General features: G+C 40.5%; 47 protein-coding genes, 1 tRNA gene and 3 pseudogenes (2 of these 51 cut by a window edge). 30 read left to right on the top strand and 21 right to left on the bottom strand.

What is annotated here, in order from left to right:
- The 8 genes and pseudogenes from sdsA to FPL17_RS18440 form a co-directional block, all read left to right on the top strand.
- On the top strand, positions 1-639 hold the 3' portion of the coding sequence (gene sdsA / locus FPL17_RS18475; protein WP_005192602.1) for an All-trans-nonaprenyl-diphosphate synthase. Its footprint begins 339 nt before the window's first position; only the last 639 of its 978 coding nucleotides appear in the window; the start codon falls outside the window, past its left edge; its stop codon occupies positions 637-639.
- 14 nt (positions 640-653) lie between these two features.
- Positions 654-2,701: pseudogene (locus FPL17_RS18470) on the top strand (site-specific recombinase).
- Between the two features lie 535 nt (positions 2,702-3,236).
- Positions 3,237-3,887 (top strand): phosphatase PAP2 family protein, encoded by a 651-nt coding sequence (locus tag FPL17_RS18465; RefSeq protein ID WP_032857224.1) that lies wholly within the window; start codon positions 3,237-3,239, stop codon positions 3,885-3,887.
- A complete protein-coding gene (locus tag FPL17_RS18460) occupies positions 3,874-5,127 on the top strand; it encodes an efflux RND transporter periplasmic adaptor subunit (RefSeq protein WP_005208519.1) in 1,254 nt (417 codons plus the stop codon). Before FPL17_RS18465 ends, FPL17_RS18460 begins: the two co-directional genes overlap by 14 nt.
- A 12-nt stretch (positions 5,128-5,139) precedes the next feature.
- Positions 5,140-8,313 carry a multidrug efflux RND transporter permease subunit AdeJ gene (adeJ, locus tag FPL17_RS18455; protein WP_005192618.1) on the top strand — a complete coding sequence of 1,058 codons (3,174 nt, stop codon included), beginning with the start codon at positions 5,140-5,142 and terminating at the stop codon, positions 8,311-8,313.
- 5 nt (positions 8,314-8,318) lie between these two features.
- Entirely contained in the window at positions 8,319-9,782 is a 1,464-nt protein-coding gene (gene adeK, locus FPL17_RS18450) for a multidrug efflux RND transporter AdeIJK outer membrane channel subunit AdeK (protein ID WP_005150275.1), read from the top strand.
- 108 nt (positions 9,783-9,890) lie between these two features.
- Entirely contained in the window at positions 9,891-10,241 is a 351-nt protein-coding gene (locus FPL17_RS18445; RefSeq protein ID WP_151715162.1) for a YbjQ family protein, read from the top strand.
- 8 nt (positions 10,242-10,249) lie between these two features.
- Positions 10,250-10,684: a YbjQ family protein gene (locus FPL17_RS18440; protein WP_005192622.1), complete on the top strand. Its 435-nt coding sequence runs from the start codon at positions 10,250-10,252 to the stop codon at positions 10,682-10,684.
- A gap of 327 nt (positions 10,685-11,011) precedes the next feature.
- Here the strand turns inward: FPL17_RS18440 and FPL17_RS18435 are convergent, their stop codons facing one another.
- From FPL17_RS18435 to FPL17_RS18415, 5 genes are all read right to left on the bottom strand, one after another.
- Positions 11,012-12,640, bottom strand: a complete 1,629-nt coding sequence (locus FPL17_RS18435) for an OFA family MFS transporter (protein ID WP_159886715.1) — start codon at positions 12,638-12,640, stop codon at positions 11,012-11,014.
- A 228-nt stretch (positions 12,641-12,868) separates the two neighbouring features.
- On the bottom strand, positions 12,869-13,576 hold the full coding sequence (locus FPL17_RS18430) for a Dph6-related ATP pyrophosphatase (protein WP_159886713.1): 708 nt from the start codon (positions 13,574-13,576) through the stop codon (positions 12,869-12,871).
- Entirely contained in the window at positions 13,573-14,379 is an 807-nt protein-coding gene (locus tag FPL17_RS18425; RefSeq protein ID WP_159886711.1) for an SDR family NAD(P)-dependent oxidoreductase, read from the bottom strand. Before FPL17_RS18425 ends, FPL17_RS18430 begins: the two co-directional genes overlap by 4 nt.
- A 13-nt stretch (positions 14,380-14,392) precedes the next feature.
- Complete coding sequence (locus tag FPL17_RS18420; protein WP_159886709.1) at positions 14,393-15,055, bottom strand: hypothetical protein; 663 nt, start codon at positions 15,053-15,055, stop codon at positions 14,393-14,395.
- A gap of 113 nt (positions 15,056-15,168) precedes the next feature.
- Positions 15,169-15,849: a hypothetical protein gene (locus FPL17_RS18415; RefSeq protein WP_159886707.1), complete on the bottom strand. Its 681-nt coding sequence runs from the start codon at positions 15,847-15,849 to the stop codon at positions 15,169-15,171.
- A 371-nt stretch (positions 15,850-16,220) separates the two neighbouring features.
- Between FPL17_RS18415 and FPL17_RS18410 the strand changes: the two genes are divergently transcribed.
- Positions 16,221-19,121, top strand: a complete 2,901-nt coding sequence (locus FPL17_RS18410; RefSeq protein ID WP_159886705.1) for a valine--tRNA ligase — start codon at positions 16,221-16,223, stop codon at positions 19,119-19,121.
- A 191-nt stretch (positions 19,122-19,312) separates the two neighbouring features.
- On the opposite strand, the gene FPL17_RS18405 is transcribed toward FPL17_RS18410, so the two are convergent.
- From FPL17_RS18405 to FPL17_RS18395, 3 genes are all read right to left on the bottom strand, one after another.
- Entirely contained in the window at positions 19,313-19,687 is a 375-nt protein-coding gene (locus FPL17_RS18405) for an endonuclease domain-containing protein (RefSeq protein ID WP_159886696.1), read from the bottom strand.
- A gap of 146 nt (positions 19,688-19,833) precedes the next feature.
- Complete coding sequence (locus FPL17_RS18400) at positions 19,834-20,853, bottom strand: coiled-coil domain-containing protein (RefSeq protein WP_159886694.1); 1,020 nt, start codon at positions 20,851-20,853, stop codon at positions 19,834-19,836.
- Between the two features lie 103 nt (positions 20,854-20,956).
- Positions 20,957-21,544, bottom strand: coding sequence for a hypothetical protein (locus FPL17_RS18395; RefSeq protein ID WP_159886692.1), 588 nt, complete (start codon positions 21,542-21,544; stop codon positions 20,957-20,959).
- A 162-nt stretch (positions 21,545-21,706) separates the two neighbouring features.
- Between FPL17_RS18395 and FPL17_RS18390 the strand changes: the two genes are divergently transcribed.
- The 12 genes and pseudogenes from FPL17_RS18390 (at position 21,707) to FPL17_RS18335 (ending at position 33,418) form a co-directional block, all read left to right on the top strand.
- A complete protein-coding gene (locus FPL17_RS18390; RefSeq protein ID WP_159886690.1) occupies positions 21,707-22,315 on the top strand; it encodes a hypothetical protein in 609 nt (202 codons plus the stop codon).
- 153 nt (positions 22,316-22,468) lie between these two features.
- Positions 22,469-23,353 (top strand): LysR family transcriptional regulator, encoded by an 885-nt coding sequence (locus tag FPL17_RS18385; protein ID WP_004803082.1) that lies wholly within the window; start codon positions 22,469-22,471, stop codon positions 23,351-23,353.
- Positions 23,354-23,532: 179 nt separating this feature from the next.
- Entirely contained in the window at positions 23,533-24,237 is a 705-nt protein-coding gene (locus FPL17_RS18380) for a CoA transferase subunit A (protein ID WP_004652254.1), read from the top strand.
- Between the two features lie 2 nt (positions 24,238-24,239).
- Positions 24,240-24,881, top strand: coding sequence for a CoA transferase subunit B (locus FPL17_RS18375; protein ID WP_159886688.1), 642 nt, complete (start codon positions 24,240-24,242; stop codon positions 24,879-24,881).
- Positions 24,882-25,013: 132 nt separating this feature from the next.
- Positions 25,014-26,422 (top strand): annotated as a pseudogene (locus FPL17_RS18370) (short-chain fatty acid transporter).
- A gap of 351 nt (positions 26,423-26,773) precedes the next feature.
- A complete protein-coding gene (locus FPL17_RS18365) occupies positions 26,774-27,961 on the top strand; it encodes an ammonium transporter (RefSeq protein ID WP_159886686.1) in 1,188 nt (395 codons plus the stop codon).
- Positions 27,962-28,396: 435 nt separating this feature from the next.
- Positions 28,397-29,341 carry a transporter substrate-binding domain-containing protein gene (locus FPL17_RS18360; RefSeq protein WP_159886684.1) on the top strand — a complete coding sequence of 315 codons (945 nt, stop codon included), beginning with the start codon at positions 28,397-28,399 and terminating at the stop codon, positions 29,339-29,341.
- A gap of 76 nt (positions 29,342-29,417) precedes the next feature.
- The gene (locus FPL17_RS18355; protein WP_159886682.1) at positions 29,418-30,161 is read left to right on the top strand and encodes an amino acid ABC transporter permease; all 744 of its coding nucleotides are present in this window, start codon (positions 29,418-29,420) and stop codon (positions 30,159-30,161) included.
- Position 30,162: 1 nt separating this feature from the next.
- The gene (locus FPL17_RS18350; RefSeq protein ID WP_005208573.1) at positions 30,163-30,846 is read left to right on the top strand and encodes an ABC transporter permease subunit; all 684 of its coding nucleotides are present in this window, start codon (positions 30,163-30,165) and stop codon (positions 30,844-30,846) included.
- 14 nt (positions 30,847-30,860) lie between these two features.
- Entirely contained in the window at positions 30,861-31,586 is a 726-nt protein-coding gene (locus FPL17_RS18345) for an amino acid ABC transporter ATP-binding protein (RefSeq protein WP_171519552.1), read from the top strand.
- 237 nt (positions 31,587-31,823) lie between these two features.
- Positions 31,824-32,528: a phosphatase PAP2 family protein gene (locus FPL17_RS18340; protein WP_159886678.1), complete on the top strand. Its 705-nt coding sequence runs from the start codon at positions 31,824-31,826 to the stop codon at positions 32,526-32,528.
- A 74-nt stretch (positions 32,529-32,602) separates the two neighbouring features.
- A complete protein-coding gene (locus FPL17_RS18335) occupies positions 32,603-33,418 on the top strand; it encodes a BUD32 family EKC/KEOPS complex subunit (RefSeq protein WP_005192673.1) in 816 nt (271 codons plus the stop codon).
- An 11-nt stretch (positions 33,419-33,429) separates the two neighbouring features.
- Here the strand turns inward: FPL17_RS18335 and FPL17_RS18330 are convergent, their stop codons facing one another.
- From FPL17_RS18330 to FPL17_RS18310, 5 genes are all read right to left on the bottom strand, one after another.
- A complete protein-coding gene (locus FPL17_RS18330) occupies positions 33,430-34,776 on the bottom strand; it encodes an ATP-binding protein (RefSeq protein WP_159886676.1) in 1,347 nt (448 codons plus the stop codon).
- 4 nt (positions 34,777-34,780) lie between these two features.
- Entirely contained in the window at positions 34,781-35,458 is a 678-nt protein-coding gene (locus tag FPL17_RS18325) for a DNA-binding response regulator PmrA (protein WP_005192678.1), read from the bottom strand.
- Between the two features lie 14 nt (positions 35,459-35,472).
- Positions 35,473-37,110, bottom strand: coding sequence for a phosphoethanolamine transferase (locus FPL17_RS18320; RefSeq protein WP_159886674.1), 1,638 nt, complete (start codon positions 37,108-37,110; stop codon positions 35,473-35,475).
- A 320-nt stretch (positions 37,111-37,430) separates the two neighbouring features.
- Positions 37,431-38,561 carry a porin gene (locus FPL17_RS18315; RefSeq protein WP_159886672.1) on the bottom strand — a complete coding sequence of 377 codons (1,131 nt, stop codon included), beginning with the start codon at positions 38,559-38,561 and terminating at the stop codon, positions 37,431-37,433.
- 336 nt (positions 38,562-38,897) lie between these two features.
- The gene (locus FPL17_RS18310) at positions 38,898-40,145 is read right to left on the bottom strand and encodes an MFS transporter (protein ID WP_159886670.1); all 1,248 of its coding nucleotides are present in this window, start codon (positions 40,143-40,145) and stop codon (positions 38,898-38,900) included.
- A 144-nt stretch (positions 40,146-40,289) separates the two neighbouring features.
- Here FPL17_RS18310 and FPL17_RS18305 point away from each other — a divergent pair, with 144 nt between their 5' ends.
- From FPL17_RS18305 to FPL17_RS18290, 4 genes are all read left to right on the top strand, one after another.
- A complete protein-coding gene (locus tag FPL17_RS18305) occupies positions 40,290-40,916 on the top strand; it encodes a lysophospholipid acyltransferase family protein (RefSeq protein WP_005192690.1) in 627 nt (208 codons plus the stop codon).
- Positions 40,917-40,978: 62 nt separating this feature from the next.
- Positions 40,979-41,896: a patatin-like phospholipase family protein gene (locus tag FPL17_RS18300; protein WP_005192692.1), complete on the top strand. Its 918-nt coding sequence runs from the start codon at positions 40,979-40,981 to the stop codon at positions 41,894-41,896.
- A gap of 181 nt (positions 41,897-42,077) precedes the next feature.
- Positions 42,078-42,539: an NfeD family protein gene (locus FPL17_RS18295; protein ID WP_005192694.1), complete on the top strand. Its 462-nt coding sequence runs from the start codon at positions 42,078-42,080 to the stop codon at positions 42,537-42,539.
- A gap of 19 nt (positions 42,540-42,558) precedes the next feature.
- Positions 42,559-43,410 (top strand): SPFH domain-containing protein, encoded by an 852-nt coding sequence (locus FPL17_RS18290; protein ID WP_005150204.1) that lies wholly within the window; start codon positions 42,559-42,561, stop codon positions 43,408-43,410.
- 47 nt (positions 43,411-43,457) lie between these two features.
- Here FPL17_RS18290 and FPL17_RS18285 read toward each other — a convergent pair whose 3' ends face one another.
- The 3 genes from FPL17_RS18285 to prpF all read right to left on the bottom strand — a co-directional run bounded on the left by FPL17_RS18285 (position 43,458) and on the right by prpF (position 46,556).
- Positions 43,458-43,826 (bottom strand): MmcQ/YjbR family DNA-binding protein, encoded by a 369-nt coding sequence (locus FPL17_RS18285; RefSeq protein WP_005192697.1) that lies wholly within the window; start codon positions 43,824-43,826, stop codon positions 43,458-43,460.
- 454 nt (positions 43,827-44,280) lie between these two features.
- On the bottom strand, positions 44,281-45,198 hold the full coding sequence (locus tag FPL17_RS18275) for a polyprenyl synthetase family protein (protein ID WP_159886668.1): 918 nt from the start codon (positions 45,196-45,198) through the stop codon (positions 44,281-44,283).
- A 170-nt stretch (positions 45,199-45,368) separates the two neighbouring features.
- Complete coding sequence (gene prpF, locus FPL17_RS18270) at positions 45,369-46,556, bottom strand: 2-methylaconitate cis-trans isomerase PrpF (protein ID WP_159886666.1); 1,188 nt, start codon at positions 46,554-46,556, stop codon at positions 45,369-45,371.
- Between the two features lie 372 nt (positions 46,557-46,928).
- Here prpF and FPL17_RS18265 point away from each other — a divergent pair, with 372 nt between their 5' ends.
- The 4 genes and pseudogenes from FPL17_RS18265 to FPL17_RS18250 all read left to right on the top strand — a co-directional run bounded on the left by FPL17_RS18265 (position 46,929) and on the right by FPL17_RS18250 (position 50,166).
- Positions 46,929-48,287: an amino acid permease gene (locus tag FPL17_RS18265; protein ID WP_005192701.1), complete on the top strand. Its 1,359-nt coding sequence runs from the start codon at positions 46,929-46,931 to the stop codon at positions 48,285-48,287.
- A 201-nt stretch (positions 48,288-48,488) separates the two neighbouring features.
- A pseudogene (locus FPL17_RS18260) lies at positions 48,489-49,329 on the top strand (PAAR domain-containing protein).
- Positions 49,326-49,979: a hypothetical protein gene (locus FPL17_RS18255; RefSeq protein WP_159886664.1), complete on the top strand. Its 654-nt coding sequence runs from the start codon at positions 49,326-49,328 to the stop codon at positions 49,977-49,979. Before FPL17_RS18260 ends, FPL17_RS18255 begins: the two are co-directional and overlap by 4 nt.
- Before the next feature lie 114 nt (positions 49,980-50,093).
- A tRNA-Arg gene (locus FPL17_RS18250) sits at positions 50,094-50,166 on the top strand.
- Between the two features lie 25 nt (positions 50,167-50,191).
- Here the strand turns inward: FPL17_RS18250 and FPL17_RS18245 are convergent.
- The 5 genes from FPL17_RS18245 to FPL17_RS18225 form a co-directional block, all read right to left on the bottom strand.
- The gene (locus FPL17_RS18245; RefSeq protein ID WP_159886662.1) at positions 50,192-51,604 is read right to left on the bottom strand and encodes a glutamine synthetase family protein; all 1,413 of its coding nucleotides are present in this window, start codon (positions 51,602-51,604) and stop codon (positions 50,192-50,194) included.
- Positions 51,605-51,763: 159 nt separating this feature from the next.
- Positions 51,764-52,324, bottom strand: a complete 561-nt coding sequence (locus tag FPL17_RS18240; protein WP_159886660.1) for a phosphatase PAP2 family protein — start codon at positions 52,322-52,324, stop codon at positions 51,764-51,766.
- A 213-nt stretch (positions 52,325-52,537) separates the two neighbouring features.
- Complete coding sequence (locus FPL17_RS18235; RefSeq protein ID WP_159886658.1) at positions 52,538-53,677, bottom strand: porin; 1,140 nt, start codon at positions 53,675-53,677, stop codon at positions 52,538-52,540.
- A 141-nt stretch (positions 53,678-53,818) separates the two neighbouring features.
- Positions 53,819-55,156, bottom strand: a complete 1,338-nt coding sequence (locus FPL17_RS18230) for a CitMHS family transporter (protein WP_005208625.1) — start codon at positions 55,154-55,156, stop codon at positions 53,819-53,821.
- 480 nt (positions 55,157-55,636) lie between these two features.
- Positions 55,637-56,683 carry an AraC family transcriptional regulator gene (locus FPL17_RS18225; protein ID WP_228277611.1) on the bottom strand — a complete coding sequence of 349 codons (1,047 nt, stop codon included), beginning with the start codon at positions 56,681-56,683 and terminating at the stop codon, positions 55,637-55,639.
- Positions 56,684-56,838: 155 nt separating this feature from the next.
- On the opposite strand from FPL17_RS18225, the gene FPL17_RS18220 reads away from it, so the two are divergent.
- Positions 56,839-57,671, top strand: the 5' portion of a protein-coding gene (locus FPL17_RS18220) for a coniferyl aldehyde dehydrogenase (protein WP_159886654.1). The gene runs 628 nt beyond the window's last position; 833 of the gene's 1,461 nt are visible here — the first part of the coding sequence; its start codon is at positions 56,839-56,841; the stop codon falls past the right edge of the window.

The raw sequence follows: 57,671 nt of genomic DNA, 5'->3' as shown, positions 1-57,671 counted from the left end.
TTAGTTGGTGACTTCCTAATCTCACGAGCTTTTGATTTATTGGTCGACTTAAACAACATGACCTTATTAAAAGATTTCTCGACAGGAACCTGTGAAATTGCGGAAGGTGAAGTACTCCAACTGCAGTCCCAGCATCAACCAGAAACGACTGAAGAAACCTATCTCCGAATTATTCATGGGAAAACCTCTCGTTTATTTGAACTTGCGACGGAAGGCGCTGCAATTTTAGCGGGAGCCGAAGAATATCGTGAACCTTTACGCCGCTTTGCAGGTCATTTTGGTAATGCCTTTCAGATTATCGACGATATTTTAGATTACACCTCTGATGCAGAAACATTAGGTAAAAATATTGGCGATGATTTAATGGAAGGTAAACCAACTTTACCTTTAATTTCAGCATTAGCCCATTCAACGGGTGAAGATCATGCGATCATTCATCGTAGTATCGCAACAGGCGGTGTTGAACATTTAGATAAAGTGATCGAGATTGTTCATCACTCGGGCGGCTTAGATTACTGTCAAAAACGTGCCCAACAAGAAACGGATGCTGCTTTAGAGGCGTTAAAAGCGCTACCAGATAATGAATATCGCCAAGCACTTGTTAATTTGACCTTAATGGCCTTACATCGACTTCAATAATTTTCTGAGTGCCTATGCATTTAACATTATCTGATCTTTTTCAAACATGCAGGAACAGCTGGATCAACCGCAAGCTGTTCTTGATGAAAACCTATTGATCGAGCTGGTCAATCGTATACGACCAAAAAATCCGAATGATGCAGATGAAGTCAAACAGCGTATTCATGCACTGATCAAAATATTATTGCTCACCCCGACTTCGGCAATACTACTGCAAAACTTTTTACTTAAGCTGATTAGCCAATATAAACAGTTGAGCTTATATGCCGATAGCGGCATTCTTTCGCTTGATGGTTTTTGGAACCAATTGAGCCAACGTCTGGGTGCACATTTTCTACCTTTAGTGGAGGATGGCCAACAACTGAAAACATTGATTGGAAAAGTGTTCCATCAAGAAAATGACAGTGAATGGTTAGATCTCATCGAGAATCAAGACTGGATTACGCTCTTCAATCTATTGGGTGAAAGCCAAAGCAATACCCGAGAAAAACAAGTTTCAAAAAATGAGCTGATTAAAGCCATTACGGTACTATCTTACCGCATTAGTGGTATTGGCCTATATCCTGAGTTTATTAATGCGCAACCCGAAATTACTGAATATGAATCCCCTTTTCTGGTTCAAAACCGAGAAATTGTAGAGTTCATCGAAAAATATAAAAAACAAATTGATGATCAAGATGCAGTCGTTGTATTGCCGCCACCCGATGCATCTCAAGCATTTGTCATGCTGGATCAGTGCCGTGAAGTGGTACTGAAAATTCGCCGTGCGACAAAGCGAATTGGTGTCAGTATTAGCTTGACCTATTTATTGTCGCTATTAGAACAAGCCATTGATCGTATCGAACTACTGCTAACTTTATTGGCCAGTAAAAATGACGCCCGATATACCGCATTGGGTGAACTCATCACGGATTTGACCAAGGCGCACTACAATGAAAAAAGTGTCCGCCATTTGTTAACTTCGACCAGTGAACTGATCGCCTTACAGGTGACCGAGAATGCCAGTAAAACAGGCGAACATTATGTAAGTACCGACAAAGCTGGCTTCTTTGGTATGTACAAAGCGGCCGCAGGTGCAGGTGCGATTATTGCCACCATGGCAACGCTGAAAATTTTAACAGCCCGCTTGGTACTCGCACCGTTTGGACATGCCTTTTTATACAGCATGAACTACGCACTTGGCTTTATGTTGATTCATGTTCTACATTTTACGGTTGCAACCAAACAGCCTGCGATGACTGCGGCTGCACTTGCCTCGACAGTACAACAGCAGAAAGGCAGCAAGACTGCGCAAATTGCAGAACTCGCGGCATTGATTATTAATATTATCCGTACCCAGTTTATTGCGATCTTAGGCAACATCTCGATTGCGATTCCAACCGCAGCCCTGATCACCTTTCTATGGCAATACAATCTCGGTGAACCGCTGCTCAATCATGCTAAATCAGCCGCATTGCTACATAGTCTCAACCCCTTTACCTCTTTAGCTATTCCTCATGCAGCAATTGCAGGCGTCTGTTTGTTCTTTTCTGGGTTAATTGCAGGTTATTTCGATAACTTGGCGGTTTACCGTAAAGTCGGTCCGCGCCTAAAACAACATCGACGTTTAAAACGCTGGATGGGACAACAACGCTTAGATAAATTCGCTGCTTATATTGAGACTAATCTTGGTGCATTAGCGGGGAACTTTTTATTCGGGATCATGCTTGGCAGTATGGGCACGATTGGATTTATCCTAGGCTTGCCTTTGGATATCCGTCATATTGCCTTTGCTTCTGCCAATTTCATTCAAGGTTTGATGACCATTGGTGGCCCTGATATTGGTTTAATTTTAGTGTCATTCTTAGGTGTTATGCTGATCGGCTTAACCAACTTATTTGTGAGCTTTACCTTGACGATTATTGTTGCTCTACGCGCACGTCGTGTTCGTTTTGCACAATGGAAGCCTTTAGCCAAGTTAGTGACAACGCATTTCTTGACTCGACCAAGTGATTTTTTCTGGCCGCCTAAGCAACCCGTAGAAGTTGAAGAGCAAAGCAAAAACGCATCTTCACATCACTAACTTTGTACAGAAAAAACCGCGAAGTACAAGTCTAACATTTGAACTATTTTTACGTATAATCAATCTACCAAAAATAGTTCAAATGGGTTGGTATTCCCAGCGTCTATTGTTCAATAGATCACTTCTCAGCCATGGTATCCCCTTTACACAAGGAGATACGATGACGCGAGTCCGTATCTCGATTTGAATGATAGAGATCAAAACAATGCTGCTATATCACTAACTACCTAAGAATTTTATGATGTATTTTGAATAAATGGTTTGTTTTTTACTTTAGCTTAATCATGTTATATGGCAGATATTCTGACTTGCATGATAAAGCGAACAGCTGGAAAACAGCTTCTTTCAATAAATGCATAGATCTATTTAAAATGAGATATACATCAAATTTTGTTATGTTTTTTTACTAGACCTTAAAAAAACATAAAAATGAAATTATCATAAAATTTCAAGACTTGACCAAAAGTGTACTCGCGAGTACACTTTCAAACACTCGACAACCCTGAACAATGGTTAAGCACATAATGAGTTCCGCATGCCATACCTATTACTTTGTATTGGTTGCTTTTTTTTAGGATCCGGTGTGATTGGATTAATGAATTCCAACGCATCAACTTTAGACCTTTTTAGTGTTCAAGCTTTATTTGAGCACCGTTCATTTACGCTTAACCATGTGACAATTTTGCTCTCTCGCTTAGGTGGGATGCCATTTTTATTATTTTTGACTACATTTTTGTGTATTTACCAAATATGGATTAAGAACTATAAGAATGTGATTTTTATCTCATTCAGTGTGGGTGGAAGTATTGTGATTGGTTGGCTTCTGAAATGGAGCATTGATCGACCAAGACCTTTAGAGTTTTATCACTTGGTTCAAAGTTATGGCGCATCCTTCCCAAGTGCTCATAGCCTTTATGCTGCAACCCTTGCAAGTTTAGCGATGTTGTTATGTCGACAATATAAGCATCGTAATAGTGTCATTTTAGTATCTACTTTATGGTTTATTGCCATGGGGATATCTAGAGTTTATGTAGGGGTTCACTATCCAACTGACGTTCTTGCTGGTTGGGGAATTGGGTTGATTTGGACTTCGTTGCTTTGGTTTTGGCTGTTTCAAAGCAATTTCAGCAACAATTTGTTTTTAGATAAGAAATCTAAATTGAGGTGGAATAATGATGTCGGCTAAGCTTTGGGCTCCTGCCCTAACTGCTTGCGCATTAGCAACAAGCATTGCGCTTGTTGGTTGTAGCAAAGAACCTAAAGATGCACAGCAAGCTGCTGCTTCTCAAAAAATGCCACCTCCAGAAGTTGGTGTCATTGTTGCTCAACCACAAAGCGTTGAACAAAACGTCGAACTGTCAGGACGAACCTCAGCATATCAAGTTTCGGAAGTACGCCCACAAACTGGTGGCGTCATCTTAAAACGATTATTTGCTGAAGGAAGCTACGTTCAGGCGGGTCAAGCCCTTTATCAAATTGATGCCAATACCAACCGCGCAACGGCAGACAGTGCACGCGCCGCATTATTGCGTCAACAAGCGAACTTAAATTCGTTACGTGTGAAAGAAGGCCGTTATCGTCAACTTGTCGGAACAAATGCTGTTTCTAAACAAGAATATGATGATATCAATGCTCAAGTAAAATTGGCTGAAGCTGATGTCGCTGCATCTGAAGCGGCATTAAAAAATGCTGAAATTACATTGGGCTACTCAACTGTACGTGCACCTATTTCAGGTCAGTCTAGCCGTTCTTCGGTAACGCCTGGTGCGTTGGTAACTGCAAACCAAGCTGATCCATTGGTCACGATTCAACAACTAGATCCAATCTATGTTGATATCAATCAATCAAGTGCTGAGTTATTGCGTTTACGCCAACAGTTGAGCAAAGGCAGTTTAAATAACAGTAACAATACCCGCGTCAAAATCACACTTGAAGATGGTTCTGAATACCCAGTTGAAGGCCAACTTGCCTTCTCTGATGCAAGCGTGAATCCGGATACAGGTACTGTGACTTTACGTGCAGTCTTCTCAAATCCAAACCATTTACTATTACCAGGTATGTACGCAACGGCTAAAATTTCGCAAGGAGTTTTACCAAACGCTTATCTAATCCCTCAAGCTGCGGTGTCTCGTTTACCAACAGGACAAGCAATTGCTTTAGTGGTAAATGCGAAAGGTGCGATCGAAACACGCCCGGTTAAAACGGTGGGTGTAAAAGGTCAAGACTGGATTGTAACTGAAGGCTTACAGACCGGTGATAAGGTTGTTGTTGATGGTGTTGCCAAGGTCAAAGAAGGACAAGAAGTGTCTGCTAAACCTTATCAACCAAAAGCAGCTGAAGGTCAAAATGCAGCACCAAAAGCTGCTGAACAACAAAAGCAAGCCAATTCACCAAAAGCTGAACAAAAAGCAACTTCAGAAGCTTAAGGGGTAGATTGCATGGCTCAATTCTTTATCCATCGCCCAATTTTCGCTTGGGTGATTGCACTGGTCATTATGTTGGCGGGTATTATCACGCTTACAAAAATGCCAGTTGCACAATATCCGACAATTGCTCCCCCCACGGTAACCATTTCTGCAACTTATCCTGGGGCTTCTGCTCAAACCGTTGAAAATACTGTTACCCAAATCATTGAACAACAAATGAATGGTTTGGATGGCTTACGTTACATTTCATCGAACAGTGCGGGTAATGGTCAAGCATCGATCAATTTGAACTTCGCACAAGGTATCGATCCAGATATCGCGCAGGTTCAAGTTCAAAACAAACTGCAATCAGCAACAGCGCTTTTACCTGCTGACGTACAACGTCAAGGTGTAAAAGTGACTAAGTCTGGCGCAAGCTTCTTGCAAGTTATTGCATTTTATTCACCAGATAACAGCCTTTCTGCATCTGACATTAAAGACTATGTGAACTCAAATATTTCTGAGCCACTCAGTCGTGTTGCAGGTGTGGGTGAGCTTCAAGTGTTTGGTGGTTCATACGCAATGCGTATCTGGTTAGATCCAGCAAAGCTGACGAGCTTCAACCTAACGCCAAATGATGTTGCAACAGCAATTCGTGCACAAAACTCTCAAGTTGCAGTTGGTCAGCTCGGTGGTGCGCCATCGACAGCGGGTCAAGTACTCAACGCGACCGTAAATGCACAAACTATGTTGCAAACACCTGAACAGTTTAAAAACATCTTCCTGAAAAATACCTCAGGTGGTGCTCAAGTTCGTTTAGGTGATGTTGCACGTGTGGAATTGGGTTCTGATAACTACCAATTCGACTCGAAATTTAATGGTAGCCCTGCAGGTGGTGTTGCAATCAAACTTGCAACTGGCGCCAATGCACTGGATACAGCTGCCGCAGTTGAAAAGCGTTTATCTGAGTTACGTCATAACTATCCAAGTGGTTTAAAAGACAAGCTTGCGTATGACACAACGCCATTTATTCGTCTATCAATTGAAAGTGTTGTTCATACACTGATTGAAGCAGTCGTGTTGGTATTCATCGTGATGTTCTTGTTCTTACAGAACTGGCGCGCAACGATTATTCCAACATTGGCTGTACCTGTGGTTGTACTCGGTACATTTGCCGTGATTAATATCTTCGGCTTCTCGATTAACACACTCACCATGTTCGCAATGGTACTTGCCATTGGTCTATTGGTGGATGACGCCATCGTTGTGGTGGAGAACGTTGAACGGGTGATGCAAGAAGAACATCTCGAACCGATTCCAGCGACTGAAAAGTCAATGAGTCAGATTTCGGGTGCCTTAGTCGGTATTACCAGTGTATTAACAGCGGTATTCGTACCGATGGCATTCTTCAGTGGAACCACTGGGGTTATTTATCGTCAGTTCTCGATCACGCTGGTTACGGCGATGATCCTGTCATTACTTGTAGCATTAACCTTTACCCCTGCCCTGTGTGCGACCTTGTTAAAACAACACGATCCAAACAAGCAGGAAAGCAACAATATTTTCGCGCGTTTCTTCCGTTGGTTTAACCGTAGCTTTGAAAAACTTTCAGAGAAATACCAAGGCGGCGTCAATCGTATGACCCACCACAAGTTATTCTCTGGTGTACTTTATATTGTTGTGATCGCAGCATTGGTTGGTATCTACAAAGTATTGCCATCTTCTTTCTTACCAGAAGAAGACCAAGGTGTGGTCATGACATTGGTTCAGTTACCACCGAGTGCGAGCTTGGAACGTACCGATAAAGTCATTGATACCATGACAGGCTACTTCTTGAATAAGGAAAAAGAAAATGTAGAGTCGATCTTTACAGTTGCTGGTTTCTCATTCACAGGGGTGGGTCAAAACGCGGGTCTGGCCTTTATTAAATTGAAAGACTGGAGCGAACGTACCACACCAGAATCACAGATTGGTGCCATCATTCAACGTGGTATGGCATTGAACATGATTGTGAAAGATGCGTCTTACATCATGCCATTGCAGTTACCAGCAATGCCTGAATTGGGTGTCGCTTCTGGTTTCGATATTCAGTTGAAAGATGCAAGCGGTCAAGGACATGAAAAGCTGATTGCTGCACGTAATGCAATTTTAGGTATGGCATCTCAAGATAAACGTCTTGCAGGTGTACGTCCAAATGGTCAAGAAGATACACCTCAGTACCAGATCACCATTGATCAAGCGCAAGCAGGTGCAATGGGTGTCAGTATCGCTGATATTAACAGCACTATGAGCATGGCTTGGGGTGGTTCGTATATCAATGACTTCGTTGACCGTGGTCGTGTGAAGAAAGTTTATGTCCAAGGTGAAGCGGATACCCGCATGATGCCTGAAGACTTGAACAAGTGGTATGTGCGTAACAACAAAGGCGAAATGGTTCCTTTCTCTGGCTTTGCCAAAGGTGAATGGACCTATGGTTCACCACGTCTAGAGCGTTATAACGGCGTATCATCTGTTAACATTCAAGGTACTCCTGCACCAGGTGTCAGCTCTGGTGATGCAATGTTAGCGATGGAAGAAATCATTGGTAAGTTACCATCTATGGGCTTAACTGGTTTTGACTATGAATGGACAGGTTTATCTTTAGAAGAACGTGATTCTGGTAGCCAAACGGCTCCTCTGTTGGTTCTTTCATTATTAATCGTGTTCCTGTGTCTTGCTGCACTCTATGAAAGCTGGTCAGTACCTGTTTCGGTATTACTGGTTGTACCTTTAGGTATCGTCGGTGCATTTACATTGACATGGTTAGGTATGATTATTAAAGGTGATCCAAACTTATCCTTTAACATTTACTTCCAGGTTGCGATTGTTGCCGTAATTGGTCTATCTGCGAAGAATGCGATCTTGATCGTCGAATTTGCGAAAGAATTACAGGAACAAGGCGAAGAACTCTTTGAAGCAACATTACATGCTGCAAAAATGCGTTTACGCCCAATTATCATGACTACACTTGCATTTGGTTTTGGTGTATTACCATTAGCCTTGGCAAGCGGTGCGGGCGCTGGTAGCCAACACTCAGTCGGTTATGGTGTACTTGGTGGTGTAATTTCTTCAACTCTTTTAGGTATCTTCTTTATCCCTGTATTCTTCGTGTGGATTCGTAGTATCTTTAAGTACAAACCTAAAACTTTAAATACTCAGGAGCATTGATCGTGATGCAAACTGTATGGTCTATTTCCAGTCGTGGCATTGCAATCTCTGCACTCGCGCTATCTTTGGCTGCCTGCCAAAGCATGCGCGGGCCAGAGCCTGTTGTGAGTTCAGATGTTCCTGAAAGCTTCGCGTCTTATGGCAATGCTTCTGGAAAATCAATTGCAGAACAAGGTTACAAAGACTTCTTTGCTGACCAACGTTTACTGCAAGTGCTTGATCTAGCACTTGCCAATAACCGTGATTTACGTACTGCTACGTTGAACATTCAAAAAGCGCAACAGCAATACCAAATTTCGGAAAACAACCAATTGCCAACTATTGGGGCAAGTGGTAGCGCCGTTCGTCAGGTCACCCCTACCCGTGATCCAAACAACCCGTATTCAACCTATCAAGTTGGTTTGGGCCTAACTGCATATGAGTTAGATTTTTGGGGGCGTGTACGTAGCTTGAAAGATGCAGCTTTAGATAGCTACCTCGCAACACAAAGCTCACGTGATGCAACGCAGATCAGTTTAATCAGCCAAGTGACTCAAGCATGGTTAAACTACTCATATGCGAATGCACAATTGAAACTTGCGGATCAAACGCTAAAAGCTCAACAAGACTCGTTTAACTTGAACAAGAAACGTTTCGATGTAGGTATTGATAGCGAAATCCCTGTGCGCCAAGCACAAATTTCGGTTGAAACTGCACGCAATGATGTCGCGAACTACAAGACTCAAGTTGCTCAAGCACAAAACTTGTTGAACTTACTTGTTGGTCAGCCAGTTCCTCAGAACTTGCTCCCTCAACAACAAGTGGCGAGTATCACGCAACAAAACGTGTTTAGCGCTGGCTTACCAAGTGACTTGCTCAACAACCGTCCAGATGTGAAAGCATCTGAATACCAGTTAAGTGCTGCGGGTGCGAATATTGGTGCGGCTAAAGCCCAACTCTTCCCAACCATTAGCCTGACTGGTTCTGCTGGTTATGCATCAACTGATTTGAGTGACTTATTCAAATCAGGGAATGCGTTATGGTCAATTGGTCCAAGCTTGAATATCCCAATTTTTGACTGGGGTACTCGTAAGGCCAATGTCAAAATCTCTGAAACTGATCAGAAAATTGCACTTGCTAACTATGAGAAGTCAGTACAGTCAGCTTTCCGTGAAGTAAATGATGCTTTGGCAACACGTGCTAACATTGGTGACCGTTTAACCGCTCAACGTCGTTTGGTTGACGCAACTAATACAACATACAAGCTTTCAAATGCCCGCTTCCGTGCTGGTATTGATAGCTATTTAACCGTATTGGATGCACAACGTTCTGCTTATTCAGCAGAACAAGGTTTATTGTTATTACAACAAGCCAACCTCAACAACCAAGTTGAACTTTACAAAACACTTGGCGGTGGTCTCAAAGCCTCAACCAGTGAAACTGTAGCTCATCAACCATCGAGCTCTGAACAACATTACGCAAAAAAATAATTTCATCTTTTGCGAATAAAAAAGCTCACTTCGGTGAGCTTTTTTATTGCAACCATGACCAATATTTCTTATCTTCAAACTCAATATATTGATGATTTAGAAAATACGATGTTACTAAGCAGTTTAGAGTCTGTACCTGGTCACGAAATCTTACGTCAACTAGATGTGGTTTATGGCAGCACCGTTCGTAGTAAACATGTTGGTCGTGATTTGATGGCAGGTTTAAAGAATATTGTGGGTGGTGAATTGACGGGATATACCGAATTACTAGAGGAATCACGCCAAGAAGCCACACAACGTATGATTGATAAGGCCAAAGCTTTAGGTGCCAATGCGATTGTCGGCATTCGTTTCTCAACTTCAAATATTGCCCAAGGTGCATCTGAGTTATTTGTCTATGGTACAGCGGTAGTGGTGCAACCGATTGCACCGAAACTTCCTGATCCATTCGGCGCATAGGCATAATTATGGATGGATTAATTTTTCAGATTGTCCTGTTTCTGATCCTATTTTCAGTCGGTTGGGGTTTTGGTCGTCATATCGAGCAAAAACACTTACGTGAGCTGGATCAGAAAGAAAAGCAATTTTCCCATATCCGTATTGATACCAATCGCTTTGTAGAAACCTCAGCCTATGGGCAAATGGTCAGTAGCAATGTGGTGATCTCCCACGATTATTTTAAGTATGTACTGGCAACCATTCGAAACTTCTTTGGTGGGCGCTTGGTCAGCTATGAAAGTGTGGTGGAACGGGCGCGTCGTGAAGCCGTGATTCGCCTGAAGCAAGAAGCGCATGCCATGGGTGCCAATCATATTATGGGAGTTCGACTCAGTACCACCGAATTAGGGATGCAAGGTGGTATGGTTGAAGTGTTTGCTTATGGTACAGCAATCATAGAATAGAGTTCTTGCATAAATCATTTTTTGAGCTGTATTGAATTCGCAATGAAAGTTCCCTCTCCTTTTTAAAGGAGAGGGCTAGGGAGAGGATTTATATGAAGAATCCCTCTCATCCTCTTACGGACTTGCAGCCCTCATCCCCCCAAGGGAGAAAGGACTTTCTACACCATTTTTACCAATGATTGATCATTTTCAACTTTTGAAAGAGCTCTAATAAACCCTTCTATTTTGGACGTTTGCCTCAGTAGCCTATTAGGAAATTACTGTAGTACCCATAAAATAAAAAATGCCTCAAATCATGAGGCATTTTTTATCGCTTAGATTTTAAAGTTAATGAAATAAAACAATTGCCTTTTGTAAGGTAAACCAAATCCCTGCCAACAAAGGGAGACCCACTACCAACCAAGCAAGTACCACAGTAATTGTTTTGGATGGCGCATGTGCTACATCATGATTCAGGCTTAAATCTTGCGGTAATTTCTCATGTGCCAAAGCCTTTTCTGCGGCCAATTCAGCCTCTGTCATGTATTTATCTTCATCAACTGGTTTGACCATTAAATTGAGTACAAATCCAATCGCTAACATAGCTGCCAAAATATACATCGTCGTGTCATAAGATTGCGCTTGAGCTACGCCATGTGCCAGTTGATAATCTCGAATATTGGTAATCAGTAAGGTTCCAAATACGCCTGCCACAGACCATGCGGTAAGCAAACGCCCATGAATGGCCCCAACCATTTGGGTACCGAAAATATCAGCCAAATAAGCAGGTACAGTGGCAAAACCACCACCATACATCGACAGGATGACACAGAAGGCTAAAACGAATAATGGCAAATTTTCGGCATGTGCCAAATGTGGAATCGAGACATATAACAAGAAACCCAATGCGAGAAAAATGAAATATGTGTTTTTACGACCAATAAAGTCCGATGTCGATGCCCAGAAGAAGCGCCCAGCAATATTAAATAAGGACAGTAAACCCGTAAAACCTGCTGCAAAGGTTGCAATCTGCATTTTTTGCTCTGCGTTTAATTCATTAATCCCCACATCTAAACCGAGTAGGCGTCCGCCAAATACCTCCTGTAACAATGGTGAAGCCATTGCTAAAATACCAATACCAGCAGATACGTTTAAACAGAGTACGCCCCAAATCAACCAGAACTGCTTGGTTTTCCATGCCTTATTTAAATGCACATGACGATTGGTCACAAGACCCGTCGCCTGTGTTACTGCTGGTTGCCAGCCACTCGGCTTCCAATTTGAGGGCGGAATGCGATAACCAAAGGCACCGCCAATCATAAAAATAAAATAAACGGCAGCCAGTACCAAAAACGTTTGCCAGACACCCACAGAGGTATCCGTTGCAAAGAACTTCATTAACTTATCTGCCAATGGTGCACCAATCATGGCGCCTCCACCAAAGCCCATAATGGCAAGACCTGTTGCTAAACCACGACGGTCTGGAAACCACTTAATCAGGGTAGATACAGGTGAAATATAGCCAAGCCCAAGCCCGATGCCCCCTATTCCACCTCCCAACCACAATAACCACAACTGATGCGTATAAACACCCAGTGCAGATAAGATCAAACCACTTGCCCAGCAAAATGCCGCAACCACGCCTGCCTTTCGCGGTCCTGCATGTTCAAGCCAACCACCAAACAAAAATGCGGATGAACCTAAAAAGACAAAAAACAGCGTGTACATAATGCTTAATGTAGACACACTCCAGTCGCAGGTTGTAGTGAACAACTGCTCAAGCAGACCTATATTTTTACATTCGATTGGCGCATCAATTCCCAATGCTTTGGATAATGGCAACCAAAACACAGAAAAGCCATAGGCCATACCGATACTGAGATGAATTGCTAACGCGGCAGGAGGCAAGAGCCAACGGTTATAACCAGAGTGGGCAATCGTGCGCTCCTTGGCCAGAAGTGAAAGTCGTCTTTCCATGTACAATCTCCGTGCCTTCACTGCTAAAGAGAGGTTAGTATTATTCATTTGGATCTAGGCAGCGATTCGCGCTGATGCCAGAGCTTGGTATTATGCTTATTTTTCAGTGAAGACCGAATGATTGTGCAAAAAATATCTTGTTTTTATCAAGTAGCTTTTTTTAATAAAAAGTAAATAACAGGTTTAATGATTTTTAAAAATTCCTGTGTCATGCACAGGATATTTGCCCTACTCAGCGAAAATTGCTTGCCAATAGTGATAGGTTTTCTCTTCCCCATCTTCTAACTTAAACTCGTATGACATCTGACGAATTTCAGCAATTTCAAATTCAACAGGATGTTTGAATAAACCTCCTGCATAAGCAAAAGTATGGTACTCGCCGTTTTCGCCACAGACATCGACTTCGCTTGGCATCCGTTCAATCAAATCCGCATCGATATCTTGACCAATAAACGACTCATCTAACTTACTGGCATCAGTTACGATAATTTTGGTTTTAATGCCTGAATCTAAGAAATCCTGCATCACTTCAAGCGAGTTCAGATTCCATATCGGCTCAACCACTTCAATGCCTAAAGGATGTAACCGGTCTTCACGATATTTGCGCACATCGCTCAAGTAAATATCGCCAAAGATAAAGTGCTCAACGCCCTGTGCCTTAAAATGATTGGCTGCATCGAGCATCCGTTGCTCATAGATAGGCAAATTCTTCGGTAAAAATACAGGATAGAGTGGAATACCAATACTTTCAGCCTGCTTTTCAAGCAATGCATGCGGAATGGCATGCATGGATGACAATGCTGTTTCTTCATTGACCGTGGTTAATAAAGCAACCACCTCAAATTCATTTTGCTGTAAGACTTTATACAGTGCCAATGAAGAGTCTTTACCACCGCTCCAATTAAAAACAGCTTTCTTACGATTATTCACACTCATTTCACTTTCATTTTGCGAATCATCTTATACAACAAGTTTGGTGACAATCGAGAAACCAACACACCCAATTGTTCTTTTTTCCCACCAACCACAATATATTGCTCGCCTGCCATCAACGACTCCACCACACGCTCAGCAAATACATCAGCATCTAAACCATTTTCAATGGCTTCATCCTGATGACCTTGAGGCTTGCCTTCACCATTTAAGGCATTAAAAGAAACATTGGTTTTGACAAAGCCTGGGAAAACCACCGAAACTTCAACACCTTCAGGTGCAACTTCAGCACGCAAACTGTTGGCCCACATATGAATGGCTGCTTTGGCTGCTGAATAGGTCGCGCGATATTGCGTACCGAGTAAACCTGCGACACTGGATACAAACACCACACGGCCTGATTTTTGTTTCAGGAAAGTTGGCAATACAGTCTTGGTAAAGAACACTTGCGAGAAATAATCAACCTCCATGATGGCACGTTCAGTTTGCATGGTGGTCTCTTGAATCAGAGCACGCTGGCTCAAACCTGCATTATTGATCAGCCAATCAATACGCCCTTTACTTGCCAAAACTTGTTCATGCGCATGACGAACTTGGGCTTCATCGGTAATATCTGCGGCAATCGAAAGATGCTGTTCGGGTTTAAGTAACCCAACTCGCACTGCTTCCAGTTCATCATAACGACGTGAGGTGAGCACCACTTGTGCACCTTGCAATGCACATTCACGAGCTAAAGCTTTACCTAAGCCAGATGAAGCACCCGTAATCCAGACCACTTTATTTTCAAGAGTTTTGAGTTTTGCCATTTCCATGCCCTACCTATGCTTGATGACGCATAAATTTCAGGAAGTAATCTACATATGTTGCTGCTACTTGCTGATCAATTTGCGTGCCTAATTTTTCCAAACGCTTATAACCCAAATGTGTGGTCATATTAATCACCCCATTAAGGGTTTTATCGACCACAAAATTGAACTTGAGACATTTCTTTGGTTCACGAATCAAATGGGTGACACCAGCATCAATGACTTCGGTAAGAAGTTTGAGTGCATTTGAAATTTCTCGATGATCTCCTCCTGCCAACTTTTGGCTAGAAACGATGACCTTTTGAGCCAAATGCTGCTCAACAGGATAAGTCATATATACCTGTTCATCTTCAAGTTGCAGGGTTTTAGAGAGATATTCCACCAAAGGGATTAAGCGGTCATTGCCAAAAAATGAAATCGACCATGGCATATATTTGCGAATTGCTTCCAAAATTTGCTGAATCACTTTTTCAGATTCACCCGTTTGTGAATACTGCTGATTTTCTTGTAACAGCACCATAAATACTTGTTCAATTACTTCACAAGCCATTTCAGACAATACACTGCCCAAAGCATTGGCCTGACTTTCTTTACTTCCTTGCAATAATTGCGTCCGAATATGTGCAAAACGTGCATAAGTATCCGCATGAATATTTAAAAAAACGGCGGTGTTCATTCTCATAACCCTAATTGTAAGATTCCATAAAAAAAGAGCTTGTTCAACAAGCCCTTTAATCAGATCAATTTTTCTATCATTTTTGGCGTTGTACACGCCGAATTTAGCACACTCTATTCTGTATCGACATGCATAAATGCTAAAAAATGGTTGACGCAATCGGTTGCGGCATTGGCATCAACCTGATTACCCATTTTCTCTAAACGCTTATAACTTAAATGTGCAGTCATATTGATCACCCCATTTAAGGTTTTATCGACTACGGTATTAAATTTGAGACATTTTTTCGGTTCACGAATCAAGCTAGTCACGCCCAAATCCACAATCTGAATTAAGGTTTGGAATACATCAACCATATCGCTGATTTCATTATTTTTGAGTTGTGTGATCAATGTATGTGCCTGCTGCACCAACTGACGATCAATCGGATAAGACACATAAACCTGCTCATCGTGGTACTTGATCATATTGGAAAAATAATTGGCAAATGGACACAGACGTTCATTCCCAAACAGTGCAATTGACCACGGCATATATTTACGCACCGCGCCAATAATCTGTTGAATGACTTTTTCCGACTCAACAGTGTACTTATGCGTCAATTGAGTTGGCTGACGATTCTGAATCAAGAGTACGGAAAACACTTGCTCGACAATATCACAGGCAATTTCGGATAACACTTCACCCAAGATACGTGATTGACTCTCATGCGTACCTGCATTGAGTTGCTGGCGGATGGTTTCAAATTGTCCATGTGTGACGTCATTAATTTTCAACAGGATTGAATAACTCATGAGAAGCATCCCTTTTTTAGTTTTCGCATTCTTATATTGTTGTTTTGAGCATCAATATTTTTAAGTTATGTGATGCATTACACAAATCTAATCCTATTTGTATAAAAATCCAACGCCTTTCATCGGCTTTTTCGAAAAAAAATGAAGTCTATAAAGCATTTATCTTGATTGAGCTGTCGATCATCGGTCATAAAAGCCACATTATGAAGCTGTACTAAACATCTCCTCTATAAACGCTCAAAAAACGGCAATTCAGACATTAATTGAGCAGCTTTTCGCATTAACACTTGGCATGGCTGAAATGCCTACAGAAACGAGGATTTTTTGCTACAATAGATCTAATTTTTTATTCAATTTTAATCTTCTGTACTATGACTGACGCTCAATCTGCTCAAAATATTGCAACCACTTACGATCCAACCGAGATCGAAAAGAAATGGTATCAAATCTGGGAACAACAAGGTTATTTCAAACCATCAGGTCAAGGTGAATCATTCTGTATCATGATTCCACCACCGAACGTCACGGGTAGCTTGCACATGGGACATGGCTTTAACAATGCCATCATGGATGCACTGACCCGTTACAACCGTATGATGGGCAAAAATACCTTATGGCAGCCAGGAACTGACCATGCGGGGATTGCAACGCAGATGGTGGTCGAGCGTCAACTGGGTGCACAAGGTGTCAGCCGTCATGACTTAGGTCGTGAAAAATTCATCGAAAAAATCTGGGAATGGAAAGAGCAATCAGGCGATACCATCACCCGTCAGATCCGTCGTTTAGGTTCTTCAGTGGACTGGTCGCGCGAACGCTTCACTATGGATGAAGGTTTATCCAATGCAGTAAAAGAAGTTTTCGTAAAACTGCATGAAGATGGTTTGATCTACCGTGGTAAACGTCTGGTTAACTGGGATCCGAAACTACAAACGGCGCTATCAGACTTAGAAGTTGAATCGGATAAGGAAGAAGCAGGTTCATTGTGGCACTTCAAATATTTCTTTGAAGATAAAAACCTACGTACCCATGATGGTAAAGACCACATCGTTGTCGCTACCACTCGTCCTGAAACCTTGTTAGGTGATACCGCGGTTGCTGTGGCACTTGATGATGAACGCTATACCCACCTTGTTGGTCAGAACATTATCCTGCCAATTACAGGTCGTGCTGTTCCAATCGTTAAAGATGAATATGTAGATAAAGAATTCGGTACAGGCTGTGTGAAAATCACCCCTGCGCATGACTTTAACGACTATGAAGTCGGTAAGCGTTGTGAATTGCCAATCATCAATATCTTCAATAAAAATGCAGAAGTATTGGCTGAGTTTGAATACATCGCCAAAGCTGGCGAGCAAATTTCTAAAACTATTCCTGCCCCTGCGGACTATATTGGCTTAGAGCGTTTTGCAGCGCGTAAAAAACTGGTTGAACAAGCAGAAGCTGAAGGCTGGTTAGATCAAATCCAACCTTATACGCTTAAACCACCACGCGGTGACCGTTCAGGTGTAATCGTTGAGCCGTTATTGACAGATCAATGGTATGTAAAAATTGCTCCATTGGCGCAACCTGCAATTGAAGCGGTTCAAGACGGTCGTATTAAGTTTGTGCCTGAGCAATACAGCAATATGTACATGGCGTGGATGAACAACATCCAAGATTGGTGTATCTCTCGTCAGCTTTGGTGGGGTCACCGTATCCCAGCTTGGTACGATGCTGAAGGCAACATCTATGTGGGTCGTGATGAAGCAGAAGTCCGTGCCAAAAATAACATCCCTGCCGATGTTGTGCTAAACCAAGATGAAGACGTACTGGATACATGGTTCTCTTCTGCGCTATGGACCTTCTCAACCTTAGGTTGGACTGGCGATGCCAAGAAAGATGCGGAAAACTATTTCCTCAATACCTTCCACCCAACTGATGTATTGGTGACTGGTTTTGACATCATCTTCTTCTGGGTTGCTCGTATGATCATGTTTACGATGCACTTCATGAAGAATGAAGATGGTACGCCACAAGTACCGTTTAAAACGGTTTATGTGCATGGTCTAGTCCGTGATGGCGAAGGCCAAAAAATGTCGAAGTCTAAGGGGAACGTACTTGACCCACTAGACCTGATTGATGGTGTTGACCTTGAGACCTTGGTACAAAAACGTACGACAGGTCTGATGAACCCGAAACAAGCGGCGAAGATTGAGAAATCAACCCGTAAAGAATTCCCAGAAGGCATTCAAGCTTATGGTACCGATGCAGTTCGTTTTACGTTCTGTGCACTTGCCAATACAGGTCGTGACATTAAGTTCGACATGAAGCGTGTTGAAGGCTACCGTAACTTTGCCAACAAAATCTGGAACGCAACCCGTTTCGTATTGATGAATGTTGAAGGTCAAACGGTTGCTCAAGAGGCGCGTCCTGAGCTTTGGGAACTTCCAGAAAAATGGATCATGAGCCGTCTGCAAAAAGCAGAGGCTGCGGTACATCAAGCATTCGCTACCTATCGTTTAGACCTTGCTGCACAAGCAATCTATGACTTCATTTGGAATGAATACTGTGATTGGTATGTTGAGTTAACCAAACCCGTTCTGAACGATGCCAATGTCTCTGAAGAGCGCAAGGCTGAAGTTCGTCGTGTATTACTTGCCGTGATGGAAGCATCTTTACGTTTGGCACATCCATTGATGCCGTATTTGACTGAAGAAATCTGGCAAACGCTTGCGCCAATGTTAGGCAAAGGCGGTGCTACGATTATGACTGCGCAATACCCAGTTCCTGATCAAGCCAAGGTAAATGATCAAGCTGAAGCAGACATGCAGTGGTTACAAGGTTTGATTGGTGCGGTACGTAATATCCGTGGTGAAATGGGCTTAGGTAATGCGCGTTTATTGCCTGTATTACTCAAAAACATTTCTGATGCTGAGCGTGAGCAAATCATCCGTATTGAAGCTTTATTCAAAGCATTGGCTAAAGTTGAAAGCATTGAGTTCTTAAGCAATGAACAAGAACCACCGTTGTCTTGTTCTAGCGTTGTTAGCCATGCATCGGTATTTGTACCAATGAAAGGCTTGATTGATCCTAAAGCTGAATTGGGTCGTTTGCAGAAGGACTTGGATAAAGTTCAAAAGCAACATGATCAAATTGCCAATAAACTTTCGAATGAAGGTTTCGTAGCAAAAGCACCAGCAGCGGTTGTTGAGGGTGAAAAAGTGAAATTGGCTGAGTTTGCTGATCAGTTAGCGAAAATTAAGCAAAGTATGGAGCAGATTGCTGCTCTGTAAAGTATTGTAATCTTAAAATTAATATGTAATATAAAGGGCTGATTATTCAGCCCTTTATGCTTTTTTAAAACTGAGTTGATTAATAAAATCAATTGACCTAAATAAAAATCAACTTTGCTAATTATTAATTTTAGATATGTGACTTAATATAGTATTTGATGTGCCATATTCCCTCTCCTCGTAGGAGAGGGTTAGGGAGAGGTGCTTTTTCTTTTCAAATGCAAACAAACATTCCATAAATCTCCTAAAACTAATTCAGTGTTTTTTAGCACATCATGATTCCAATACCTCACCACGCTTAAACCCAAAGCCTCTAAAAATTTGGTTCGTTCAGCATCATATTCTTTTCCATCATCCGTACCATGCTGACTGCCATCTAACTCAACGACCAAACCCAATTCATGACAGTAAAAATCGACAATATAGGGGGCAATCACATGCTGTCTGCGAAATTTAAGATTCATAAATCGTTTAGCACGAAGTATTTGCCACATCAGGTGTTCTACATCTGTCGCATTACTGCGCATGGCTTTGGCGAATTCTAATAATTGTGGGTCTAGTTTCATTTTTTCTCCTATTTTTAATTTCCCTCACCCCAACCCTCTCCCTAAGGGAGAGGGGGCATCCTTTGTGAATTTGATAGTTATTCGATACGCAATGAAGTTCCCTCTCCTTTGAGGAGATGAGCAGCGCTGCTGCGCAAGGGGAGAGGTTACAACACCCCATGCCCCAACAACATCTCCACCCCACTCAGCTTTTTCATATGCTTTAAACGCTCTTTTTCCCACTTCAACTGCTGCTTTAACTCAGCACAATCCGCATCTATTGCTTTATACACATCACTGATATGCAGATGCTCCGCTTTGACTTTTTTCGCCAACTGAAAAGAATCCAAAATCTCATCAATTTGGCTTTCCAACTGCTGACTTTGTGCATCCAAAGCCAGTTTATAAAACTTGACTTGCTCCGCTGATAACTCTTTAGCTCCAACACCTTTATTCTGTTCAAGCTGTAATTGAAGCTTGAGTAAATAAAACAAATCCTGCTGTTCATAAGCCTGACTCGCCTGCTGAAACAACTCAGTTTTTTCTTCTTTCTTGCTCTCGTCTTGCTCACGGTCAGGATGAATCATGGCAGCAATTTTTAAATAAACCGTTTTCAACGACTGCGCTGCCATTTGCTCAGCTTGTTCACATTTCTGTTGCTGTCTCAGTTGCTTGGCCTGTTCCCGTGCCTGTTGCTGCTCGGCTGCATACTGCTCAAAATCATCTTGTTCTAATTCTGCACTTTGCTCAGGACTTTCTTCATGCTCAAACTTTGCTGACTGTACTTTTTTATTCTTTTTAGCTGGTTGTTGTAGATGTTGCTGATAAAAGGTATCGATCTGCTTGACCAGCTTTAACTGTTCATCATTCAACATCTTGGAACGCTTTAGCATCTGTGCAAGCTGGGCAATTTTTTCATCCAGTTGCTGCATATCCGCTTTGGAAAACTCATGCTGTTGTAATAACGTCCAAAGCTGATCCAACTGCTGAAACAAGATTTCATGCAGTTCACTATACACAGGTACCAATTTTTGCCGTGTGTGTTGTTGAATCTCGGCTTGGGCATTCTGCCATGTGGCAAGGCTGATTTTTTGCTGTTCTATCTGATCAATCAGGCGATTCAGCTTTTTCTGCTGTGAAGAAGATTCAGTCCTTTGTTTTAAACTGACTTTGAGATCAAAGGACATAATGCTGCCGCCTAAAAATTAAAAAGTGTAGCAATAATCAACCAACAAAGTCAGCAAACACTTTCAATATCGTGTTTGGACAAACAAATCGCTTAACTAAGCTTTACTCATCGCCAAATAAGGCATTGGCTGAAACGACTTTGGTGATTTTAACTTTATCTTGTTTCAGCAAGGGATAGATTTTTTGTCTAAGTGCATCACTGGTCATGCTGCCATTCAAATTCAGTAACACTGGCTCTTCACTCAGAGAGCCTTTGCCTAAGTACTCTTGATTCAAATCATTGGTGGTTGCTTGATTCACCACCACAAAAAAGCCTGAAATGCCTTTGACCTGACCACAGGCCAAACTTTGTGGTGACCAATCCCCTTGGCGAATCACTTTTTGCAACGTATAGCCTTTGCTTTTTAATTGTTGCGTTTGTGCTGCGGTTGCGATTGGAAAATCAATGCGCTTTTGTTGTCCTTTCCAGTTCACCAGCAAATGACTCGATTGACAAGATTCACGCATGACACCCCCACTTCCTCTCAATGCACCCTCATCTGGATCAAAACAGGATGAAATCACTTGAAAAGTTGCTTCACCACAATGCAACGGCTCAGATTGATACGTCTTGAATGGCGTTGCTTGGGCTTGGTTTATTTGAGTTAAACAGACTGATAAAAGACAAAAACTGATAAATTTATTGTTCATATGAAGTCATATTAGAATTAAAGGCTGATTGATTCTAACTCAAAAAATAGCGAATAAAGAAAGTTCGCATACTCCTCATTTTGAATTAAACATTAAAAATGACAGACCCAATTTTTAAGCTAAAATCGGTTATATACATCATCATTTAAATACTCGAATTGTATGAAGAATAAAGTCCTATTACTCACCTCATTTATTTTGCTCGCTGGATGCAATGAAAAACCAAAAACATCATCAGAAAGCGATCAATCCACACAAAAAGCAGCTCAACAAACTCAAGCCGTCTCAGAACCTGTGCTTATTCCTGCTACACCAGAATCCGATTATCTCGCCAATAATTCAACTCCACTACCAAAAGGCTATTCAGTTGATACAACCCATCTCAAAAAGCCTTTGTTTATTGATTTTGATGGCGATGGAAATCTGGATACCTTTCGAGTGCTGAAAAACCCAAATAAAAAAGGAATGAAATATCTCTTTGAATTCCGTATCTCAAATAGCAACAAAGTTTATTATTATGAAAATACAGATAAAGATTATGACCTCGATATTTTCGGAACTTTTGAAGTCGCCCCTAAAACAGATATTTACGTAGACGAAGATTATCGCTTTGATGAAGATGGAAATATCTTAGCTGATGAGCAAATTGACCCAAAATATTATCTAAAGTTCAAAGGTGATGGTATTTCTGTCAATGTTTTAGAAGAAACCTGTGCCACATCTGTATTTTTCTTAACAGATGAAAAAATTAAACGAATTGCGCTGTGCTAAAACCACAATATCATTAAATAAATAATCAAATAGGTCATTTATTACAAATAGCACTACTTCCCATCGAATTAACAAAAATGCCAGTCACAATGTGCTGTTTTTTTTATAAATTACAGCATATAAATCAAAAACTTTCCGCATAGGTCGTCCACCATGACTTTAAAGCAACTCAAAGCATTTCTGGCTTTGACTCGTACCCTGAATTATGCAAATGCTTCTGCTGAATTGCATCTCAGTCAATCTGCTTTAAGTCTAAGTATCAAATCACTAGAAGAAGAGCTGGGCGGTAAGCTGTTTAAACGCAATACCCGTCGGGTTGAACTGACACAGGAAGGAAAATCATTGATTCCCTATGCCAAGAAGCTACTGGCAAATTGGGAAGATATGGAAAAAGACGTCAAGCAACGTTTTAAACTCAATCGTGGCACGCTCAATATTGCCTCGATGCCCTTTGTCACGCATGCGATTTTGCCGCAAGTGATTCATAGCTTTTTAGCCAAGCACCCCAATATCAGCTTTTCTATTCATGACATTCCCAATGAGAAAGTACTGGAAAATGTTCAGGATGGCATTTTTGAAATTGGGATCTGCTTTGAGCCACCACGCAATGATCAACTGGAATTTAAGCCTTTATTTGAGGAAGATTTTCTTGCGCTCTTACCAAAGACTCATCCTTTGGCAAGCGCGGATTCGATCAGTTGGAAACAACTCTGTGCTAATCCCTTTGTGACCTTACAACATCCCTCGATCGTTCGACACCTGATTGAAGAAAACTGTCTTAAAAACCATCTGACTTTAGATTTAAAAGTCGAATGCCACCAGATCAGTTCCCTCTCCAGCTTTGTGGCATTGGATATGGGGGTAAGTGCCATCCCCCGCCATTTTCAGAATTTTATCGACAAGGAACATAATGTCTTAATCGAAATTGAGGACGGCAAACTGCCCCAAGCGATTGGCATTGTCTATAAAAAAGACTTTGAGCTTTCCAATATCTCAGCCGAGTTTATCGAGATATTGCTACAACATGATTTTGGCTAAACCATTTCGGTCTCTACACCAACATAGACTCGCCCCGTCACAATGCCCTTTTGAGCGGAATAGATGAAATTTATTGTATTAATGAGTTTCCCTCATTAATCCTTTAAAAATTTAAACTTCTGTAAATAATCCCTGAGTGCTAAAACTATTAGAAACCAAGGAATTTACAGGTGAAAAAAATGAATAAAGTCTATTCAACCGCAGCACTGGCACTGCAAGATGTAGTGCAAGATCAACAAACATTTGCGGTTGGCGGTTTTGGCCTATGTGGTATTCCTGAAGCATTGATCCAAGCACTGAAAGAAACAGGTGTAACCGGCCTGACCTGTATTTCCAATAATGCAGGTATTGATGATTTTGGCTTGGGTGTCTTGCTCAAGACCCGACAAATTAAAAAAATGATTTCTTCTTATGTGGGCGAAAATAAAGAATTTGAACGCCAATATCTAAATGGCGAACTCGAAGTTGAACTCACCCCTCAAGGCACACTAGCCGAAAAATTACGCGCTGGTGGTGCAGGCATTCCTGCCTTTTATACCGCAACAGGTGCAGGCACCTTGGTGGCTGAAGGCAAAGAACAACGCGAATTTAATGGTCGAACCTATATCCTTGAACCCTCACTGACCGCAGATGTGGCACTGGTTAAAGCCTATAAAGCCGACAAAGCTGGCAATCTGGTGTTCCGTAAAACTGCACAAAACTTTAACCCTGAATGTGCAATGGCTGGAAAAATCACCATTGCCGAAGTTGAACAGATTGTTGAAATTGGCGAACTTGATCCAGATGAAATTCATTTAGCGGGCATTTACGTCAATCGTGTGGTACTGAATGCCACGCCAGAAAAACGTATCGAACAAAAAACCCTAAAAGCACAGGACGCATAATCATGGCATGGACACGTGAACAAATGGCACAACGTGCCGCGCAAGAATTACAAGATGGTTTCTACGTCAATCTTGGTATTGGCCTGCCAACACTGGTTGCTAACTACATCCCAGAAGATATGGATGTATGGTTGCAATCGGAGAATGGTCTACTCGGTATTGGTGAATTTCCAACGGAACAACAACTTGATCCTGATTTAATTAATGCAGGCAAACAAACCGTTACTGCTCGTGCAGGTGCGGCATTTTTCTCAAGCAGTGAATCCTTTGCCATGATTCGTGGCGGACACGTCAATATCGCAATTCTGGGTGCCATGGAAGTCTCTGAACAAGGTGACCTTGCCAACTGGATGATTCCGGGCAAAAAAGTCAAAGGTATGGGCGGCGCGATGGACTTGGTTGCAGGCGTTCAACGTGTGGTGGTGCTGATGGAACACAATGCCAAAGACGGGACTGCTAAAATCGTCAAACAGTGCAGCTTACCACTCACAGGTCAAAAAGTGGTTCATCGTATCATTACCGACCTAGGTGTTTTGGATGTACTGGCTGATGGGATCAAACTGGTGGAGTTAGCTCCCGATGTCACTGAACAACAAATTCAAGATGCCACAGGTGTTGAGCTTTTGATTGAAGCCAAAGCTTAACGCTACACACCCCTTTATTTTTCTCGTTGAAGTGATGCTGTAATAGCATCACTTTTCGCTGTTTTCTCAACAGCAAAAACTCATTTAGGACAAATGAGTAAGGTGCAACAAAATTAAAAATGGATGCTCAAGATGAATAAACAACCTGCCCTGTTAGAACGGTTTGCCCTGCGTATTAGTAACTGGTCGGAAAAATGGTTTCCTGACTCTTATATTTTTGCCCTGCTCGGTGTGATTATTGTTTCCTTTGCTGCCATCAGTATCGGTGCATCGGTACAAGATGTGGCGAGTTCCTTTGGTAACGGTTTTTGGAGTTTAATCCCCTTCACCTTACAAATGACCATGCTGATTATTGTTGGTTATGTGGTTTCTGTTTCTGCGCCTGTGAAAAAGCTGATTCAGAAGATGGCACGCATTCCCCATTCGGGACGCAGTGCCATTGTGTTGGTGGCTACGGTCAGTTTATTGATTTCTTTGGTCAATTGGGCAGTCAGTACTATTCTGACCGCGTTATTGGTGATTGCGCTGGCAAAACGTAAAGAATTACAAATGGACTATCGTGCAGCAGCAGCTGCCGCAATCATTGGCATGGGTGCAACGTGGGCACTGGGCATCAGCTCTTCTGCAGCCCAGTTACAGGCCAATAAAGCCAGTCTACCTGAGTCGATCTATAACTTAACTGGTGTGATTCCATTTACCGAAACCATCTTCCTGTGGCAATCCATGTTAATGACTTTAATCTTGGTGATTGTCTCGATTGCGATTGCCTATTGGTCTGCACCTAAAGGCGACAATGTCAAAACCATGCAGGATTTTGAACTGAGTTTTGAGGAAGAGGAAAAAACTGAGGTCAAATCCACTCGACCTGGGGATTGGTTGGAGAACTCACCGCTTTTAACCATTATTGTGGTGGCACTAGGCTTGATCTGGATGTTTATCGAATTTTCTAAAACCAACCCAATCATTGCCATTTCCAGTCTCAATACTTATAACTTTGTTTTTTGATGCTGGGTCTAGCACTACACCGTACTCCACGTAATTTTCTCAATGCGGTGAGTCAGGCAGTGCCTGCGGTCTCAGGGATTCTAATTCAATTCCCGCTCTACGGCAGTATCGCCTTTATTATGACCCAAGCGCTGAATAGTCAGGATTTATCGCTGTCGCACTATATCGCTGAATTCTTTGTCTCGATTGCTTCCAAAGAGACCTTTGCGATTGTGATGGGCATCTACTCTGCGGTACTGGGTTTCTTTGTTCCCTCTGGCGGTGGTAAATGGATTATTGAGGCGCCTTATGTGATGCAGGCTGCCAATGATTTACAAGTGCATTTAGGTTGGTCGGTACAGATTTATAATGCGGCAGAAGCATTGCCAAATCTGATCAATCCCTTCTTTATGCTGCCGATGTTGGGGATATTAAAACTCAAAGCCAAAGACGTGATTGGTTTTACCGTGACTCAATTGGTGTTCCATCTTCCGTTAGTACTGTTCTTATTGTGGATTTTAGGACGTACCCTCACCTATAGCCCACCTGTTATGTAAGACCAGCAACAATTGTACAGCGCTGCTTTTTATATTGAACATCAGAGATATGAAAAGTGGCGTGAGCTGTTCTTGAACACAGTAAAAACCATCTCCCCATTTGCATTCAAATCCCCCACTCCTTTCATTCAGAAGTGCCCAGAACTGTGCTATTTTTAAGCAAATTGCACCACTTTTCACCAAAATTACAATTTAATTTCTAAATTGGTGCGTTTTTTGCTTTATAAATTTCATCAAATTGAGTTGTTTTAATACAGCTTGAGTTTTAGATTTACTAAATCTATTTTGGTGCAGAAAATGAATCAAATATTTGCATCGAAATAAAATTTAGCACTTTTTTTGAGCACCACTATGCAAAACGTAGATCTATTTTTCTTACTGCTCGGTGCAGTACTGGTATTAGCAATGCACGCTGGCTTTGCGTTCTTGGAATTGGGCACGGTACGCCATAAAAACCAAGTCAATGCATTGAGTAAAATCCTCACCGATTTTGCCATTTCAGCGATTGCCTATTTCTTTGTAGGCTATTGGATTGCATATGGTCAAAACTTTTTCCATGCAGGCAGTACCTTAGCAGCCGATCATGGCTATAACCTGATGCGTTGTTTCTTCTTACTGACCTTTGCTGCTGCAATTCCTGCGATTATTTCGGGTGGTATCGCAGAACGTGCCAAGATGCGTGCTCAAGCGATTGCAACATTGATCTTGGTAGCACTGATTTATCCTTTCTTCGAAGGCATGATTTGGAATGGTAACTATGGTCTGCAAAAGTGGTTAGAGAACTCTTTTGGTGCAAGTTTCCATGATTTTGCAGGTTCTGTTGTGGTTCATGCAATGGGTGGCTGGATTGCCCTTGCTGCGGTAATTTTGCTCGGTGCTCGTCATGGTCGTTATAAAAATGATGGTCGTGTCAGTGCCCATCCACCATCATCTATTCCATTCCTTGCTTTAGGTTCATGGATTCTGATTGTGGGCTGGTTTGGCTTTAACGTGATGAGTGCACAACGGGTTGAAGCCATCTCTGGTCTGGTTGCAATTAACTCTCTCATGGCAATGGTGGGTGGAACTTTAGCTGCAAACTTCATGGGTAAAGATGACCCTGGTTTCTTACACAATGGTCCATTGGCTGGATTGGTCGCAATCTGTGCAGGTTCCGATATTGTGCACCCAATTGGTGCGTTAGTAATTGGTGGTACTGCGGGTGCACTGTTTGTTTACCTGTTTACTTACACTCAAAACAAACTCAAAGTCGATGATGTGCTTGGGGTATGGCCATTACACGGTGTATGTGGTGCATTAGGTGGCATTGCAGCAGGAATTTTTGGACAACAAGCTCTCGGTGGTCTAGGTGGTGTTTCCATCATTTCACAAATTATTGGTACCAGTTTAGGTATTGGCGTTGCGCTTGCAGGTGGTTTCATTGTCTATGGCCTACTCAAAATAACCATAGGAATTCGTCTTTCTCAAGAAGATGAATACCGTGGCGCAGACCTTTCCATTCATAAAATTTCAGCGAATTCAGAAGAATCGATGTTCTAGTTTTTCACACCTTTTTAAGCGGCGGAAACGTCGCTTTTTTTATTTGATATCAAAAAGTATAAACTCAAATTTACGGATTCATTACAACACAAAAAGCGGGTTGATTGGTCATCGCCAACGTTTGAAATACAACATCCCATACCGCTTTTTATGGTTGAATTAGAACTCTAAATCTACTTCATGGCACACATTATGCTTTATGTTTCTTGCAATTTTTACTGTAATTCATTCATTTAAAAATTGCTTAATTCATCGACAGTTACTATTAACAAAACGGTAAAGAATATCGCTTGAGCAATCGTATTGAAGTCTATTAAGATGAAAAATAATGTATTTTTTATGCATAAAAAAGAACACATTATTTTTCATAACAATGAACGGTTAAACCGCAACAATTACGAATGCGATCATAACGATACAAAAGGAGTTTTGTATATGACACCTAAACGCACCATGACCTCCCTGCTTTGTGCAAGCGCTCTGATGCTCGGATTAAGTGCTTGTAGTGACAATAAAGCACCCGCTGCGGGTGAAAAAGCTGCTGAAGGTAGTGCTTCCGCCTCTGGTACGTTAAACAAAATCAAAAGCTCTGGCACGATTGTGCTGGGTTATCGTGATTCATCTATTCCATTTTCCTATATTGCGTCCACCCCAAATCAGCCAGTAGGTTATGCACACGATCTACAACTTAAGGTTGTTGAAGCCGTAAAGCAGAAGCTCAACATGCCAGATCTGAAAATCCGCTATAACCTCGTCACCAGCCAGAACCGTATTCCACTGGTTTCAAATGGTACGGTAGATCTAGAATGTGGCTCAACCACCAATAATAAAGAGCGACAGCAACAGGTTGATTTTTCTGTTGGTTTCTTTGAGGTCGGCTCTCGACTGCTGACTGCTAAAAACTCTGGAATTAAAGATTTTTCAGATTTAAAAGGCAAAAAATTGGTGACAACGGCAGGAACCACATCTGAACGCTATATCCGTCAACATCAACAAGAACTTGGTATTGGTGAAATCATTTCTGCCAAGGACCATGCTGAATCGTTCTTGATGCTGCAAAATGGCCGTGCTGTGGCATTTATGATGGATGATATTCTGCTTGCGGGTGAAAAATCCAAAGCCAAAGATCCAAATCAATGGGACATCGTCGGTACCGCGCCAATTCATGAAATCTATGGTTGTATGCTGCGTAAGGGCGATACTGGTTTTAAACAGGTCGTGGATGATGCCATCAAGGCAACCTATGCTTCTGGTGAAATCAACAAGATGTATGAAAAATGGTTCCAGCAACCGATTCCACCTAAAAATATTAATTTGAACTTTGCCATGTCCGATCAACTCAAAGCATTAATCAGCAATCCGCATGATCGGGATCAATAATTTGTCCTTATAACCAAAATCTTATTATGGAACCGGGGAACAGTGGATGTTCTCCCGCTTCTTCTCAGGAGTTATTATGACTTATAGCTGGAACTGGGGAGTTTTGTGGCAATCTACAGGTATCGGGGATACAACCTACCTGAGCTGGATAATAACGGGTCTGGGATGGCTTGTGGTGATTGCTATTGTCGCATGGAGTATCGCCATGCTTCTCGGCAGTATCCTTGGCATTATGCGAACGCTCCCAAATAAAACAGCCAGAGCCATTGGTACAGCCTATGTCACACTGTTCAGGAATGTACCCTTACTTGTTCAGTTATTTATCTGGTTTTATGTGGTCCCCAACTTTCTCCCTGCACCAATCAAAAACTGGTGGATGAATGATCTGGGTGCCAATACCACAGCCCTGATTTCTGCCAGTGTTGGACTCGGACTGTTTACGGCTGCTCGTGTTTGTGAACAGGTGAGAACAGGTATTGAAGCCTTACCCAAGGGGCAAATTAATGCAGGCTATGCCATGGGGTTTTCCACGGCACAACTGTATCGCTATATCATTCTGCCGCAGTCTTTTCGTACCATTTTACCGCCCCTGAGTTCAGAGCTGACCAACTGCGTGAAAAATACCTCGGTTGCCTCTCTGGTTGGGGTAGCGGAAATTATTTCACAGATGAAAACCATCAGTGAATATACCCAGAACACCATCGAAATTTATACCTATGTCACAATCATATTCATTGTGATCAATGTCTGTCTTATTTTTACCATGAACCTGCTGGAAAAACGTCTACGTATTCCTGGTTTAATATCAGGAGGAAAGTAGTATGGAATGGTTAACTTCTTTTCTTAATGATTTACAGCAGTCTGGGCCTGCGCTCTGGTACGGTTTCAGCATTACCCTGAAAGTGGTTGTTCTGGCAACGATTGGCGGTATTGCCATTGGTACAATATTGGCCCTGATGCGTCTATCTTCGATCAAGATTCTAAATTGGATTGCACAGGCTTATGTGGATCTATTCCGCTCAATTCCCCTGCTGTTGGTGTTGATGTGGTTCTATTTCGCAGTTCCGTTTCTTTATACCGCGATCACAGGTCAATACCTGACCATTGATACTGCTCTGGTTTCAAGTATCGTGGCCTTTATGCTGTTCGAAGCTGCTTACTTTTCTGAAATTGTACGTGCCGGTATTCAGTCTATTCCCAAAGGTCAAGCTGCTGCGGCTTCTGCATTGGGCATGAGCTATGGCCAATCCATGCGACTGATTATTCTGCCACAGGCTTTCAGAAAAATGACGCCGTTACTGCTTCAGCAAACGATTATCCTGTTTCAAGATTCAACCATGGTTTATGCCATTGGTTTACTTGACTTTTTCAGAACAAATTATGTTCGTGGCGATTTAATGTCCTTACTTACCCAATATATTTTATTTGCAGGACTGGTGTACTTCACCATCAGTGCTTTAGCGACATTCACAGTGAAACGTTTACAAAGGAGGTTAAGTGTATGAGCGACAATAACGTAATGATTGACCTCCAAAATGTCAGCAAATGGTACGAACAATTTCAGGTACTCACTGAATGTACGACCCAAATCTGTCAAGGCGAAGTCGTAGTGGTCTGCGGTCCATCAGGTTCGGGAAAATCAACCTTGATTAAAACCGTCAATGGGCTAGAACCATTTCAACAAGGTAAAATCTTTGTCGATGGCGTGCCAGTTCACGATCCAAAAACCGATATGACTAAACTACGTAGTCGTGTTGGTATGGTGTTCCAACATTTTGAACTGTTTCCTCACCTGAGCATTACCGAAAACCTGACTATTGCACAGATTAAGGTGCTTGGTCGTTCAGAAGCTGAAGCCAATAAAAAGGGACTGGCTTATCTAGATCGTGTCGGTCTGAGCGCTCATGCCAATAAATATCCTGCTCAGCTTTCTGGTGGACAACAACAGCGAGTTGCGATTGCCCGTGCACTCAGTATGGACCCGATTGCGATGCTGTTTGATGAACCAACCTCGGCACTTGATCCTGAAATGATCAATGAAGTATTGGATGTCATGGTCGGACTGGCCAAAGAAGGCATGACCATGATGTGTGTTACGCATGAAATGGGCTTTGCCCGTCAGGTGGCTAATCGGATTATTTTCATGGACCAAGGCAAAATTGTTGAAGACTGCTCTAAAGATGAATTCTTTGGTACACCACGTGGCGAACGAGCGCAACAATTTCTGAATAAAATTCTGCATTAAGCTGATCTTACTCAGTTAGAAAATAAAGCAGCCTTTTGGCTGCTTTATTTTTTGAAGTGAATAAAGCCGATCATGGCTGCAAATGCGGCAATATGAATTTAAATATTTCATATACTTAAAATAAAATCTGTTTTTTAAATTACCCAGCTATTGTTATATTTTATGCTTATTTAAGAACTAATTAAGCTTATTCACATTAAATAACACAATTGTCATCTGACCTTAATAATACGTTCCATGATATTGAAAACACCCTTTTTTTTATGGCTGAGTTTTTTGCTTTTTATCAGCTTTTTCATCTTGTTATTCGTATTTCCAGTCGGTGGTGCAATTGACTTGCATCTCATTCAACCTTGGGTCAGCACGCATGGAACGTTTCCTTATAAGAATGATTGGTTCCTCGATAAACTAAACCATACTTATGTCAAACAACTGTTAACCGTTGTTTATGTCATTTTTTTCTTTTTATGGTGTGCTTCTTTTAAGCTTGAAAAACTAAAACCAAATCGTTGGCTATATGGCTATATGTTTTGGGTCAGTATGCTCTGTACTTGTATTGTCGGATTACTCAAAGCTCACTCTTATCATGCCTGTCCATGGTATATGACCCATGAAACTGCCACAGGCTTTGTCTGGGATTTCTCTGCGACTGCAGGACATTGTTTTCCTGGTGGACATGCTAGTACAGGTTTTGCGCTGATCACAGGCTTCTTTGTCTATCATCTACATCAAACACAACGTGCTTGGTTTTATCTAATCGCAGGTATGATCCTCGGCTTTGCCATGGGCTGGGCACAAATGATGCGTGGCGCCCATTTTCTCAGTCATAATCTTTGGACCGCGTGGGTCTGTGTTGCTATTAATTTGTTATGTTATGCATTGACTTATAAGCATCATCAAGACGTTACAAATCGCAATTCCAGTACCGTTTCCAATATCTGATGTGGTAAAGTGAACGCCCGTGCTCATTGAACGAGTGCGTTTTACGCTCACATTAGGATTATTTTTGCTGCCGTATGTCTGACTACCAAACGTTTTTAGAATCTACTTTAACAACTCAATCCGACTCTATTCAATCTTATGAACTAGATTCACGTAAAGTCTGGCTGAAAAAAGCATCTGAACGTCATGGATTATGGCTTTATACGCCATTGAAATGGCTAGCAAAAATATTCAATTTGGGTTCAATTACCCCTGTTCCGAACCAAGGTGGATCTGCTGCAATCCAATGTGAATTCAAGCGTATCCAGCAGCTCAAAGCTTTGGGGATTTCAACGCCGAATGTATTGGCTCTCTCTAAAAAAGGCATCTTATTGGAAGATGTTGGCTCTCAGCGCCAAAGTCCTGTCAGTCAGCTTGATCAAAAGTTAGGAAGTTTGAAAGATCATCCTGAACAGCAGTTTCAATTGTTTCATCAGGCAATTCAATCGATTAGTCGATTGCATCTACAACAAGGTTATTTAAGCGAAGCCTTCGCTCGGAATATTTTGGTGGATCAACAAAATCAATTTACTTTTATTGATTTTGAGACTGATCCACAAGATGTGCTTAGCCTACATGATTGCTTTGTACGTGACTGGTTGCTGTTTATCTTTTCAACCGCCTATCATTTTGAGTTTGAACAACTAGAGCAAGCCAGTCAGGTGCTCTACCAAGCCTTGCAAGATGAACCTCAAGTCTACAAAGACATTTGTAAAGTTGGAAAGCGCTTAAATTGGGTATTACGTTTAAATGTAAGCAAAGTGGGCAATGATGGCAAACGCATCCAAAAATGTGTGCTGTTCCTACGCGATCTGAAACAGCAATCCGAAATCAATACAGCATCAAATTAAGTCCTTAGTGTTCAATGCTGTTCATGGTGATGTGCAAGCTTTTTCGGTAATTTGACCAACACACTCAGACCGCCTAATTCAATACTTCGAGATAAAGTCAGAATTCCGCCTAAACGTTGAGTAGCTTTATCAACAATTGATAAACCGAGGCCACTACCCACCTCTAAATGGTGATGAACACGATAAAAACGTTTCAAAACTTTGTCGTATTGTTCAGGGTCAATTCCATTACCACTGTCTTCGATTTGAACATAGGCAAAATCATCGGCATCGCTATAGACTGAAATATTAATAATGCCTTGGTTTGGGGTATATTTAATCGCATTATCAATCAAGTTAAAAATAATCGAATGTACGGTTGATTCAAGGCTCTGCATTTCAATCGGATCGTTGCGCTCAAAGCCTAAATCAATCTCCTTTTGCATGGCCAAATTCACCAATTGCTCAACACAATTAAGTGCAACATCGTTCAATCTGAAATTAGTATTTGGTTCAATCAGACTCAGCGCAACATCTTGTTTAGCCAATGCCAAAAGCTGGGTGACTAAATGTTGAATACGAGCTAAGCCTTTACTCAGATTCTGTAAAGACTCGTGTTCAGGAAACTGGCTGATCAAAATTCGGGTTTGCAAATTCAATGCAGTCACAGGTGTTCGTAACTCATGTGCTGCATCTGCAATAAATTGCTTTTGTTCAGTCTGCGCATGTTGAATCCGTTCAAATAAACGGTTCATTTCTTCAATCGTTGGTTGTAATTCTTGTGGATACTCACCACTGTCTATCGGTGCCAAACCGTCCGAATCACGTTGTGTCAGTTCTGTTTTGAAATCGTCTAAAGGCTTCAAACTCAAACTGATAATAAACGCCAGCACGATAATTGCGATTGGCAGCAAAAGTATATACGGAATAAACATACTGCCAGCCAGTTCCCAGGCAAACGCATGGCGAACCTGCTCTTGTTGACTGACCTGTATCTGATAATCTTTTAGTGGAATGACATAAACACGCCACTTCCCTTGCGGTGTGTTCTGGGTGTAAAACCCAGCTTGTTCCACAGGAGGAACCAAAAGATGAGTCTGATGCCACAAATGACTTTGGTCTTTATAGGCCCAAATATCAATCAATAAATCTTCTTCATGATAAGTTCGATGTAACTCAACCCGACTCGCCAATGGTGTTAAAGGCTGCGAGGTTGAACGCTCTGCCATATACTGCATTTGCGTATCTAAAATTTCATCGACTTCATGTAATGAAATTTTATATGCCGCTAAAATTAAGAAACAACCTAACACTATACTGAAGATGGAAGTTCCCCAAATCAGTCTTTTTTTGAGCGAATAATGCTTGGTTGTTTTCATAAAGTTAAGACTGCCCCAAACGATAACCTAAGCCACGAATCGTACGAATAAAGTCTTTGCCCAGCTTGGCACGTAAATGATGCACATAAACCTCAATGGTATTACTGGTCACTTCACTATCAAAATCGTACAACTTATCTTCCAAATTGGCCTTCGAGAAAATTTTGTTTGGATGAGATACCATCGGGATCAAAATCGCCCATTCACGATTCGAAAGCTCGATTTGCTGACCTTTAAATGTTGCTAGATGCTGTTCTACATCCAAGGTCAGCTCACCACTTTTCAAAAGCTGTGACTGGCTCTTCAACTGTGCTGTTTCTACACTGCCACGGCGCAATAAAGCATTAATACGCGCAAGCAGCTCATCAAACTCATACGGTTTAATCAGATAATCATCTGCACCTTGATTTAAACCATCAACACGATTTTGTAACTGATCACGGGCAGAGATAATCAACACGGGTACAGTACTACGCTGACGAATCTGTTTAAGAATTTGCATTCCATCCATCAAGGGTAGTCCTAAATCCAAAAGAACCAAATCAAAAGACTGCTTAGTCAGTAAAGCCAGTCCATCCACCCCATTGTTGACCCATTCTACGTCAAACTGATGATATCGCAATAAAGTCAATGTTGACTCTGCGATCATAAAATCATCTTCTATCATCAAGATCTTGGTCATGATTTCATTTCACCTTATGGGTTAGGACATGTTGCTAACATGTCATCTTTAGCATTAATTACACTGGTTTTAATATTGAGCAAACTCAACATGGTTGGAAACAGATTATCCTGACTCAGTTTGCTTTTATTTTGTTGCGCTAAACATTTCACTTGCTTCGCTGCTTGTTGCTGCCAAGCTTGCGAGAACCACATCACCATCGGAACATGGGTTTGTTGGGTAGGTGCAATCGCATAAGGTGCGCCATGCAAATACATGCCACTTTCACCAGTCGATTCACCATGATCTGACAAATACCACAAACCTGTTTGATATTTCGTTGTATTTTTTAGTGTCTCAATCAATGAATCTAAAACATAATCGGTATAAAGCAAAGTATTGTCATAGCTATTCAGCAATGCTTCTTGGGTACAGCCTTGAATTGCATTGGTATCACAAGTTGGTTTAAACACACGATATGCGGGTGGCACACGCTTATAATAAGCAGGACCATGACTTCCCATTTGATGTAACACTACCAAGTGCGGACGCGTATCGTCTTTTGGAATCGTTTCAATATAAGCTTTCAGACTATCAATCAAAATGTCATCCAGACATTCGCCATCCTTACACCATTTTTGTTGAATTGGCTCTGGAATTTTAAACTGTTCGACACGGTCACATGTCCCTTTACACCCTGAATTATTATCAATCCAAGTGACTTGATAACCTGCTCGTTTGGCAATATCCAGTAGTCCTTCACGATGGCTTGCCAAACGCTCATCATAATCTTCTCTTTTCATGCCCGAAAACATACAAGGTACTGAAACAGCTGTAGCTGTTCCACAAGAACTCACTTGAGAGAAATTCAGAATATCTTGTTTAGATAACTTAGGATTTGTATCTTTTGCATAACCATTTAAAGAAAAATTTTCTGCACGTGCTGTTTCACCAACCACCAATACCATCAGTTTAGGTGCACCTTTTGAGTTTTGGGAAACTTGTGCATCTTCACCGTAATGCACCAGAGGTAAATTCTCTTTAGGTGCTTTCTTTTTATAATATGAAATAAATGATGCAATCATATTCTGAGGTGAAATCATGCCTTTTAAATCGCGATTTTCACGAAAAATTGCAGCAAAATCGACATAAAAAACAAACAGTAAACTACCAACCATAGCTAAAGAAACAAGTGAAGCCAGCACCTTTTTCCAAACTTGTCGAATAACAGGTTCGGGTTTTAATTTAATCAGCAGAATCACAATAATCGGTACAATTACCATACCAATGACCCAGACCAGTAAGTGCCAAGACCAGGTATCTTTTGCCTCAGCTAAATCCGTTTGCATCAGGTTTTGGATTTGGTCTGAGGTGATCCAGACCCCTAAAGTATTGACCGCATAAGAGGCAAAGCCACCGATAAAGACTAAAGCGATTGCAATTGGCTTTGAGGTCCATTTCCAATTCAAAACTTGAAAAAGGAAGGTATAGAACGCAGTAACCACAGCAACTGAGGCTAAAACAAATAGCCCTGCTTTAAAACCCGTATAAGGTGTAAGTGTCTGCATCTTTTCATAAAATTCAAGATTTAGAAAAACCCCTAACCAAACTGCGAGTAACACATTGAAGGTGAGTAATGAAATGGTCTTGGTTTTGAGTCTTTTTAGCAACATAAGCATCACAATCTAAAAATAAATTTCTTAGCTTTTTTTAAGATAAGAATAAAAACTTAAAAATGACTTAAACAAAACAATAGGAACCCAACAAAAATGACAGGTTAAAAAATTGAGTGAATTAAGCATTGAATGAATTATTAAAGAATTGAATTAATGAAAGTATGAATAATGTCCTTTTTATAAATCCATGTTGAACTAGCTCTCCATTCATTAGCCTAGAGTTTAACGAGAATAAATTATTATATTTAAAGAAAAAAACAATATAAACAAAAAAGCCCTTTAAGCAAACTTAAAGGGCGTTTTCTAACAAAAATAAATTAGAATTTGAATTCTAAACCTAAACCAGCAACAGGTTGTTTATCCTTTTTGCTTGCTTGTTCAAGTGTTAGATAACCTGCATAACCATAGGTTTTAACTTGTTTGTTAAAAGCATAGTCCGCACCTGCAATGATTTGTTTTGCTTTGTAATCAGCAGTGTTATCTTTAAAGCTGGTGTCATTCTGGCTATATTGACCTTTCACCGTCCAGTTTTTTGCTTGAGGGATGTTATATTCAGCACCTAATAACCAGCCTTGTGTGTCATCAATATTTTTCGCTTTTGCAGCCCATTTAGTTGCATCAGCTGAATCAGAGTAAGTCGTTTCTTCTACCTCTGACGTTTGATATAAAGCTTTAAGAGCCAAACCATCAATTGGCGTTACTTTACCAATTGCACGTACTGTATTAGCTGCTGCAAAAACAGAGCCACCAGTAATTGCTGGCTCAGCTGCATTTAAGAAACCTTGGCCCAAAAAAGTACTCGGAATGGCTTTATCATAACCAAGACCTGCGACAAATAATGGATTTTCATAGGTAACAGATGCTGACCATGCATCACCTAAACCACGACCTGCAACTTTTGCACCACCGCTGGTTGCTTTAATACCAGAAGACTCACCTGTTGCAAGTAAAGCATTAAATTTAAACGCACCATCTAATAGTTTCACTGCTGGAGACTCATAAATCACGGCATTATCAATACGGTTTTCACCCGTAAAAATACCTGTAATATCAGCCTTGTTGGCAACATAGTTGTTAAAAGTATCAACTACACTTGATAATTGTTTTACTGGGGTATCATGCTTACCAATTTTCAAGGTACCCAATTGCGCATCTTTTAAACCCACAAAACGGTTACGTTGCGTCCAGTCATTGCTATCGCCATCGGCACTAAAACCCCATTCGATTGCATAGACAGCACTTAAACGCTCAGTCAGTTTTTCATCGCCTTTAAGTCCAAGGAATGAACTGTTTGAACTAATTTCCCAAACGTCTTTGTTTGATTTAGTTGCATTTTTTTCTGGTAAATAATCAACACTGGCATCGATCTCGCCATAAAATGTTGGTGCGGCAAAAGTGGTTGTTGCAAGTAAACTAAGCACTGCTGCTGTTACAATTTTGATTTTCATTGTTTACATCCTGGTTAAATTTGTAACAAATCCTACACATTAACTTTATATGACAAAACGATTAAAATCTTATTAATTTATTCCTATTTCGACTAAAGTTTAATTTTTATACACTCACTTTTTATGAGCAGAAAATATTTTTATGCTTTTATTTATGAACGAATTAATTGCAATATCAATTAATTAATATCGATCTATCAACTATCTTTTCTGATTATTTTCTATATTCAAAAAAACAAAAAATCCGACGAATATCATTCCATTCCCATATAAGCCAACACTCTTTGTTTCAATGATCGGATGCTTAATACAAAAAATTGTAATAAAAAGTGATCTTTATCTTGCTTTATTTTTCCAATAATAAATTGGAACCAAACAAAGCGTCGAAACAATACAAATCACGATCAAATAGCGATAGTATCCAAGCCAATCACCGATCACACCACTGAACAAATAGAGTAATCCGCTCACCGTTGCCATGATAGAGACTTGGAAAGTAAAGTCTGTTGCTGCAAATTTCTTACGGCTGTACTGCATGATCAGTGTCAGCATCACCACCAATAACATCGCTGAAAAGGCATCTTCTAATGCATTCACGACATAAAGCCAGATTGGTGTAATGTGATTCTGGGTTTCATAATGATAAGCGAGAACTGTATATCCCCCTAAACTCATAATTTTCAGGAAGGAAAACACAATTAGGCACTGTACTCTGGAATAATGCTTCAACAATAAGCCTGCAATGCCAGCACCTAACAATGCAGCCACAGCACCAAACATGGTAATAAACACACCAATCTGAGTGAAATTCAGTCCCATATCCACCATCAATGGTTTCAATAAAGGTCCTGCTAGACCATCAGCCACTTTAAAACTGATCAATACTAACAGCCATACTTTTAACTCTTGAGAGGATTGAAAATAATTTAAATAGGCTTTAATTGCCTGAGTAAAGGATTGGGTATTTGCTTTATTTAGTGTCTCTTTGCTTTCATGTTGCGGCTCGGAATAAAACAAAACAGGCAAAGTGTTTAAAAAAACCAAACCTGCCAAAGCCAGAAATGTGCTTTGCCAATTCAGCCAATCCAAACACCACAGTACAGCGCCTCCCCCGACAATAAAACCTAATCGCGATCCAATCACCTGAAAGGTATTGCCCCAATGCTGCTGATCACTTTTGAGTAAATTAACCGCCAAACCATCGGTGGCAATATCTTGAGTTGCGCCAGTTAAATTCATCAACAAGAGTAAGCCAAAAAAAATCAGCAGATAACTCGGTTGATCCAAGGCATCAATAGGGAAAAATGAGAGAATAATCAGAATAACAACGCTGCAAAGTTGCGTCGGAATGATCCAGCTACGGTAGTGCCCAAATCCGGATAAGGCAAAACGATCCACATAAGCGGCCCAAAAAATCTTAATCGACCAAGGCAGCATTAATAAGCCAAAGCCACCAATATGGGCTAAAGACACCCCTTGTGCTCTTAAAATTACAGGCAATGCATGGGTCATAAAACCTACAGGTAAACCCTGCGCCCAATATAAAGAAAACAATAAAATGTAAACCTGTCGAAGATTAAGCATTTAGAGTTTTCCATGGCTGCACAATAAGGTCGTTCAAGTATCCAATCCTTTCATCTGTAAGGCAATAAAATCTTATTTTTTGCCAATGCAGTCGCTGTCATGAGCGTTTAACATGATTATAGTTGTCATTACATATCGTGATTTATGCCACAGCATTTTCCAGATTTACCTCCGTTGGTTCCCCAACGTGGGACTGCTTATAGTCGTGCATTGTGTAAAAAACTTTTTCTCGGTCAAGGCTGGACTGTCGTAGGTGAAATTCCCAATCTACCCAAAGCTGTTGCGATTATCTCGCCGCATACCTCCAACATTGATGGTTGGTATGGCTTTTTAGCCATTGGCGGCTTAGGTCTAAAGATTACCGTCTTGGGTAAAGATAGTCTGTTCAAACCACCATTTCAGCCGTTATTAAATTGGGCTGGGCTGATTCCCGTGCGTCGTGACAGCGCCCATGGTTTGACTGAACAGGTAGTGGCCACGATTCATGCGCACGATAAAATCTGGATCGGCATGGCGCCTGAAGGCACGCGTAAAAAAGCCGAAAAAATGAAAAGTGGCTTTTATCATATCGCGCATGCCGCTGGGATTCCCATCGTGATGTTTGCCTTTGATTACGATCATAAAACCATTTACTGCTTAGGTGCTTTTACTCCGACAGGTCACTATCAACAAGACCTAGAGCAAATCATGCAACGCTATGTCGGACACTTTTCACCAAAGAATCCAGATTGGCTGGCTGAACCCTTACAAAAACTTGTGAAAAAAAACTAGAAAGTTGAGGGCAAATCTGCTCTGATGTGCCCATCTTTTTGTACATTTTATCTGCACCTGATATGAAAATTGCTCGACTGTCTTGTCTCGCTATTGTTAGCTTGGCTTTATTTGGTTGTGATCAAACAGCAAAGAAAACACCCTCTACAACGGCAATTAAAGCGCGTGAACCCGTGATTGCACTCGCCTTAGGCGGTGGTGGTGCCAAGGGCTTTGCCCATATTGGTGTAATCAAGGTGTTAGAGTCTCATGGTATTAAAGCCAAAATCGTGACAGGTACCAGTGCAGGTAGTTTCGTAGGCAGTATTTACGCCAGCGGTCAAACACCTTATCAAATGCAAAATCTGGCTTTAAAACTGCAAGAATCTGATTTGCGTGACTTAACTATAAATAGTCAAGGCATTATTCTCGGACAAAAACTACAGAATTATGTGAATAGCCAAGTCGGCAATAAACCAATTGAACAATTTCCAATTCGATTTGCTGCGGTCGCAACGCGCTTAGATAATGGAAAAAAAGCAGAGTTTATAAAAGGCAATGCAGGTCAAGCCGTACGTGCGTCTTGTAGTATTCCAAACGTGTTTGTCCCTGCGGTGATTGGCAATACCAAATATGTAGATGGTGGCTTAGTCAGCCCCATCCCTGTTAAAACAGCCAAAGATATGGGGGCCGATATTGTGATTGCAGTAGATATCTCTGCACGTCCAGTCGGTGGTAAACCCCTCAGTATGTGGGGCTTATTGGACCAAACTATTAATATTATGGGACAACAAAGTATTAATGAGGAGCTCAATCAAGCCACTGTCGTGATTCAACCTAAAGTTGGTCATCTCGGTGCACTTGATCTTAAATCGAGTAATGAAGCAATTTTAGAAGGTGAAAAAGCAGCTCAAGCCAAGATCACTGCAATTCGAAATGCGATTACGACATTTAAAAACTCTCCTGCTGCCCTTAAGCCTGCACCAAAGTCTAAATTCTAAAACCCTCCTCAAGGGCTGTTGATCTGCATAATGACTTGCAATCCAAGCAAGATTACTCGTGACCATCAGCCCTAAATTCCAAAAAAACAATCTTTGTATATTCATAAAGATAATGATCTGCTAGAGTGCTAAAGGTGAATATTTTTTCACCTCCACTCCGTTTAATGATGCGAGCAAATCTATGGAATTTGTAGTTGAACCTTGGCACTGGTTTGTATTAGGGATTTTACTGATTCTTTCAGAGTTAATTTTGCCTGCTTTTGCTGCATTATGGTTTGGCATAGCAGCAGTCATGGTCTGTATTTTACTGTGGCTTTTCCCAATGATGGGCTTTACAACTCAAGTGATTACTTGGGGAATTTTATCTATTTTATGCACGATTCTTTGGTTCAAATTTATCAAACCTCTCTCCATTGATAAAACCAAAGCAGGACTTCCTCGTGAAGCAACCATTGGTCAAGTGGGTATGGTGATCCAAACTGGACTTGAGCATGGACAAATTATTGTGCGCTTTCCGATGCCTGTTTTAGGTAATGATGAATGGAATTGCCGTTGTACCGTACCTGTACAAGTCGGTGATCGCGTTCGAGTTGTTGATATTTTGGGTAATGATTTAGTCGTTCAACCGCATAGCACGTCATAAACACAAAAGAGGGTTTTCAATGTCTGTCGGTACTATTGTTGTTTTAGCACTTTTAGCTTTTATTGCTATAACCATCTTTAAAGGGGTTCGTATTGTTCCCCAAGGTTATAAATGGATTGTTCAACGTCTGGGTAAATACCATACCACGTTGAATCCTGGTCTCAATTTCGTTATCCCATATGTAGACGAAGTTGCTTATAAAATTACCACCAAAGATATTGTTTTAGATATTCCTTCACAAGAAGTAATTACCCGAGACAATGCCGTACTGGTGATGAATGCCGTAGCTTATATCAACCTGACAACACCAGAAAAAGCGGTGTACGGGATTGAAAACTATACTTGGGCAATTCAAAACCTTGTTCAAACTTCACTGCGTTCAATTGTTGGTGAAATGGATTTGGATGATGCACTTTCTTCACGTGATCACATCAAAGCGAAGTTAAAAGCAGCCATTTCTGATGATATCTCAGATTGGGGTATTACCTTGAAAACGGTTGAAATCCAAGATATTCAGCCATCTCACACCATGCAGGCTGCGATGGAAGCTCAAGCGGCTGCTGAACGTCAACGTCGTGCAACTGTGACTAAAGCTGATGGTGAAAAACAAGCTGCAATTTTAGAAGCAGATGGTCGTTTGGAAGCATCGCGTCGTGATGCAGAAGCGCAAGTTGTTCTTGCGGAATCTTCACAACGTGCGATTGAAATGGTCACTACAGCTGTCGGTGATAAAGAAATCCCTGTTGCTTACTTACTCGGTGAGCAATATGTAAAAGCGATGCAAGATCTTTCTAAATCAAGCAACGCAAAAACTGTGGTACTTCCAGCCGATGTACTCAATGCCATTCGTGGAATTATGGGCAAACACTAAGTCCTGTTTCCAATCAAAATAAAGCAGCGTTATCGCTGCTTTATTTTTTATACATTCTGAATTCGCTTTCGATCTTTAAGTGGGAGTTTTCCCACCACTAAATCATAAGAATCTTTAATCAGGTCTTGCAGCAAATCAGCTGTAATTTCATGACCACTGGCAATTGATATCCAGTGTTTCTTATTCATATGGTAGCCTGCCGAAATTGAAGGATACAGCTCCTGATATTCCAAACTTTTCTCAGGCTCACATTTAATCGTCACCAGTAGCTTGCCCGAATAGGCACCAATCAACATAAATACCTTGTCAAAGACCTTAAATACTTCACAATCTGGGCCAAAAGGCTGTGACTGGATGGAAAAAGCCAGTTGTTGTCCATATTCAAGCGCACATTGTTCTAATTGATCATCATTCATTAAAAGATATCCTATTATTATTAAAATGAATTTTAATATATGACCCTGCTTTTTTCATTTTAGTTGATCATAAAATACTTCGAACTCTACTTCCCCCCCCTTTGCTGATATCCCCTCAGGCTGGTCTGTCTTTATAATGCAACGTTCCCGTCCGTCTTGTTCCACCCATAAACGAATCATTTCACACGCAATCTTTCCATGTTGTGGATAGCTACTTTTTTCATGCAAATTTTGATCCGTAAAAATAGGGGCTTTATCTATAAAAAACCATTCTCGACCCGACGTATCAATTAATAGACATTCGACCCATCCAGGAAAAGATGAATCTACGAACCGAACAATTTGAACATTTACCATGTACATCAAATATGTAACCTAGATTAAATTTCGATAATTAAATCTATCCCATTACTCTAAATAATTAATCAAGAATACATATTTTAAGAAATGAGTATCAACTTTTCCGTGCCAGTAAAAACTGTGAAATTTCGACCAGCTCTTTGGCATCATCACCAAAATAAGCCAAGGCCTCAAAGGCTTGATCATGTAAAGTTTGTGCATAAGCTTGTGCTTGCGCTAAGCCCATCAACGAAGGATAAGTTGATTTCTGAACTTGCTCATCTTTACCCGCAGTCTTGCCTAAAGTCTCAGTGCTTGCCGTCACATCCAAAATATCATCTTGTACTTGGAAGGCTAAACCAATCGTTTGCCCAAATTGGCGTAATTTCGGAATGGCCTGATCAGTTCCATTAAAAATGGTCACTGCACCCATCATGATTGCCGCTTGAATCAAAGCACCTGTTTTATTGCGATGAATGTTTTCCAATTCAGCTTGATCAACTTGTTTTCCTTCCCCTTCGGCCTGTAAATCCAATACCTGACCACAAACCATTCTTGAACTTGCTGTTGCTAAGATTTGCACTTGTTTTAAGACAATGGCAGCTTCAGTACCTTGCCCCTGCTCATCAAACAAACGGCTGCCCAATATTTCAAAAGCCATCGACTGCAAAATATCACCAGCCAATAAAGCAGTATCTTCACCAAATGCGACATGGCAAGTCGGTTGTCCACGACGTAGTAAATCATTGTCCATGCATGGCAAATCATCATGTACCAACGAATAACAGTGAATCAATTCAACTGCAACTGCGGCACGGCGCGCTGCTGCAAAGTTATGATTCGGCTGTAATGACGCTGCTGCATAACAAAGTGCAGGACGAACCCGCTTACCACCTAACATTACGGTATGGTGAACGGCTGCTTTTAAAGGTTCTGGAATTGAAAATGCAGCCAATGCTGTCAATAAATCTTGTTGAATACGTTGTTGAGCTTGTTTTAGAACATCCGCATTAACTTGAGAGATAGATGACACAGTTGTTGCCTCAGGAAATCTGAATTGAAGAGTAAAATGACAAGACTTGTCAGAATAGCCACATCATAACATTATTTATCTCATGAAATTGTGTTTGTATTTTTAATAGATTTAAAATAATAAAGCCTTCAAATGAAGGCTTTACCAATAAAATTCAAAAAGAAAATAAACTAGAAGGTATCACCTGGCACACGAACCCAGCCTTCCATCAGCACACGTGCGCTACGACTCATGATGGCTTTTTTAACAGACCATTTACCATCAATCAATTCAGCTTGAGCACCCACACGTAAAGTTCCAGATGGATGACCGAAACGAACCGCTTCACGCTCACCGCCACCAGCCGCCAAATTCACCAAGGTACCCGGAATAGCGGCTGCTGTACCAATCGCAACAGCAGCAGTTCCCATCATGGCATGGTGTAATTTACCCATCGACAAAGCACGTACCAATAAGTCCACATCAGCCGCTTCAACAGTCTTACCACTTGATGAGGTATAGCTTTTTGGTTGTGATACAAAAGCAATTTTAGGCGTATGCTGACGCGCAGCTGCTTCGGAAATATCTTTAATCAAGCCCATGTGTACTGCACCATAAGCACGGATTTTCTCAAAACGTGCTAAAGCTGCGACATCACCATTAATCTGATCTTGTAATTCTGTCCCTTGATAACCAATATCTTCTGCATTGAGGAAAATGGTCGGAATACCAGCATTGATAAATGTGGCTTGGAATGTACCAATTTCAGGAACAACCAGCTGATCCACAACGTTTCCTGTCGGGAACATATCGCCGCCTTCTTCACCATCATCAGCCGGGTCTAAAAATTCAATCTGAACTTCAGCTGCTGGAAATGTCACACCGTCCAGTTCAAAATCACCTGTTTCCTGAACTTGACCGTTGGTCACAGGAACATGGGCAATAATGGTTTTTTGGATATTCTTCTGCCAGATCCGTACCGTACAAATGCCATTTTCAGGAATACGTGCTGCATCAACCAAACCATTTGAAATGGCAAATGAACCCACTGCTGCGGTTAAGTTGCCACAGTTACCACTCCAGTCGACAAATGGCTGATCAATTGATACTTGACCAAATAGATAATCAACGTCGTGTTCTGGCTCAGAACTTTTTGTCAAAATTACTGTTTTACTGGTGCTTGACGTTGCCCCACCCATACCATCAATCTGTTTGCCATAAGGGTCTGGACTGCCAATCACCCGTAGAAGAAGTTGATCACGTGCTTTGCCCGCTACTTGTGCCGCTTCAGGTAAATCATCCAGTTTGAAAAACACACCTTTACTTGTGCCTCCACGCATATAAGTTGCTGGGACTTTTATTTGCGGTACTGAGCTCATGTCAATGTCTTCCTTTTATCATATTCTTGGTGCAGATCAATTTTGAATCTAAAGGTACTGCACTGCTATTAAAAATACCATACGACCAATGGTTTTGGGATTGGTCATAATGCGTAAAGTCTGCGCATTATAGTGAGTAGATTTCAAGGCTTTCACAATGCCAAAAATACTATTCCATCCGTCGGGAAAAACTTGGGGATTTTTTAACTGTATAAAATTACAGCATATTTCATTTTAATATTCATATAAATATAAGATTTTAAATAACTTTTAAAAACAACTTTCCAGTCATAGCATCGCTGTACTTTTACTAGGCGAAAATGTTTCAATCTATTAGAATAATCCAGTTAATTCCTCGTCGAGCTCAGTCCTTTGAACAACGATTCTTCTCAACTTCAGCGTGGACTAAAAAACCGCCATATCCAACTCATTGCCATGGGTGGAGCGATTGGTACGGGCTTATTTTTAGGTTCTGCGCAAATTATCCAGTCTGCTGGGCCATCTATTATTTTGGGGTATGCGATTGGCGGCTTGATTGTTTTTCTAATCATGCGTCATTTAGGTGAAATGATTGTTGAAGAGCCTGTTGCAGGTTCATTTAGCCATTTTGCTTATAAGTATTGGGGTAAATTTCCAGGCTTTATAACAGGCTGGAACTATTGGGTACTGTATATCCTTGTCGCAATGACTGAGCTAACGGCAGTAGGTAAATACATTAATTACTGGTGGCCACAAATCCCCGCTTGGCAGTCAGTATTGTTCTTCTTTGTCGTGATTACGGCAGTGAACCTGACCAATGTTAAGTTCTATGGTGAATCTGAGTTCTGGTTAGCCATCATCAAGGTGACAGCCGTAGTCGCTATGATCTTATTTGGCTTATTCTTACTCTTCACTGCAGATGCGAACTCAACAGCTTCATTTAGTAACCTGTGGTCACATGGGGGCTTTTTCCCGCATGGCTTCGATGGCTTGTTCTATATGTTGGCTTTCTTGATGTTTGCCTTTGGGGGAATTGAACTGATTGGTATGGCAGCAGCAGAAGCCAAAGATCCAAAGACCACCATTCCTAAAGCGATTAACCAAGTCGTTATTCGTATTTTAGTGTTCTATGTGGGTTCTCTTGCTATTCTCTTGTCACTTGTGCCTTGGAATCAGTTGGATCTCGGTGGCTTAGATAAAAGTCCATTCGTGATGATTTTCAGTCAAATGGGGATTGGTTGGGCAGCACACTTACTTAACTTTATTATCCTAACAGCAGCATTATCCGTATATAACAGCGGAATGTATGCTAATAGTCGTATGGTATTTGGTCTAGCTCAACAAGGTAATGCACCAAAAGTATTTACCAAAACCAATAAACAAGGCGTCCCTGTTCCAGCAGTACTGCTCTCGGCTTTCCTAATCTTTGGTTGTGTATTACTCAACTACTTTGTGCCTGAAGATGCGCTTGGACATTTAATGTATGTGGTTGTTGGTGCGCTTGTTTTAAACTGGGCAATGATTAGTTTGACCCATTTGAAATATAGAAGTCATATCAAAAAAGCTCAAATTAAAACCTCTTATCCTGCTTTGTGGTCTCCATTTAGTAACTATTTGGTATTAGGTTTTATTGCTGTAGTGCTCTATATCATGTGGCAACAAGGCTTTAAAGAATCTGTACTGATGATTCCGATTTGGATCGTATTCATGTTTATTTTCTATAAGTTTTTAAATCGTAAAACTGAAAATTAACAGCTGATCGGTTTCATTAAAAAGTGATTGCTTCTGCAATCACTTTTTGTTTTAGCCATCAAAAATTTTAGTTGTGGTGGCTAAAACATTTCAGGAAATTAAAAAGCTTAACTTTAAATATCCGTTAAAAAAACTAAACAGTATGTTCTGTATATTGGTTGCTATTATCCTCCTATAAAAATTAAGAGGCTAAAATTATTTATGGCAACATCTTATGTAACGATTGGTTGCCCTACTACTGGCGGCGGTCAAGTTATATCAGGTAATAGTATGTTCCAAGTTGAAGGTATTCCCATCGCTTGTGTTGGTGACAAAGCCACATGCCTAAAACATAAGACTCTTGCAACAATCATCACTGGTGATCCTCACATGAATATTTTTTGGCAAACTAGCCGCACGTGTGGGGGACAGTTTATCTTGTGGTTGTAAACTATTGCCAAAGCAAAATCTCGTTGTTCAAGATAATGGTGCTTCAGTTAGATCTATCACATCAAAAAACACTAGATCATTAATCACAGAGTCACAAACAAATAATTTTTATGAAGACAAAGGAAAATACGAAAATTACTATATTGAACGTCAAAAAACTGAATATATTAAATTTAAGACTTTCGTAACGCCTTATGATGAAGACCGAAAAAGCGCCAAGGGCGTTATGTCTCAAGTACTTTCAGGTACAGCAAATTTTGTTTTAGACTATGATTTAACTGGAAAGAAACTGTTTATAAGTGTTTCTATGATTCCACCACGTTTAAAAAATGACGCAACAATTTTTCCTTTTGGAACTATTAATCTTTATCACGAAGGACAGAAAATTAATCAATCGACATTAAAAGTTGGTGGAGGTTTTTGGGATACATCAAGAGATAAACAGCCAGTAGGATCATGCACAATTGAATTACCCGAACCTAACCTACAACCTGTCACAGTTGAATTGACTGCTGGCTACAGAGCAAAATTTGACGTTGGCCTCATTATTCCCATGCCCCCAACTACTACTTTTAAATTTGATCTAAATTCAGCAACTAGGCGAGTAAAATGATTAAAAAGTTTACATTTCCAATATTAATATTCTGTTCTTTTGCCCTGTTAGCATGTAATAACTCAGCAAATAGTATTGAGCCTTCAACTGTCTCAAGTAAAAAAGACAATTTAGAAGTACATAAAAAACTAAATGCCAAAGATCAAGAAATTGTAAATGAGTACAATCAGGCAACTGATCTTATTACAACGGGTGATGTAACAGGGTTTCATAATCAGATCAAAGCACTTATACCCCAAATTAAGACTATCTCAGATGATAAGCAGCGCAATTTAATTTTAATGAATGTTTATACTCAGTTGGAAATGAATCAAGATGCTTTTGATCTTAATGAAAAGCTATTAAAAAAGAATCCATCATCGGATAAGCAAGAATTTCAGTGCTTCCTTTTAAAGCAACTCAATAAAAAAGAAGATCTACCTACATGTTATGAAACTGCGGCAGGATTATTAAAAAAAGAGCTTAGCCATCCTGAAGCCAAAAAAGATCCAGACTATCCATATTCACAATGGTCATATTACTTCTACATGTATCAAGCAGGCCATACTGAATACAAAGAGAAAATGCTAAATCTCATCCAATCTACGTCGGATACTAAAATTAAATCTAATTTACAAACCACATTTGATGATGAGATCCTAAATAAATAAGGCGTAAAAAATGCCAACTCTTCAGAATTGGTATTTTCTCTTTAACAGCTGATCGGTTTCATTAAAAAGTGATTGCTTCTGCAATCACTTTTTTGTTTATAATCATTAAATTATGCGCTTATAGCTTAACTGGATAGAGCAGTTGCCTCCTAAGCGACCGACGTGGGTTCGAGTCCCGCTGAGCGCATACTCCATTGTTTCACAACGAGCTGTTAAATATCCCAGTTCTTTTCAATGGCCGTAATCTGACTATATACACTTTGGTACTCTGCCTGCTTTACCGTACACCAAAGCTCAACAAAGGCTTTGCCTAGATATTCAGTTAACAATTGATTGGCTTTGAATAATTTCAGTGCTTGCATTTGCTCAGTTGGTAATAGCACATGCTCACTTTTAAGTTTTAATTGATGTGCTTGCTTAGGAATATCCAATTGATGTGTTAGACCATGCAAAGTACCTATCAAAATTGTAGCGACTGCCAAATAAGGATTACAGTCTGCCCCTGCCACACGATATTCCAGTCTCTGATTTTCTTGATCTGAGCACGGAATACGAATCGCAACATTCCGATTATTCACCCCCCAATTGGCTTCAAGTGGCACGTGATGACCTAACTTAAAGCGTCTAAAAGAGTTTAGGTTTGGTGCTAAAATTGCCATCGAATCTGGCATCAATAATAACAATCCACTCACTGCTTTTAATAATGCATCAGCGATATTGCCTTGTGACGAGCTAAAAATATTTTGCTGATTGTGATCTAAAAGACTCATATGGAAATGCATGCCACTGCCCGCTTTGTGCATATCAGGCTTAGCAAGGAAGTTCGCACGTAGACCATGCTTATTCGCAACAAGTTTGATGGTTCTTTTCAGCAACATAATCTGATCGCATAAAGTCAAAACATCCGTTATATGTTGCAGATTAATCTCATACTGGCCTGAAGATGATTCGGAAACGATTCCTGTAATGTGAATGCGCTGTCGCTTTGCGATCGCTTCAATCTCATTCAGAATATTTTGATAATGATCAGAGGTATTAATATCAAAACACTGCGTCATCGTTTCTTCAACATTACCTGTCTCACTTAAAGGATGTAAGTAGAACTCTATTTCTGCTGCGATGCAGGGATAATAATTTTTGTCATGAAGTTGATAGAGGACTTTTTTCAGCACATTTCTAGGTTCATACACACAATCTGTTCCATGATCGTCTTTCATACTAAGAAGCAACTGTGCATTGTGCTCGGAATCGATGGGATGAGGTTGTAAAGACCCTAAAATAGGTCCGCATAAATGATCTGGCTCTCCAATATATTTACCAAGTCCTGTCTCCTCAATAACCTTACCATCCAAACTCATGGCGTAAACTGACAATGGAAAATAACAGCCTTTGGTCAGATTTCTTAAGCACCCGATATCAATTCTTTTGCCACGTAAGTGCCCGTTTAAATCACATAAGTACACATCAACATGTTGGGTATTGGGATACTGTTTTAGATAAGCTTCAACTTCTTCTATAAATCGTTTTTTTTGCGTAACACCGTCAACATCATTTTTCAAAGCCGCGGTATGAATATACTTTTTAAACACAGATGGACGATTGATCTCAACAAGTACAGCACTCATCGCTGAAAGCTCAAGTTATATAGATAGATTTAGCTTAGTTAAAGCTTGGTTAGAAGTAACGTAAACAGTGCGTAAACTCTTGGGGTAATCGAATAAATTTCTTATAACTCGGGCAATAAAAAACGGAGTCATGCTCCGTTTTTTATTAGGTTGAAATCTTTAATCCGCAATGCGAATGATTTTCAACCTTCTGACTTTGATTGCCAATTCTTTTAAAACATAATTGATAGATACAACCAACATAAAACCAATTACAAACGAACCAATCACATCAAACGGAAAATGGACCCCGACAAAAACCCGTGAGAGACCAACAATCACACTCAGGATCAAACCGATAATTCCAATTTTTTTAAACCCAGCCATCAAATAAGAAAATGAAATAATAACAATGGTTAGGGTATGTTGGCTTGGGAAGGATGAGCTAGAACCATGACCAATCAATTTATGACCTAAATCCAGCTGAAATGGGCGCGGATGATGATAAAAGAATTCAATAATGTCGCTTAGAAGTAAAGAAAGCAGAACAATGACCAATGTTTTTGCAAACAACAGGTTATAGATTTTCCATTGCGTGACCAACAAAAATACAAGAAAACTGATAAACACAGTGTTGAGATCATCGGCTAGAAAAATCGCGACCTTGTCTAATACTGCATGTTCCTTTGCAAATGAATTTATACTATTAAACAAAGAGATATTTAATTCTTTAAAAATCATTTCCTTTTCTATCCACACTATCCATGAAGATCAATGCGCTCAATATACAGGAGAATAATGAAGAAATTATTAATAATTTTTATATTTTATTATTCACATACTCTAAAAGGAATTAAGTCATGCATTGCTTCATCAGCGAGCAAAATCCTTCAAATAAAACCATCAATAAATAGGACAAAGTTATCCTATTTATTGATGTTAATTCACTGAAATTTAGAACTTAAATTCTAAACCCGTACCCGCAATCGGTTGCTTGTCTTTAGCACTTGCCTGCTCGAATGTTGAGTATCCAGCATAGCCATAGACTTTCACTTGTTTATTAAATGAATAGTCGGTACCAAGTAATAATTGATTGGCATCGAAATCCGCCTTATTGCTTTTAAAGCTGGTGCTATTTTGACTATATTGTGCTTTCACCGTCCATTTTGACTGATTTGGTAATTTGTATTCCGCACCAATGAGCCAGCCTTGTGAATCATCAATATTACGAATAAATCCTTCTGGATCTAAAGTTGTTGGATCAACAACTTTATTGCCTGGCTTATCTACAATCTTTGATGTCTGATAAAGAGCCTTGATGGCAAGTCCTTCAATTGGTGTCAAACGACCAATCACACGCACGGTATTCGCAGCAGCAAACACTTCATCCACTTGCGTTTCAGTCTCAGCTGCATTTAATAACCCATGCCCCAAGAAATCACTTGGAATGGCTTTGTCATAGCCAACACCCACTAAGAATACAGGATGACTATAACTGAGCGATGCAGACCATGCATCCCCTAAGCCACGCCCTGCAGTATTCACCCCACCGCGTTTATCATCTTCAATCCCACGACTTTCACCTGTTGCAAGCAAGACACTTGCTTCTAAATTACCGTCATTCAAAGCAATTTCAGGAGAATCATATACCACTGCATTATTGACACGGTTTTCGCCCGCCATAATGCCCGTGATATCTGCTTTATTACTAATATAGTTATTAAAACTATCAACAGGACTGGATAAATCTTTTAGCGGTGTATTATGTTTACCAATTTTAACTGTACCAAAACGATCATCTTTTAATCCGACAAAACGATTACGTTGCGACCAATCAGTTTTGTCGCCATCTGCATAAAATGCCCATTCTGCTAAATAAACCGCACTTAAGTTTTCGGTTAATTTTTCTTCACCTTTAATTCCAACAAATGAACTGTTGCTATTTACTTTCCAAACATCATGATCTGCCGAATTTGCATTTTTTTCTGGTAGATAATCAATACTTGCATCAATTTCTCCATAAAATTTTGGTGCTGCAAATGCAGAACAAGTTGCAATACTCATCATTGTTGCGAGTGCAAGTTTCATCTTCATTGTTATGTTCCTAACCATCTAAAAAAGTGTAAAAAAACTCTATTTCGCTGTGTTTCAAGCAAAATTTAAAATTAAGTGGGAATGCGTAAATAAGGATGCTTTTATATTCTCATGAATATAAAAGCATTATAACAAATTGATTTACATATTATAAAATGGAAATACACCGAATATTAAGGCGCTACCCATCAACACGCAGCAGGTAATAAATGCCCATTTCAACGTGAATTTCTGATGATCACCCATTTCTACAGCAGCCAAACCACATAACAAATATGTTGAAGGAACTAAAGGTGATAACAAGTGAATCGGTTGCCCAATAATCGACGCACGTGCAATTTCAACTGGCGAAATTCCATAATGCGATGCTGCTTCCGCAAGAATTGGTAAAACACCAAAATAAAAGGCATCATTCGACATAAAGAAAGTCAAAGGCATACTCAATACACCCGTAATTGGTGCTAAATAAGGCCCCATACTTGGTGGAATCACAGCAACGAAGCCTTTAGACATTGCTTCAACCATGCCTGTACCAGATAGAATTCCAGTAAAGACACCTGCAGCAAAGATCACACCCACTACCGCCAGTACGCTATCTGCATGCATGGCGATACGTTTTTTCTGCATGTTGACACATGGATAGTTCACGACTAATGCAATACAGAAACCAAGCATAAACAGGATCGACATTGGTAAAATCCCTTTTACCAAAGAAGCCATTAATACCACAGTCAAGATACCGTTAAACCAGCGTAAATGCGGACGTTGTGCTTCTGGATCTTTTGAGATCGAAATATCATCGGCATGGCTGATGTCTACCAGTTCAATCACGCCTAAACGTTTGCGTTCATACATGCCATACATGTAAGCCAAGAAGAATAACCAAGCAGCAGCCACAATCATCGATGGGATCATTGGGATGAAGACTTCACTGGCATCAACTTGAAGTGCACTCGCAGCACGTGCTGTTGGTCCACCCCATGGAGTCAAATTCATCACACCACTACAAAGCAACATCAAGCAGGTCATGATCAATGGATTCATGCCAACACGTTTGTATAGTGGCATCATTGCCGCCACACAAATCATATACGTGGTTGAGCCATCACCATCTAAAGAGACCAATAATGTGAGAAAAACTGTACCTAAAGTGATTTTTAATGGATCGCCTTTTACTTTCTTTAAAATCCATCTTACCGAAGGGTCAAATAACCCCGAATCAATCATTAATGCAAAATATAAAATAGCAAAAAGAAGCATGACGCCTGTTGGTGCGAGCTTTTTAATACCCTCTAACATGGTATTGCCAAGTTCGGCCAATTGAATATGACTTAAGCTGTCAAAATAAAAACCTAAGCCCCAAGCGATAATAGCAAATATGAATGGGATTAAAATTAATGCAACTAATGCACTGAGACGTTTTGACATGATCAAATACATAAAGCACATGATCATGCTGATACCTAAAAAAGTCAGCATTGAATGCAATCCTTAGCATAATAAGTTTTTTTAATGGGTACACCTACCCTAATCCAGCACAGATTCTATGCGATTTAACTTTAGCTAATTCATTTAATTTAATTATATAGTGAACACAGTCATTCACATGAAAAATACCTTAAAAGTATACAAATATACTTTTCAATATAAGACTTTAATTATTAATATATTTTTATAAAAAATTTAGATCAATCGATCAAAACACCTGAAGAATAACTAATCAAAATGCTATATATTTAAAATCACAATGCAATATTATGGTGCATTTTTTGATTAAAAAATAACATATTTAATTAAATGATAATTAAAACAAATATCATTCATTTATAAAACTTCTATCGTATTTAAAATAAATAGCTATTTATGAACATTCCAACAATTATAATAGTCATTATTATCGCGCGATATTAAAATTAAATTAAAAAATTCATATTTTGAGAATAAAACCTATTTTTTAAACTAAATTATCTTATTTTTATCGGCTCGATATTCATTTGGTGAAATCCCCACCCAATTACGATAGGCTTTTCTAAAATTTGAGGTATCTGAAAATCCTAAGCGTTCTGCGATTTCATCAATGCTCAAACTTGTTGCCAAATATTCATCTGCAAGTCGCCTTCTAGTACTGTCTAAAATCTCTTGATAACTGACTTCCGCATCTGACAAACGGCGGTATAAAGTTCGCTTGGATAAATGCAATTGATCTGCAATCTCTTGTGCGCTCGGAAAGCTGCCAACCGCATCTAATAAGATCAGACGGATCGTTCGGACTAAATCAGGTTCTTGTTCGTCATCATTGCTCCCCAACATCCTTTCGCAAAAAGACTGACACATATCCGCAGTAATCGGATTGGCATTCGGACAAGGTTTATCGAGCCAATCAAGATCAAAATGCCATTGCATTACCTCTGCATCGAATTCCACAGGACAGCGAAAGACTTTTTCATATTCATCTGCATATTGAGGTGCTGGATAAGGCAGTAACAGTTTTTTCGCTTGAAATGGTGCCTCTAATACACATTCAATCAGGGTTTGCATTGAACTAAACCAAAACTCACACACCAAAGGCAATAATTGACCCAGCGCAATAATTTCATGACCTTCAAAAATGGCAACTTGCTTTTGAATCGAAAAGCTTTTCTTGAGTACAGGTGCCGCGAGTTTGATGTGACGAATACCAAACTCTACCGCCTGTTGGAAATTACGAGAGGAAGACAGCGCATAACCATAAACGCCAAAATCCGATAGCCGCTGTTTTTGCCCAGCCCGCATGCCAATCAGCGGATCTTTAGATAAACGCTGAATCGTTTGAAAAAGCTGTAATTTTTGATAGGGGGAAATATGAGAAGCTGCACTATTCAGTGCATCCTGAGAAATGCCTGTGCCCGCTAAAACCTCATCCAAACGATAACCTTGCTGTTGCATGGCTTCCAGCAGACTGGTTAGACCTAAAATCGGCGTACCTTGAGCCAATTGATTTTGATCATAACGCGCTTCAATCAGCATCGGGCTCACATCCTGTTTACGCATTTTTTCACCTCATCCCTTGAGTGATGATGCATAATGGCACTAAATTACCTTTTGTTGTCTCAATTTAACATCGACTACAAATCTCATCAATCATAAAGTCTATTCTACTAATAAGCATGAAAGGAGCAACAATGACACTTTCAACTTCACAACAATTCAGTGATCCTGCAACCGAACATATGTATTCGGTGTTTAAGCAACAGCGTGCTGCTTTTGATGCTAAGCCTTACCCAGATCCAGATGATCGACGTACCAAATTATTGCAAATAAAAAAACAAATTATCCGTTATCAAGATGTGATTGCGACAGCAATTAATTCCGACTTTAGTTCACGCTCCGTAGATGAATCAAAACTACTTGATTTACTCGGTTCAGTGCTTGAAGCAGAACATGCCATTCGTCATGTCCGCCGTTGGATGCGACCAAGTAAACGTCATACTGAATTGCTATTTTTATCGAATCGCCTACGTGTGCAATACCAGCCTAAAGGTGTAGTAGGTGTTATTGTTCCTTGGAACTTCCCTGTTTATTTAGCCTTGGGGCCATTAATTGCCGCAATTGCAGCAGGTAATCGGGTGATGATCAAACTACCTGAAGTGACTCCAGCAACCAATGCTGTAGTTAAACGGATGTTGGCTGAAATTTTTAGTGAAGATGAGGTCGCTGTTTTTGGTGAAGAGATTCTTGATCCAGCACAATTCACCTCACTACCCTTCAACCATATTGTATTTACAGGTTCGCCAGCAATTGGTCGCGTAGTCATGCGTGCGGCAGCAGATAATTTAACCCCAGTCACCTTAGAACTTGGTGGAAAATCCCCTGCTTTAGTCAGCCGTAATTACCCACTGGCTGATGCTGCAAAACGCGTTTTACATGGTAAAGCGACCAACTGTGGTCAGATCTGCGTTGCGCCCGACTATGCACTGGTGCCAAAAGAAAAAGTGGATCAATTCGTTGCAGAATG

Source organism: Acinetobacter dispersus, assembly GCF_009884975.1.
GTDB classification, from domain to species: domain Bacteria; phylum Pseudomonadota; class Gammaproteobacteria; order Pseudomonadales; family Moraxellaceae; genus Acinetobacter; species Acinetobacter dispersus.
The sequence above is the reverse complement of the archived record's forward strand: the minus strand, read 5'-3'. Positions and strand labels throughout refer to the sequence as shown.

Coding starts and splice junctions, on each gene's coding strand:
- FPL17_RS18240 (WP_159886660.1), bottom strand. CDS start 52,324: ATGATTTTTAAAGAATTAAATATCTCTTTGTTTAATAGTATAAATTCA.
- FPL17_RS18395 (WP_159886692.1), bottom strand. CDS start 21,544: ATGAACAATAAATTTATCAGTTTTTGTCTTTTATCAGTCTGTTTAACT.
- FPL17_RS18325 (WP_005192678.1), bottom strand. CDS start 35,458: ATGACCAAGATCTTGATGATAGAAGATGATTTTATGATCGCAGAGTCA.
- FPL17_RS18335 (WP_005192673.1), top strand. CDS start 32,603: ATGTCTGACTACCAAACGTTTTTAGAATCTACTTTAACAACTCAATCC.
- FPL17_RS18345 (WP_171519552.1), top strand. CDS start 30,861: ATGATTGACCTCCAAAATGTCAGCAAATGGTACGAACAATTTCAGGTA.
- FPL17_RS18410 (WP_159886705.1), top strand. CDS start 16,221: ATGACTGACGCTCAATCTGCTCAAAATATTGCAACCACTTACGATCCA.
- FPL17_RS18320 (WP_159886674.1), bottom strand. CDS start 37,110: ATGTTGCTAAAAAGACTCAAAACCAAGACCATTTCATTACTCACCTTC.
- FPL17_RS18415 (WP_159886707.1), bottom strand. CDS start 15,849: ATGAGTTATTCAATCCTGTTGAAAATTAATGACGTCACACATGGACAA.
- FPL17_RS18460 (WP_005208519.1), top strand. CDS start 3,874: ATGATGTCGGCTAAGCTTTGGGCTCCTGCCCTAACTGCTTGCGCATTA.
- FPL17_RS18340 (WP_159886678.1), top strand. CDS start 31,824: ATGATATTGAAAACACCCTTTTTTTTATGGCTGAGTTTTTTGCTTTTT.
- FPL17_RS18385 (WP_004803082.1), top strand. CDS start 22,469: ATGACTTTAAAGCAACTCAAAGCATTTCTGGCTTTGACTCGTACCCTG.
- FPL17_RS18255 (WP_159886664.1), top strand. CDS start 49,326: ATGATTAAAAAGTTTACATTTCCAATATTAATATTCTGTTCTTTTGCC.
- adeJ (WP_005192618.1), top strand. CDS start 5,140: ATGGCTCAATTCTTTATCCATCGCCCAATTTTCGCTTGGGTGATTGCA.
- adeK (WP_005150275.1), top strand. CDS start 8,319: ATGCAAACTGTATGGTCTATTTCCAGTCGTGGCATTGCAATCTCTGCA.
- FPL17_RS18225 (WP_228277611.1), bottom strand. CDS start 56,683: ATGCTGATTGAAGCGCGTTATGATCAAAATCAATTGGCTCAAGGTACG.
- FPL17_RS18430 (WP_159886713.1), bottom strand. CDS start 13,576: ATGAGTGTGAATAATCGTAAGAAAGCTGTTTTTAATTGGAGCGGTGGT.
- FPL17_RS18380 (WP_004652254.1), top strand. CDS start 23,533: ATGAATAAAGTCTATTCAACCGCAGCACTGGCACTGCAAGATGTAGTG.
- FPL17_RS18440 (WP_005192622.1), top strand. CDS start 10,250: ATGGATGGATTAATTTTTCAGATTGTCCTGTTTCTGATCCTATTTTCA.
- FPL17_RS18290 (WP_005150204.1), top strand. CDS start 42,559: ATGTCTGTCGGTACTATTGTTGTTTTAGCACTTTTAGCTTTTATTGCT.
- FPL17_RS18365 (WP_159886686.1), top strand. CDS start 26,774: ATGCAAAACGTAGATCTATTTTTCTTACTGCTCGGTGCAGTACTGGTA.
- FPL17_RS18400 (WP_159886694.1), bottom strand. CDS start 20,853: ATGTCCTTTGATCTCAAAGTCAGTTTAAAACAAAGGACTGAATCTTCT.
- FPL17_RS18300 (WP_005192692.1), top strand. CDS start 40,979: ATGAAAATTGCTCGACTGTCTTGTCTCGCTATTGTTAGCTTGGCTTTA.
- FPL17_RS18435 (WP_159886715.1), bottom strand. CDS start 12,640: ATGGAAAGACGACTTTCACTTCTGGCCAAGGAGCGCACGATTGCCCAC.
- FPL17_RS18425 (WP_159886711.1), bottom strand. CDS start 14,379: ATGGCAAAACTCAAAACTCTTGAAAATAAAGTGGTCTGGATTACGGGT.
- prpF (WP_159886666.1), bottom strand. CDS start 46,556: ATGAGCTCAGTACCGCAAATAAAAGTCCCAGCAACTTATATGCGTGGA.
- FPL17_RS18285 (WP_005192697.1), bottom strand. CDS start 43,826: ATGAATGATGATCAATTAGAACAATGTGCGCTTGAATATGGACAACAA.
- FPL17_RS18230 (WP_005208625.1), bottom strand. CDS start 55,156: ATGCTGACTTTTTTAGGTATCAGCATGATCATGTGCTTTATGTATTTG.
- FPL17_RS18315 (WP_159886672.1), bottom strand. CDS start 38,561: ATGAAAATCAAAATTGTAACAGCAGCAGTGCTTAGTTTACTTGCAACA.
- FPL17_RS18295 (WP_005192694.1), top strand. CDS start 42,078: ATGGAATTTGTAGTTGAACCTTGGCACTGGTTTGTATTAGGGATTTTA.
- FPL17_RS18310 (WP_159886670.1), bottom strand. CDS start 40,145: ATGCTTAATCTTCGACAGGTTTACATTTTATTGTTTTCTTTATATTGG.
- FPL17_RS18355 (WP_159886682.1), top strand. CDS start 29,418: ATGACTTATAGCTGGAACTGGGGAGTTTTGTGGCAATCTACAGGTATC.
- FPL17_RS18465 (WP_032857224.1), top strand. CDS start 3,237: ATGCCATACCTATTACTTTGTATTGGTTGCTTTTTTTTAGGATCCGGT.
- FPL17_RS18445 (WP_151715162.1), top strand. CDS start 9,891: ATGTTACTAAGCAGTTTAGAGTCTGTACCTGGTCACGAAATCTTACGT.
- FPL17_RS18350 (WP_005208573.1), top strand. CDS start 30,163: ATGGAATGGTTAACTTCTTTTCTTAATGATTTACAGCAGTCTGGGCCT.
- FPL17_RS18390 (WP_159886690.1), top strand. CDS start 21,707: ATGAAGAATAAAGTCCTATTACTCACCTCATTTATTTTGCTCGCTGGA.
- FPL17_RS18375 (WP_159886688.1), top strand. CDS start 24,240: ATGGCATGGACACGTGAACAAATGGCACAACGTGCCGCGCAAGAATTA.
- FPL17_RS18420 (WP_159886709.1), bottom strand. CDS start 15,055: ATGAACACCGCCGTTTTTTTAAATATTCATGCGGATACTTATGCACGT.
- FPL17_RS18360 (WP_159886684.1), top strand. CDS start 28,397: ATGACACCTAAACGCACCATGACCTCCCTGCTTTGTGCAAGCGCTCTG.
- FPL17_RS18235 (WP_159886658.1), bottom strand. CDS start 53,677: ATGAAGATGAAACTTGCACTCGCAACAATGATGAGTATTGCAACTTGT.
- FPL17_RS18245 (WP_159886662.1), bottom strand. CDS start 51,604: ATGAGTGCTGTACTTGTTGAGATCAATCGTCCATCTGTGTTTAAAAAG.
- FPL17_RS18405 (WP_159886696.1), bottom strand. CDS start 19,687: ATGAAACTAGACCCACAATTATTAGAATTCGCCAAAGCCATGCGCAGT.
- FPL17_RS18305 (WP_005192690.1), top strand. CDS start 40,290: ATGCCACAGCATTTTCCAGATTTACCTCCGTTGGTTCCCCAACGTGGG.
- FPL17_RS18330 (WP_159886676.1), bottom strand. CDS start 34,776: ATGAAAACAACCAAGCATTATTCGCTCAAAAAAAGACTGATTTGGGGA.